Raw genomic sequence first — 55,883 nt, 5'->3', positions numbered from 1 at the left:
TTGCCTCCGGCGTCAGTCCGCAGTACGGCATCTACACGACCATTGTCGCCGGCTTTCTGATTTCGCTTTTTGGCGGCTCGCGGTTCCAGATTGGCGGCCCGACCGGAGCCTTCGTTCCAATCCTGTTCGCCATCGTGGCGCAATACGGTTATGAAAACCTGCTCGTTGCCGGTCTCTTGGCCGGGGTACTTTTGGTGCTGATGGGACTGTTTCGGCTCGGCGCCCTCATCAAATTCATTCCTCGCCCCGTCACGATCGGCTTCACCGCCGGTATTGCCGTTATCATTTTCAGCGGGCAAATCGCCAACTTTTTGGGACTGTCACACTTGCCAAAACATGAGGACTTCCTCTCCAACATGGGCGAGATCGGCACCCATCTTGCTGCAACCAATCCGTACAGCGTCGCGACAGCTCTCATTTGCCTGGCCGCGATTCTGCTTACGCCCAAATACATGCCAAAGGTTCCTGGCTCCTTGGTCGGCCTGGTGCTGTCGAGCTTGATCGCCAGCTTCTTCTTTGCCGGAAAAGTGGCGACGATCGGCTCGACCTATGGGGCGATCTCCAGCTCTTTGCCGGCTTTCCATTTCCCTTCCGTCACCTTTGAACAAATCAAATTGATGATCCATCCGGCGATTGTCATCGCGCTTTTGGGCGGGATCGAATCGCTGCTCTCCGCAGTCGTCGCCGATGGCATGACCGGAACGCGGCACCATAGCAACCGCGAGCTGATCGGGCAAGGCATCGCCAATATCGTCGCCCCGTTGTTCGGCGGCATCCCCGCCACAGGTGCAATCGCCCGCACCGCCACCAACATCAAGACGGGAGCGGCAAGCCCTGTGTCCGGCATGGTCCACAGTCTGGTCGTCCTTTGCGTCCTCCTGCTTTGCGCCCCGCTCGCCTCGGCGATCCCGCTGGCCAGCATGGCGCCGATCCTGATGGTGGTCGCCTGGAACATGAGCGAGCGCAAGGAATTCGCCCACGTGCTGAAAACGCGGACGAGCGACTCAGCGGTGCTTTTGCTCACGTTCTCGCTAACGGTTTTGACCGACCTGACCACAGCCGTGGAGGTGGGGATGGTGCTCGCCGTCATCCTGTTCGTCAAACGGATGAGCGATCTGCTGACTGTGGCAAAAGTTTTGCCCGACCCTACGGTCACCCATGAAAAAATGCTTCCGCATATGGTCCGCGACGGCCACGATTGCCCGCAGATCGCCGTCTTCACGGTGGAAGGAGCCTTGTTTTTCGGGGCGGCATCCATTTTTGAGCAGCGGATTTTGGATACGCTCCATCAGCATCCCGGCATTTTGCTCCTGCGGATGGGGAAAGTGCCTTTCATGGACACGACCGGCGCCGCCAATCTCTCAAGCGTCGTGAACGATTTCCAGCGCCGTGGCGGAATCGTGCTCATTTCCGGCTTGCAGCCGCAGCCACGGGACATGATGAAGCGGACAGGACTGGCGCGCAAAATCGGCGAGGAACGTTTTTTTGCGCATACCGGCGAGGCGCTGTCCAGCGCGCTGGCACTGCTCGATCAACAAAAATGCATCGGCTGCAAACATTTTGCCTTTCGTGAATGCGCCGCGCTCTGTGTGCCCGACTCGCACAAGCGTCTGCTGACGCGCAGCGAGTAACCATCGCCGCAAAGAAAAAAGACGGTCTGCCGCCCGGGCAAATCGTCTTTTCGCGTTGAACATCGATCTTATGGTTGTGTCTCTTGTACCGGCTTGCCGGTGGTGGCGTCGATCCAATAAAAACCCGTTTTCCACTTTTGCTGATAAATCAACTGCGGTGCGGGCGCACGTTGGCCATCGTATTGCTCCCAGTAATACACAAGCTGCACATCAAGGTCTTTTAGGAAATGCTCCTTCGCCTGAGCCGCGCTGACGATCTTTTCAGGATCGGGCAGCGCCATGTCATCGTCAAGCGGACGGAGGGTCAGTTCGACGATCGCGCCCGTCCGCTTGTCGACGCCGACTTGATAGGATTCATCCGACACGTCGACGCCGTTGCGTTTGGCCTGGAACCAAAAGGAATACTCACGCTGCTCCTCTTGTTTCAGCTTGCTTTTGTCAACCCACTCCGGGACCCGTTCTTCCGCAGGTTCCATGACCAGCTTGAGTTCTTCCAGCGCAGGGTCGAGATAAGGCAGCAGCGTCTCGATCGCCTTCTTCTTCGCTTCGGCCGCGTCGATGCTTCTGGTTGCAGCCGATTCGTCCGGCACATTGAGATTGAAATCGATCAGACGATCGCTTTTCGCATCGGTGATCAGGCTCACCGTGGTAAAGTCATGCTTTCCGCCGGATTCGTTGGACCAATGATACGCTTTGATTTGCTGCAATCCTTCACTGATGTTTTCCTTGTGATCGTCATAATCGAAAGACGCTTTGCTGACATCGATGCCGAACTGCGACTTGATCCAGCTTTCCGCCTCTTGACGCGTGCTGATTTTGGTGTTCGTTCCCTTCCCTTTTCCTTTTACAGGGATGATTTCTTCTGCGGCGGCCTGTTCGTCTCCGACCGCTTCGCCCGTAAGCGCATCGATCCAGCGATCGGGGGTGGCGACATAGACCAGCAGCGGCTTTCGTTCCGTCGGCTTCCCATCCTGACCTTTGGCGATCGGATAATCGAGCGAGTACATCAGCTCCGTTTGCAGCTTGTCCTGCAACCGTTTCGCCGCTTCCCCTTTGGCGATCGCTTTTTTCGGGTCCGGCCACTTTGCTTGGGCCTGATCAACCATGGAAAAAGCCTCGTACCGGATAATATGCCCCGCAGCGTCCACGGAAACAGAGAGCGAATCGCCGATCAGCGGAATGTCATTGATGAGCATTTGATAGCGAACGGTAGAACGCGCCCATTCTCGCTTGTTGCCTTTTTCATCACTCATCCCCGCTTTGCCTCTGCCCAGCGACTCAGTTGCCTTCCATCGCTTTGCCTCCGCACCGAAAAAAGACTGGAGAAAACCATCCGCGGCAGCCCGGGCTGCCTGTTCATCCGGATACTCGGCGGAAGCCCAGTCCGGATGGCGGATATCAAAGTAAAGAACACGGCCGGTTTGCGCATCCAGCTCGACACGAGCGGAAACATCTGCCCCTCGCTCTTTGCTGCCGCCAGCTTCCGGCTTGCTGGTCAGCGTCACTTCCCAGATCGGGAACGGGTAAAGGTACCGATCGTTTTCCTCATAACGTTTATCCTCGATACGCAGCTCCTTTAACACCGGAACGGCTGCTGCAAGTCGGTCGAGCGACTTCTGCAGCTCCTGGGAAAATTCATGGCCCTGATCCTGCTTTACTTTTTTGATCGACGACTCCGGCTGGACGGCCCACGCAGGCGATGAGGTCAGCAAGCACGCCGCGGCAAGCGTCAGAACGGTTTGGCTGATTCGTTTCATTCTATCCCCCCACAACTTCTTCTCGGTAACGCACCAAAATGTAAGACGGATGAGGGGTGGACAGGGTAACAGTATATTCCAGTTTTTCTAGCAATCTAGCAAATTTGAGGGAGGCAACCTGTCACAAGTAGACAAGTTTTTTACTATATTGTGGTAGGGGGTGAACGATGGCATGCTGGACAGTATTTTGGCAGATATTACGATTCACAAGGCGTTGGTTTTGGTCGTGCCTGCCATGATGATCTTGGAATATGCATTGAACCAAACACCTCAATGCCCAGGGTGGCTCCGCATCTGGATCTTGCTCGGTATCGGCATCATCGCCGGTATTTTCGGCATCGGTTTTACCGTTAATGGAATTGCTAACGGCATCATCGCCACAGGAATCTCGATGGCCGCCCTCCAGCTCATCAAACAGACTTTAAATCGCTATTGAAAAAAACAAAAACCCTCTTTCGGATCATTCCGAAGGAGGATTTTGTATCTTCACATTCCGATCAGGTCCTTCACCGCCATGAAAAGAGCCGGTACAAGCAGCGCCGGAATCAGGTTCATCGTTTTGAACTTTTTGATCCCGAGAATGCTCAATCCTGAGCTGAGGATCAAGGCTGCGCCGACAATCGAAATTTCGGTCAAGAGAGCGGGCGTAATCAAGCCGGCAACGGCCCCGGCCGCTACATAAAAAAATCCTTGCCAGCAAAACAGGACGATTGCAGAAAAGGCGATCCCAACGCCGAACGTTGCCGCCAGCACAATGGAGGTGACCAAATCCAGGATCGCATTGGTGAACAAATACGTTTGATTGCCATTCAGTGCGCTTTCGATGGGCCCTACGATGGATAGCGTGCCGATGCAAAACAACAGCACCGCCGTGGATAACCCTTCCGCCAGATTTCCTTTGGAAAACCGCGAAACAACCGTTTTGAACCGTTCTTCCATATTGAGCTTCTCGCCGATGATTCCACCTAACGCGAGGCTCACGATGAACAATACCGGATACTGGCTGTCTGGCATGTGCTTCGCAAGCGAATAGATGCCCAGCGCGGTGACAGCCAGTCCCATCGCCTGCATCAGGATGTCCTGATACGATTCCTTCATTCCCTTTTTAAAAACACTGCCGATTACACTTCCGACCACGATCAATCCCGCATTTACGATCGTCCCGAGCACGACGACTCCCTCCTACACAAGTATTGGAGAAAGAATAAACCCTCCAGCAGCTGGAGGGTCAATCCATCATTTCGCAAAAAGCTGAATTTCGGTCACGAATTTGGATCGGTCGTTCGTCAGCCCGTAATCGATCAGCGTAATTTCGATGGCATCATCTGTGATGGCATATCCCTTTTCTTCCATATAATCCAGCAGCCTCTCATAATAAGGAGCGGCGTCGGCATGAGTCCCCGTAAACCGGATCGTGGCATAGGTGCCTTGTGGCAATATCTTTTCCGTCGCTTCCGTCATGCGGTAGCTTTCATTTTCAACAATTACGAACAGCGAGTCGTACTGGTCAAAGCTCCGATGCCGCAGATTATCAAGCGAAATCGACAAACCCACTTTGCCCAAAAAGATCGTCGCTTTCATGTTCGTGCTGTTTTCCAAAAGCCGAATCGACATTTCGAGGTTATCCGTTTTATGGATGTTTTGCTTCAACCGCACAATGGTCCGTTCGGGCAGCTCGACCTCCCGAATCTTTCCCAGCTCTCGCCGATTGGTCGCATCCGCGATTTGGGCGATGCGGCTCGCGATCTTTTTTTGAATCTGCTTGAAGTCGTTGATACGCTTCTCTGTTTCTCGCTGCTGCTCCTCCAATAGATGCAGCATACGGTCAACGTCGCGGTTTTCCAAAAACTGCTTCACATGCTTCAACGGAATCGCAAGCGCCTTGAGATACAAGATCGTATTGAGCTGCTCGAATTGCTCGATCGAGTAATACCGGTAGCCCGAATGCTCGTCCACATGTGCCGGTTTGAACAAGCCGATCTCATCGTAATAACGCAGCGTGCGAATATCTATCTGGAACAGCCTGGCGATTTCTCCGATCAAAAACATGCGTGGTTTCCCCTTCCTCATGATTTCTTCCGCTCATTCTCCCTTTATATGTATCGCGTACGCTAAAGCTTGTCAAAATTCATATTCTTCGGATGCCTCTTCATGCAGCCGGCTCGCTTGCGCAATATTCTGCTTGCTTTCCGCCTTATCCTCCAGATAAAAAGGTGCTCCCCGCTCGTACAATGGAGATAACCAGCATGCGAGGAGGATTACCTGATGAACGATACCATCACCGTCTGCAGAAAACAGGACCAGCCTACTACCCGATGGGCGGGGGGCTTATCCACCCAGCTTGCCATTTTTCCAAAAAATGCCGATTACGGCAGACGCGATTTCCTTTGGCGATTAAGTACGGCAAAAGTTGAGGCGGAAGAATCGTTGTTCACCCATCTCCCCGGCTTTTGGCGGCATCTGATGGTCCTCGAAGGGGAGTTGCTGATTGAGCATGAAGGACATCACCAGATTGCGCTGCAGCCTTTTCAGCAGGACAGCTTCAACGGCGGATGGACCACGCGAAGCAAAGGCAAGGTGCGGGACTTCAACCTGATGCTGGCAGAGAGATGCAGCGGAGCACTGGCAGCACGTCAGATCAAAACCGGGGTACACCATGAAACGGTTGGAAATCGGGAACATCCAAAGCTCCATGTCGATGAAGCATTTTACTGCTTGGACGGCACCATCGCGATCACGCTCGATGGCAAGCACGAAGTAACGCTGCAAGAAGGCGATCTGCTGATCATCGGCAGCATGAGCACGATATGCAAAATCACCATTGTCAACCGGGCAGAGACAGCGGTGCCGATGATACGAGCAACGATCATCTATGAAAAAAGACCCATTTGTAGCTCCTTGTAACATCACGCTACGCTTGCCAGACCGTACCCAAAATCGCAACCTCCGCCAAAAATAAGCATTTGATAGGGGGACATGGCTGTACCCAGCGAATAGTCTGAGAGTAGAAGCCGTATTTGGGAGGTGCCGGAAAAAAAGATGTCCTCACACAAAACGATCGGGCAAGGAGTATATCGTGCTGTCTATAATTTGGGGTACGGCTATGTACTGAAAGTTGCGAAATCAAAATACGGTAGAATGTGCAACAGAAAAGAAGTAATGATTTACCAGTCATCCCCATCCTGCCTGAGAAACCACTTGGGCAAAATCGTAGACTATGAAAAAGACTTTTCCTGGATCATTATGAAGCGATACAATGATAAATTTCCGCTGTCAAGCACCTATCGGAGCAAGCTCGGCACTGTGAACCGCCTTTTTCGCAGAAGAGGAATCTTTCCCCGTGATGTATTCAATCGCTTCGGGGAGCCTAACACCAGAAATTTACGGTTAAAGCGTGACGGGAAAATCTGTTACATCGATTACGGAAATTTTCGATTTTATCGCTAAGTTGGCAAAGTTGAGGCTATGTATGTTGAAAGCGAAAATGAATCTGGAAGCCGGTAATCCCCATTTTCAGTATACCGGCTTTTTCTCCAGAGCAGGACGTCGGGGATCTCTCTCATTACGGTGTGTGGACCGTTTTTAGATGCTGGATGTTCCAGCTAATCTCTTCCCCTTCACCTGTTACAAGAATCACCATTTTGTCAGAAGCTTTTTTTAATAAACCAGACTTGGCAGGATTATCGCCAATATCGAATACCACAATGTTTCCTTCCAGACGCTTTAACTGTTCCTCAAAAGAACGGGAAACCGAGACGCTGGAAGGATTGAAGGCGATCTGCTGGCTTTTCAGTGAATACGGTGTGGTATTTTGCGTATAGGGAATCAACCATTTTAAGTGGTAGATGGATACAAACATATTTTTGTATACAGGCGAATAGAAAACAAAGTAATCATTGAGCACATTGATCACGTAGCCATGGAGCGTCTGATTCCCCACAACGTACAGTTTCACAAAAATTCCTTTTGCGTTTGTGATCATTTTCCGCAATGAAATACCCTCTTTATTCGTCTCAAACGGCAGGTTGGCGGGGTCGTATAATTGTGGATCGGGATGCGGATTTTCCTTCATGTTCTGAATCTGCATAATCGGAATGTACAAAAAGTCATTCCCGTTATAGATGACGACCACATCAAGGCCGTAATCGACCAAAATTCCTTTAACGTGGTGTTTTCCCGAGAGTTCAAGCACAACTTGTTTATGATGAAGCTGATCAACTCCTGTCAATCTTGTTTGCACCTCCTTTAGCGAAAGGATCAAAACAGCCACAGGCGGGCACGACGAGGCACTTCCCCTGCTGCCGGGGATTTCTATGCCTGATGTGAACTGAATCTGCCAAACGTTCAGGAAGATGCCTCGCTAGCCTCTGTCTGTATCGTTCATGGTCATTTTTTAGCTGCCTTCTTCATCCGCAAGCTATTACCCGCATTTTTGATGTTGACTCAACGCATGGTGCACATCGCGCGGACGCTGCCTGATTTTTCTGTGATTAATTCCATCTCGACCGAACAATTCGGTTCGCTGCTTTTCGCAATACTTGAATAAACTTCACTTTGCGGTTTCCGCAAAGCGATATGTTCCGGAATCGAATTTTGGTTGTTTTCATTCTTTTCGGGCAGCAAACCTTGGTTCTTTTCCTTCTTTTCGGAAAGCAAATTTTAATTGCTTTCGTTCTTTTCAGGCACACTTTTTTGCAGAATCGTTTGCAGTTTCTTCTGGTATTTTTCCTTTTTCGATACCAGGCGTTTCTTCTTCCATATGCATTCTCTCCGGGGTCAGCATCCGAGGTTTGGTTAGTTGTTACCCCCTTTTTTTTTCCGTCGTTGTCGCCCCCGTTGCCTCCGCCGCCTCCACCGCCATTGGGTTGTTGCGTCTCAGCATCATCTGGAGTTGCGAGGCTGGGGTCCTGGTAGCTGAAGTTACGAATATGATCGGACGCAATGCGGAAAATCTCTTTGTTTTTCACAAGCACGATATGGTCCGCACTGTTGCCGCTTAATACACCCTCCACAGATTCAGGGCCGCCGCGATTGATTTTGATCCAGTAATTGTTCAGGTTCGTATAAACCTCTGCCAGCGTTGCTGCTTGCACAAAGCCCGGGTACGTGTTCAGCGGCTTGCTGTTTTGGTTTGGCTCTTCGCTGATGCTCCTGACGTGTTGGGTTTGGTAGATCAGCAAGCCGTCTTCTTTGGTGAGAATGACAAAGTAATCGGTTCCGATTGCCACAAGTCGACCTACACGGGATTCAGGACCGCCGCGATCTACCCTGATAACCTCATATTTCATGCCGTTTAACACTGCATTCAAGTTCAATGGTGCGAGGTATCGTGAATAATAGTCGGCTGGCTTATCCGCGATTTTAACAGAACCCTTCAAATCTTCGACAAGACTTTTGATATGCTGGATATTGTAATAAATCACCCCGTCATTTTCCGTGTCTACCAACAGGTAGTCTCCATTCATGCCGACAATTTTCCCCAGCTTTGATTCAGGCCCGCCTTTATAAATCCGCAAAACCTTGCCAATCAAGCCAGCGAGTGTTGCAGGGTCAAAACTATTCGCCATTCTCGTTATCCCCTTTCATTTGTCCATAAGGTTTATTTATACTGCATGTATATGAGCACAAAAATCCTTTGATATAAGCGAATTCACCAAAATCTCATAAATAGATTGGTATCTATCAACATTTGTCCACTACCTTACGTTTTTTTATTCTTTAGTGGATATTCGGCTTATCCAAACGCTACGAAATCGCATACATTAGCATGAAATGACCAGGTCACAATCATGAAGGTGGTGAGTAAATGAAGACGTTACGGACGGGAAAATGGCAGAAGCACAAACAAATGATGGCAAACATACATCTAGTTGAATATTTACCAGAGACAATGCTCTTCTCCGAACAATCGTTCCATTCCTTATTGCAAAAATATCGGAAGGTTGTCTTAAAACCGGATGGGGGAGCATTGGGCGCTGGTATTGTTGTCGTCACATCTATCTCCCCAGATCAATACGTCGTTCAAATGAGACACCGGAAATGGCACTACGAAAATGCAGGACAATGTTATGCGGGTGTAAAACGGATCACCAAAGGGCGCGACTATGTTATCCAGCAGTACCTCTATTTCGCAAAAGTGAATAACCGGCTTTTTGATATCCGAATCATGACCCAACTGGACGAACACAGCCGTTGGATCGTCACAGGCATGCTGACAAAGGTAGCCTATAAAGGATACGCCGTAACCAACCCGGAGGAATTCGTCCGCCCCGTTGGAAGTGTATTACAAAAATCCTCACTCGGGCAGTCTTCCGTCGATCATTTGATGAATGAGCTGGAACGCATCTCCCTTGAGGCTTCCAGACAGCTCGAACTATCCTATCCTGGATTGAAAATCATTGGATTTGATGTAGGAATCGACACCGAGGGCCATATATGGATTATTGAGCCAAACTTTGCCCCTGCCATCTATTGGTTCAAACAGCTGCCGGAACTGAAAACGTATAAAAATATCATCTACTATAAACAGATCGTGCGGAACAAAAAGGCTTCCACCATGAACAGCGCACCAGCGATCATGGCAGACACGTACGATGAATTCTATTACTATTCGTAACTCGTACCCGGGAACGTCCACGTCATGATGGCGTGGACGTTTTCTTCGCCCAAAAATGTGTATTTTTTTCACTCCTTTGCCGGTTCCCCCCACCCGTTCATTTTGCGTTCACAGAGTGAGGGTATAGTAAGAAGCACCAACAAACCGGCAAGGAGAGGAACGTTATGAATAAATGGGTATTCGCAGCTATTCTGTACATGGCTGTCGTCATCGGCGGATTCACACTCTATGACAAGCTCGTCCCCGAGGAAAAAATCGCTGCCGCAGAAACCGGCGGACATCAACACGAATCGGCCAGCACCGGCCAAGGCCACGGAGAAGAATCGCAGCACGCGGAAGACAGTGAAGTGAACGTGTTCGTACAAGCGCAAAAAGATGCCATCAAGATTTATCTGAAGGACAAAACCGGCAAACCGGTACGCGATTTGGAAGTGAACCATGAAAAGCTGCTGCATTTCATCATCGTCGACGACCGTCTGCAGGCGTATTATCACCTTCACCCGGAACAAGTGGGCGATGGAGAGTTCCGCATCGCCAACGGATTGCCTGACGGGTTTTACAAAGCGTTTGTCGATATCAAGCCAAAAGATCTGGCGTACCATGTGACACCTGTTCCGTTCATCGTCGGCGACCCGATCCAAACTGCTGCCGGCAAGGCGCTTGCGCCAGACCGCACGCTTGTCCAGCAAGTCGAGGGGGAAACCGTCAAGCTCACCATGAACTCTTTGCGGGCCAATGAACCCGTCACCTTGTCATTTGACCTGGATCAATCGAAGCTAACTCCTTATTTGGGAGCGATGGGGCACGTCGTCATTCTTGATGAGCATGCACAGCGATTCCTTCATGTCCATCCGGCGAATGATAAGGAACCGGTATTCCAAACAACCTTTGCACAGCCAGGCCTCTACAAAATTTGGGCCGAGTTTAAACAAGACGGGACCGTACGGGCATTTCCGTTTGTGGTTGAAATAAAATGAGTTTCATTGTGATGCCGACATTGGGCTATAATTTGGCTAAAGATTCGTGAGACTACCGGAGAGGATCGGAAGCGCTCTGATCGTCTCCCGAAGCTATGTTCGAGGGGGAAAAGAAATGCCGAAAGTGTTAGTGGTAGACGATGAGGAACACATCCGGGAATTGGTGCGCCTGTATTTGGAAGATGAAGGATTCGAAATCGTTGAAAAAGCGAATGGCGCCGATGCACTCGAGTATGCAGAAAACAATCATGTGGACATGGTGATCCTCGACATCATGATGCCGCAGATAGATGGCTGGGCGCTTTGCCAAAATCTCCGTGAATTTGGCGACATGCCGATCTTGATGATCACAGCGAAAGGCGAATCTACCGATCGGATTAAAGGCTTCAAGCTCGGGACCGATGACTACGTCGTCAAGCCTTTCGACCCTGTAGAGTTGGTACTGCGCGTAAAAGCTTTGTTCAAACGGTACCGTACCGCGACCTCCAACATCGTGAAGCTTGGGGACATCACATTGGACCGCAAGAGCTATCGGGTCGTTTTCGGCGACGGCAAAACGACTACCATCCCTTTGAAAGAATTCGAGCTGTTGTATAAGCTGGGGAGCAATGCGGGGCAGCTATTCACACGGGATAGCCTGATTGAACAATTATGGGGCATCGATTTCGCCGGTGACGAGCGTACCGTTGACGTTCATATCAAACGGCTCAGGGAACGGTTTTCTGCACATGAATCATCCTTTCGCATCGTGACGATCAGAGGCCTTGGCTACCGGTTGGAAGTCGAGCATGATTAAGTCGCTGCGTTTGGGTCGCTTGCTGTTCGCTTTCTTTGAAAAGGCGAAAACGTCTTCGCCAAACCGATCCAACGAATCAGTGGGTAGCCGCCTCCCGGGTTGATCGCCCGCGAGGCGGTTTTTGTCCGTTTTATTTACCGTATGCAGCTACTTGATCGAGAGCAGCCAGAACTTGCTTATGCAGCTCCACCGCCTTCTCCTTGTTGCCTGCCTTCACTTCATCCAGCAGCTTTTGCGCATTCCCGATCAATGTTTTGGCCTGTGCTTCACCGCCGAGCGCTTTTGGCAAATCAGCGTTGATCACATCAATGAACAGTGCGCCTTCAAGCGCAGTGATCATGGCTTTGTCTTTGCCCCAGTTCTCCATCGTTTCCGTATATTCGCCCTTCGCCGTCGCTGCGAACGCATGTACAAACGCCTGGTTGATCGCATCGCCTTTAATGTTCTTCACATCATTGGTCAGATCAAACTGTTGGTTGATGAATTCGGTAGACGCTTTGTCATTTTCGATGAGATAGCCCTTGAGAGATTGGAAGAACGCCCATGCTTCCGCCTGTTCCGCCTTCAAATCCTCCTTCGTACCTTCCTTCACCATATTTTCCAGCTTGTAGCCGTACCCTTTTTCTGCGCCGGACGCAAAGTAGAACGCCTTCATCAAGGTTTTATCCACGATCTGTTTACCCAGATTGAAAGAAAGGCTGTCCCCTTTGTCGATCGCATTCATCATCCCGGTGAACCCGCTATCGATCGCGCTTCCCATTTGGGAGCTATACGCCGCGTCGCGCTTTTCAACCATCCCTTTTAACAAACCGTCATAAAATTCCTTGGCTTCGTTCACTTCGCGCTTGGCAGACGCTTTATCGCTGAATTTTTCATTCGCTTCCTTGAAATCATGACGCATGGACAAGAAGCCGATATTTTGCATGAGTTTTTCATGCAGCTCCGCTACAACGCCTGCAGACAAAGAACCGGATTTGCCGGCATTCATGGCAGCTTCCAACTGGTCATTCACTTGCCCTTCGTTTTCACTGTCCCGCGCTTGAACCAACGCTTTCAAATTATCGCTGTACATCTTTTGCGCTTTGGCCCAATCGACAGTACCGCCGTCTTTTCCCTTTTCCAGCTCTGCGACGAGCGCTTCCGCTGCCTTGGCGTAATCGGTCGGCGACTGCTTCTTCTTCTGCTCCTGCGCAGGCTGTTGACTTGCGGATTGGGCTTGATTCTGGTCAGTGCCGGCAGTAGTCGCTGTATTTTTCTCTCCTGCGCTGCAGCCCGCTGCAAGAAGTCCGATTGATACGGCAATCGCTGCGATGTACTTGGTTGCTTTCATATGTTTGTCTCCCCCTATGTGCATCTGTCTATCGTTGAAAATAATAACCATTATCACTCACGAATGCGATTGTAATGCGATTGAGAACCAATGTCAACACTTAACCGAGGACAATAATCAACCGTTTCATCGTTACCTGGATGAAACATACATGCACGAAAAGAAAAGATCCCTCCTCACAGACAGCAAAATAAAGCGCCTTTGACGGGGATCTATACATGATTGGGGTGTATTTACTCGCACCTACCTTCTTGCAACCGCCTTGTATCTTTTCGTATAACCGACCTTCTGATGAACACCCGAAAGGATTTTGCGGTCGCTGATCTGCCAGGTATGACTCTTTTTATTTTCTCTTCTCACCATCACATAATTAAATCGGTCCGTTGAAAAAATTCGGAGGCCTTTTGCTCTGCATCGTGCATAGAATCCCACATCTTCACCCAATGATCGGCGCGGGAAGCGAATGAACGTAAAGACGCTTCGCCTGGCCATTATCGTTCCCCCGGCAATCGTGCGCACAAATCGATTTTCTTGAAAAGGAAAGCGTATAAGCAAAAGCTTTCTTTTTTTCAAATACAGAAAGTACGTACGTTTCCCCACGACATGCGCATTTGTCCTTGCAAAAGCACGCAGGGAAGACTGCAAATAACGTGGTCCATAGTAATCATCATCATCAAACTTGGCGATAAAGGCATATTTCGCCTTCGTTATCCCGAAATTGAGACAACTCCCTAACGTGTACCGCTGCGGTAATTTGTATACCGATACATGTTGATACTTACTCGCTATCCTCTGATAGGCACGCAGGTTCATGCGATCGTTGTTGAGAATGATGATGAGTTCCTTTTTGACATCGCTTTGTCTTCCATAATTTTTGAGTAGATTTTTAAAAAATTGAGGCCGATTGGTAGACACTATAACCGAGACTCCCCTGATGCTGCTGTACGTCCGCTTCCCTTTCCTGTTCTTCACCACGCATCCCTCGTTTTCGTTTCTTTGCCGAATCTCCTTCATGCTATTCGACAACCGTGGGAAAAGGATGGTTGGTTGTACTAGCATTGCGATAAAAGTTTGCCTAATTCACGTGAGAAAACCGCTGGCTCATTGACTGCCAACGGTTCTCCTATGAATGACGAATGCATTAGTTCAAGACACGGCCCGCTGCAACGAAATGCGTGTCCCACCATCCGCCAGACATGTTGCTGTACGTTACGCCACCTTTTCCATACGTGTGAAGCACTTTGTTGTTACCGGCGTAGATGCCCACATGTCCAATTCGATTAATCGAGCCAGGGCTGTATTTCATTGTGGCTCGTGTGGAGAAAAAGACCAGGTCGCCCACTTGCAAATCGTTTCGCGAAATCGGAGTCACCTTTTTGTATTCCGATCTTGCGCCTCCGCGCCCTAAATCGATTCCAGCTCCTTCTTTGAATGCCCACATGACGAATTCAGAGCAGTCCATTGTACTTTTATCAGAACGACTTGAGCCGTATTGATACGGCGTCCCCATATATTTTTCCCCTGCTTTGATCACCTGTTCGCCCGCATTGCTGCCCTGCGATGCCGTTGTATGGTTACCAGCCTGCGTATTCGTATCTGGCGTTGATGTGGACGACTGCATCGAATCCGAAGCACTTCCGTTAGAGTTTCCCCACTTTGCATGCCCAAGTGCCTGATGTTTGTGATGGCCATGGTGATGACTGTACGTAGCTGCGTGTGCTTGTCCCCCTACCAAAAGCGAACTGCACATCAGTACCGCCACTGCTGCGTTCATTTTCCATCCGAGCTTCATCATCTTATTCATCCTCCTTGGCGATGTGTTGTCGTCTTTACATGAATGATGATATCGTTTCGATCTGAGAAACGATTTAAAGCGGAATGATAGTTTCCTAACAATCAGCTGAGAGATTGCTCAGAATTTCGAGGAGGGATCATATGCAAAAAAAGCCGACTCCCCTTTGATTGGGACGTCAGCTGTCTGTAAGTTGTGGTGCCGTCAAACGCAAATAAAGAGAAGCCCGACTGGTTGGCAATCGGATCTTCCCTTTGCTTTTCTTCTAGCCAAAAGCACTTATCCCATTTCCAATAAGTACCTTAAGCATATGCCATTCCATTTTTTACAACAAGCGAAAGGAATGGACATTATTCGACAAAAACCAATTACCCCTAAGGAAAATCAGCTGATTCCTTACGTTGCCGGGCAGCATGTATGCTGGCAATCAATTGCCGTCGTCGATACTTGGACATGCTTCTCGCTTTGTTCAACGTTAAACGCCCACATCCACGATTGACGTAACTGCTTTTCCAACCGGTCTTGTTTTTGCCTCATACGAAATTCTTCAACATACAAACTGTCATACATAATCTTCACCCTCTTTGTTATTTCGTGCAGCAGTCTTTGCTTTCTGTTACCGTTTCGGAAACTTCACTGGGATCGGGAACACAGCAGGCAGAATCTTTTTCACCGTGAACATCCGTATCTGCTTTTGTGTAAAAAAACTCCCACTCGTTCCCATCCGGATCGTGAATCCAGAATTTATCCTGAAGGGCGTAGCAACATGTGGTGTTCATTTCATCGTACATGGAAAGAATCCCATTTTGTTCAAGTCTGTTTTTATGCGCGATAACCTCATCTGTACTTTCTACCTGAATTCCAAAATGCCCAACTTGATTACCACTCACCCCATCACAAAGGTTTAGCGTGAAGTTTAACCCCGGTTTCTCCAGAAGGAACTTTGCATAGTCTTGCTTTACCTTAACAGGCTCTGCTCCGAATAATTTGCTGTAAAACTCAACTGACTTTTCCAGATTGGTAACATTAAGACCTACATGTGCATATTTCATTAAAATGCCCCCTAATATCAATATATTTTGATGTTTAAATCAAAAAAAATTGATGAAGTGATGAAAAAAATTAGCAGCAATTGTTTTCAGACCTGAACAGACAACAAAGCTCCTCAGATAACAGATGGTTGACCTCTTTATGATTGAGCTGATAGTAATTCATCGTTGCCTCGGTTTCTTTTTTTAAGAGGTTTGCATCTAACAGTATCTTCAGATGGTAAGACAATTTGGATTGAGCCATGTCAATTGATTCGGCCAGATCACAGACGCATGTCTTTCCACGCTGTGTAAGTTCGTACATGATCTGTAACCTTTTCTTATCCGCCAAGGCTTTGAACTTTGCTTCATACATCTCGAGCGTGTCATCGATATTGTTGACAATCGGTAGTTCCTTCAACGTGAGATCACCTCCATCAACTTTTTTTGATGATCAAAGTGTATCACCTATTTTATCCAATTGCAACGGTAAACATCAATTTTTTTTGATAGAATTTATTTGCCGTTTTTTAGAAAAACTTCAATTCTCGTTTTTATGGAGTCACGAACGCTTCGGAAGCTCGCCATTATTTCTTCTTCGGTCCCCGTTGCCTTTGCTGGATCGTCGAATCCCCAGTGCCATTTCACTACGTTTTTATTTGGTATGAGCGGGCACTGCTCATCCGCATGACCGCAGAGTGTAATGACATAGTCGGCGCGATTCAATATCTCTGGATCAATCACATCCGATGTATGCGAGCTAATGTCAACGCCGGCTTCTTTCATGACCTGTACGGCACGTGGATTTAATCCATGCGCCTCAAGGCCGGCACTCTTCACTTCATACTTGTCCGATCCGAGAGCCTGTAAGAATCCATCTGCAATTTGACTTCTGCATGAGTTACCTGTGCAAAGAAAATAGACGAGCGGTTTCTTCTCCATGTTCATTCTCCTTTTTACGAGACAGTTTTTTGAAAGTATTTCCTTTGGAACCACAAAGCGATATTCACGAAAGCAATCATGACCGGGACCTCCACTAATGGCCCGATAACCGCCGCGAAAGCAGCTCCCGAATGAATCCCGAAGACTCCGACTGCTACCGCAATCGCTAACTCAAAGTTATTGCTCGCAGCCGTAAAAGCCAGTGTGGAAGTAACGGAATAGCTCGCTCCTGCTTTTTTCCCCATAAGAAACGAAACCAAGAACATGACCACAAAGTAAATAAGCAACGGAATGGCGATTCGAATTACATCAAGCGGCAATGCGACAATGACTTCCCCTTTTAACGAGAACATTACGATGATCGTAAATAAGAGCGCCGCTAGCGTAATCGGGCTGATTTTGGGGAGAAACACTTTCTCATACCAATCGCGCCCTTTCATTTTCACAAGCGAATAACGTGTAATCATCCCCGCAAGGAACGGGATGCCCAAATAAATGAACACACTCTTTGCAACCTCTTGTATAGCGATGTCAACCACCATCCCTTGCAGCCCAAACCAGTCAGGCAAAACCGTGATGAATACATAGGTGTAAACCGAGTAAAACAACACTTGGAAGATGGAATTGAACGCGACCAGACCAGCCGCATATTCACTATCACCTTTGCAGAGGTCATTCCACACGATAACCATTGCGATGCAGCGAGCCAATCCAATCATGATGAGCCCTACCATATATTCCGGATAACCCTTTAAAAATACAATTGCCAAAACAAACATAAGAATCGGGCCGATCACCCAGTTTTGAACGAGGGATAATCCCAATATTTTCACGTCTCGAAATACTTTTCCCAATTCCTCGTATCGTACCTTTGCTAATGGCGGATACATCATCAGAATCAATCCGATTGCGATTGGAATCGAAGTGGTCCCCGTTTGATATCCTTCAAGCGTAGTCACGAGACCTGGAAAAAGAAAGCCTGCCCCAATCCCCACGGCCATTGCTACGAAAATCCACAACGTCAAATAACGATCGAGAAAAGATAACCGCTTCCCAACTTTTTCACTCACGATTGAACACTCCCTTCTACTCACATGTCACGAGCAACCCTTGCTCCTCTAATTTCTTTATGTCAGCTGAAAAATCCGGGAGATGACGAAGTGAATATCCGATCTCCTCAAACTGTTTTCGATTCAACGAATAAACAACCCATTGTCCTTTTCTTTGCTCAGTGACCAGGTTCTCGCTTTTCAACCGACTCATGTGTTTTGAAATGGATGGCTGAGATATGCCGAAGATCGGCACGAACTCGCAAACACACCAATCACGCATGTTCAACAGAGCAATGATTTTTAACCGCGTCGGATCGCCAAGTGCTTTTAAGGCATTCGCTAATTTCGTAAATTCCATATTGAGAACTCCCTCCTCACTTCCAAAATAATAATATAGTCATATGGCTATATTATTATAGTAAATTGCATAGATTGTGTAAACAAAAGATGAATCCATAATAAAAGAGAGCCACCTAGCTCCCTTTCCATGTTTCCTAAAAAACTGCTCGTCCAGCCATGGATACGTCGCCCGCCGCTTCCCTGTCTTCTGGCGTCGCGTCTTTGGTGAGCTTGTAAAGCATCGTCGCGATCATTTCAAAGTGGGCAAATTCCTCAGCACACTATAGTTATCGGTGAATAAGACAAGCACATTTACAAAAATATACATGTATTGCTTTTACATCCACTACAAGAAACGCCCTTCCATCGAGGAGGGCTTTTTACATTGGCAATCAATCATGTGTTTTAGCATTTTTCCAATCATGGGTACGAACGAAATCGCGAAACTTATCTGTGTACGTGAAGAGGGATAACAATTTGGTTGACAGATAATACCTTGATGATTTATATTTTATATAGGGGTTTTAATAATTACACAAAAGGAAGGTAGTTGATCTTAATGAGCACGATTGATATTTCGCGCAAGGTTCGTGACGATTTCGCTGAAGTGTTACGGGCACAGGGGATTAATTTGGTGGATAATTCGAAAATCGTTAAAATTACCGATGGAAATGTTGAGTTTGAGTACGTGCTTAAATACAGCAAACATACATCTGCTACCGGATATTCTTTTACCATTAAGGAGTCGGAATTCGGAGAGGATGACTCCACTCGCTATTATGTTTTTGCTTTAATTGAGCCGGAACCGACTCGGTATATCATTTTGTCACATCGTACGTTTAAACAGTTGATGGAAACTCCGTTGGAATCTCCAACCTATAAAAACACAGGTTCATACACATTCAATTTCGGAAAAAACAGTGACAAACTTGGCAAATGGGAATCTTTCCTTAGCTCACCTCTTGCATTTGTAAATTTATTCAACCCAAATGATGATAAAATTACAATAAAAGTTTCTGAACTCAGAGCACTAAAAAGTCAAATAGATGCACTCGGAAAACAAGTGGACTCTCTCAAGCAGCAACTGTCGAATTTATTGAAGTAAAATAAGTTCTTGTGAAAAATTGGCAACCACCCTCTTCATCCGTGAATTGGGTGGTTGCCGGTTTTTACATTTACACTTGATACTCCATCAATTCATTTCCAAACCCTCGGGCATACTCCTTGGCGCTCGGTGTAAACAAACTGGCAGTCATTACAAATCTGCCAACGACACCTTGTTTCATCATCTGCGAGTGGAACATACTCGGCACATGGCAACTCTGGTCATGGTGTAAAAAGAAAGAAGAGCCGCGGCTGCAGCTCCTCTTTTATCTACTACAAACCATTGTATGTAGCATTTACAGTAACATCAGCATAACCAAGTGCTTCTATGACAACTACATGGTTTCCCGGAGTTGGCGGTTGCGGCAAGGTGATCGATATCTGCCCAGCGGTGAATATATCACTAACATTCAGTACAAACTGGCCATCAATTTTTATGGCGGTAATACTGTATCTCCACTGCTCGTTATCTGTAAAAGTTAGTACAAGCTGAGTAGGCGAATATGTTGAAGGCGACAAATTTGGTGCGTTCGAAATATTGCTATTCTCGTCTTATCCCTTCCGAGCTTATAACGAGCCTACACCGTGCGGGCGACTTTCATCGCACACGGCGTTCCATCAACTGTAGAATCTCGATCCTACTTACTCATATAGTCTCTTATTTCCCCAATATTCAATGTAGCATTCAACATTGAACAAATTATGAACAACAGTTTGCAGGGTGCTGCCTCAGTGTCTTCCCATGAAAAAACGCCCCCTCCGTTTGGAAAGAGCGCTATGTGAACCTGTGTAACTGGCTGGAACGCGCCAAATCAGCTGCGACACTTTGCCCAGCTCGGACGCCCGACAGCCTGAGAGCCACAGGCTCCTTTTCCATGCATCCTAAAAAAACTTCTGTCTCCCCTGCTCTTCCTTCAAAATCTCTACAGCCTCACTAAACCGCTGCGCATGAATAATCTCCCGCTGGCGCAAAAATTTCAAACTATCCTGCAAATCGACATCATCCGTCATATCGATCAGCCATTGATACGTCGCCCGCGCTTTTTCTTCGGCGGCGATGTCTTCATACAAATCGGCGATCGGATCGCCTTTTGACGCAATATAGGCAGCCGTCCATGGCACCCCTGCGGCATTTTCGTAAAACAGCGCTTGTCATGATTGGCGTAGTGTGCACCCAAGCCCGCTGCTTCCATGTCTTCCGGCGTCGCGTCTTTGGTGAGCTTGTAAACCAGTGTAGCTGTGTATTTTTTTATTAACTACGGGCTTTCTACGATCCTGCAACGGAAACCGTCGGCATTCGATTCATGAGAGATAACGGCGGTCCATGTGAGTGTCTCATCAAAAATGTATAAATCGTCTGTAAATCGTTCATAGTGGTTCAGCAGGTTTTGGGGTTGCATTTGATAGACATACTTCCGGCTAACCTCTGTTCCAATGTGGCTAGGACTATCCCAGAAGAACAATACCTTCTCTTTTTGCTGTAAAAATTGCTTCACATCCTCAAGATGAACTGAGGTGAATGGACTTTTCAGGAAGCCCCAAAGATAGCCAACTCCCTGATTCCAATATAGTTGAAAATGGTGTTTACGGTAGTCCTCACTATCTGTGTCAAAAAAAGCGCGGATGTACGCATCTCTTACTGAAGTTGATTCCTTTTGTGGCAAGTGAGGAAGCTTGGTAATGTTGACAAGGTCTTCGCTGTAATCGACTGGCATGTATATAAACGTTTGCATGGTGTGGTTTTGGACAAATGTAAGCCAATAATGAAATTGTCTTGATACTTTATAGTGGGTTTTTGCCAACATGTCTCTTATATGCTGGCTATCATCTTCATGATATACGGCATACGTTCCTTTGGGTATTGTGATAAACTGGCATCCATCGGGTGGAACACTTGCATTCGATACCATTTTTCCGCAAATCGTAGAACCTGTATCGTAGACATAATAAGTGTGATCAGGGTTTTTCACATATGGATAGGCCCATAAAATAGAATTCACTTGACCATCACGTTCAGCTGGTACTCCTAAAACAATAAATTCATCAACAGTCTCAATTTTTAATTCCATTTGTAAGATCACCTGTCTTTCTTTTCTATAGAAGGTATAGTTACCGTTTGCACCAGCCTCTAAAAGCCCTAGAAGGGTATGGTGATTGACAGACGAGCTACTATATTCATTCTTTGTGTGTTTATAAACCATGGTCGCGATCATTTCAAGGTGGGCAAATTCTTACGCGCCAACATTGTATCCATGATAACGATTTTCGATTCATAAGTAATGGCTTCCGTCAGAAAAAATGTACATGATACCTAAAAATGCAACTGATCCTTACTGGAGGGGAGACGCATATATCCATAGTTAAGTTAAGGATATATACACGAAAAAACCTTATTTCCAAAGTCTTTCTGACGGTCCCGCCTTCCCTTAAGACATGCTCTTCAATACATTCCTGGAGACTCTGTTGTAAATGCTCCCGCCAATCAATGGAACAGGGAGGGTAAATCGCCGGGGACGTGCTCGCTTTTGTAGCTGGGGTCCCGCCAACGAAATATTGGCAGGATCCCTACCAGCGTCGCTGACACCACCCTCGATGTAAGGGGTAAATTAGTTTTACATTACTTTCAAAATTTTAGAAATACTCAACCGAAGGGAGGTAATAACATGAGTTTATCATCAGGTGGGAACGGTGATGGCGGGCAAATTAGCCAACCCCAGCAGGCAGGGGCAATCGCAGTTGCCACCGCTACCAGTAACAACACGATCAAAATAGACTCAAACTCCTCCAGCAATATCAACAGTACCGGTTCATTGACTGCTCTCGAAAATCAGAACATCGTCGGAACGGTGGAGCATGAATTCATGGAAACACGGCCGTTAGGAAAAATGACAATCGATGCTCTCCGCACGGAGGGTTTCTTTTTTTATCAATTTCCGTCCCGGTATGTGCCACACATATATTGCAAACCAAAAACACGCTGCATGGTAGCAACGTGTTTTTATCCTACTCGATTTCCTCGGGTTTGCAGTTATTGACTCCCAGCTTGTTAAAATCCTTTGTATTAAAGGTCACGACCTGAATATCACCCATGATTTCTGCTTTTGCAGCGAGATACGCATCAGCATAATCTACATTATGCTGCTCATATAGCTGTAAGGCCAAAGTCATGCTTCTCTTATCAGGTGACTCAATTCCTTCAAATTCCACCAACCGCATGAGTGTAGTAGCAATTTTATTTCGTGGGAACTCATACACTTTTTGCAGTACCCACACGCTCTCTGCCAACACTAACGAATCAAGATAAAGCACCAGTTCTCCATCAACTGCACGTCTCATAAGTTGCAATGCTTGCGGTGAATGCGTTTCGTGGTCGTTGGTTAAGTAGCGAATCAGAATGTTTGTATCGAGTAAATGCCGTGTGCTCACGCGTTAAACCCGTTCCCTTCTTACCGGTATTTTTCCTCTCTCGCCTCACGCATTTTATCCCGCATCTCTGCAAAATCACGCGATACAGGCTTTGTTGGTTGCAGAGAACCAAAAAGATCCAGTACAGAGGCCCTTTTTATAGGTACAAGTTTGATTTCTCCATCACCATTGATGATGTATCTAACACTATCCCCTTCCTCTAACCCCATAATTTTACGAATCTCTGCCGGAATAACTACCTGGCCCTTGGCTGACAGTTTGCTAGTTGCAACCATCCTTTCTTGTGCCCCTTTTCTCATGCCCATACCCCTTAAATGAATATTCTGAAAAAATGTTCCGTAGTTGGTTCAATAGCATACTGGAGTTCATTAAATAATTATCCTTTAGTTTCTTCTTACAAAAAATTAATATCCAACTTCTAAAAATTAATACCTTAATATTATATCACTTACATAGTCTTGCTATTCCTACTTATCATTATACAAAGATGACATCGTAATGTAAATGCAACTACAAAAGTAAAACTTTCATTAACATTCCTACAGCCAAACAGTCCCTATTCGCATACGACGCCCTAGCTACCTGCTGCTCTCATATCTCTGGCCGTGCCGACCACCGCCCCCGTTGCTACTGGCTGGTCGACTCCTCGCTTTCCTGGTAGCTCCACCCGTGGTCGTAAACCGAAGGGGGAAAAGATCGATGTCAAGAATAAAATACATGGTTCCCTCTATTTTTATGGAAGTCTTATACGAAAAAAAAGGAGAGCCCTTCGGCTCCCCTCTTCCATCACGCTAAAAAAACTTCTGTCTCCCCTGCTCTTCCTTCAAAATCTCTACAGCTTCACTAAACCGCTGCGCATGAATAATCTCCCGCTGGCGCAAAAATTTCAAACTATCCTGCAAATCGACATCATCCGTCATATCGATCAGCCATTGATACGTCGCCCGCGCTTTTTCTTCGGCGGCGATGTCTTCATACAAATCGGCGATCGGATCGCCTTTTGACGCAATATAGGCAGCCGTCCATGGCACCCCTGCGGCATTTTCGTAAAACAGCGCCTTGTCATGATTGGCGTAGTGTGCACCCAAGCCCGCTGCTTCCATGTCTTCCGGCGTCGCGTCTTTGGTAAGCTTGTAAACCATGGTCGCGATCATTTCAAGGTGGGCAAATTCCTCAGTGCCAATATCTGTCAGCAGGCCGATAACCTTGTTGGGAATGGTATAGCGTTGATTCAAATAACGCAAAGCAGCAGCCAATTCTCCGTCGGATCCCCCATATTGCTCAATGAGGAATTTGGCCATTCTCGGATCGCACTTGCTGACTCGAACGGGATATTGTAATTTTTTTTCATAAATCCACATCGCGATTTACTCCTCCTACTGCTCTATCTTTATACCTGCCAGGGCCAAGGCAAATCCACCCATTGCCACGGGCATGCGGAATAGCTGTGTCCCAGGTTCATCAACGGGCCGTATTGGCACTCGAACTCATGAGCGAGCCGCCAACGCTCCTGGACGTTTTGGTTATATTGCTGCACGGCACCTGCGTCATCCGGATGCGTATCCAAATACAGATTCAATTCACACAATACGAAATCAACTGCTTGGAGCTGCTCCAGCATGCGATAGTATTGCTCATCTACCTCGATTCGGTCCGACATTCCGTCGTCACCCTCCCTCTTCCCCGATTGCTCCGATACGGACTAAAAAAGGCCGGCCACAACGTCCCCACGCCGAGCGCTTCCATAGCCGAATACTGCGGGAGATCACACGGCTGAAATCCCATCGTCAGGTTTGGGGGAATCACATAGCTTTTGATGCGCTCCGGCGGGCATGGATCGTAGGGGCCGACAAAAGGAAACCAGACTCTTTCCTGCGATTGCAACGTACATTACCTCCTCGACAAAGAAATCGACTAGACCCTTTACTATATGTCAAACACCCAGTAGGCGGTGCAAGGGCGAATACCCATAATTTTGGCGGGACAATTAGAAAACCTGGCTATCTGTATAGGAAAAACCCCGCCTTATCGCAAGGCGGGGTCGATCATCCGTTTTTTCAATTGCGTTTACATATGTGTTTGATACGTCTGCTGCTGATTCTGCATGAGCGGCTGCTGCATCATTGGCGCTTGCATCATTTGCTGCATGGGGGCTGGCTGCATGCCGGTCGGCACCATCGTCGTCGGCTGATACATGGTAGTCGCGGTGTTGGTTGTCACATCGGCCAACGTCGGAACCTGGTAGTACCCTTTTTGATTCATGTACTGGAATACTTCATACGACATCTCCGAGCAGTTGACTGCTCCTTGCTGCACCATGCGGCGCAATTGGGGATGCACGATCTCCTGGGTCGCCACGATTTGCATGCTTGCCGAAGCCTTGTGACACCCGAGCATGCCGCAGGCCACATCCTCATCACTCATTTCATGGGCGGAAGCGTTGGGATGCTGCGGCTTTGGCTGGTGCAGCCCCATGACGGGGTTCATCATTTTAGGCGCGCGATACGGCACGCCCATCGCAGCGCCCATCCCTTGCTGATTGACAGCCTGGGCGAGATTATTGTACTCCTGTGTCATGAATTGCAGATGGCGGTCCAAAAGCGCCATCAGTTGCGGGTCCTTCACATACGGACGGTACAGCTCGAATGTATTGATCGCATTGATCGTCCCGCTTAAAACCTCATGCAGCTCCATTACCTCATGTGCACCCATTTGCGCAGCCATGGTAATCCCTCCTGTTGGTGAATTGAACCGGATTTAGTATTCACCCGCGCCCCGGACAATTATGTAACGGGGACGTAATCCGCATCTGTATTACACCGGTCGAAGCCGGCGTTCGACTCAATCCATGAGGGACAGCTGCCGCTTACTCCCCGATCGCATTCTGGAAGGTCACGACGGAAATGTTCGCGCTGTTGACTGCCTTGTTGTACTGGTTTTCCGTTTTGGTCAGCTCTTCCTCCGCCTGCACAACATCCAGAGAAGTGGACAACCCGTTCTCATAGCGAATCTGTGCTGCGCGGAAATTTTCTTCCGCCATAGCCTGCGACTCCTTGTACATGTCGACGCTGGACAGGGATGCTTCCATATTGAAATACGCCTGTTTTACTTCCACTTCAATGCTGCGTTTCGTATCCTCCAGATCGATTTTCGTCGCTTCCAGATCATTTTTTGCCATGGAGCCTTGATAGGTCGACAGGGCCGAATACTTTTGGAACAGCTCGACATTCAATTCGGCGAGCTGGATCTCGTTTTGCTTTTGCTGAATTTCGTAACGCTTTTCGCCAGCTTGCTTCAACGCCTCATCCAGGCTGCCAATTGTCGGCTTCGTCAGCTGCGTTTCCTTGACCAACGTCCACTTTTTGTCCAAATCGACACCCAGGTAGTTGTTCAAGTTCAAGAAGGCGACCGTTACCGCATTTTGCGCGCTGAGCAAAGATGCCTTCGCATTCGTCACGCTCACCTGTGCGGACAGCAAGTCGGTTTTTGGCACTGTACCCGCTTTCAGCTTGGTGTTGACCATATCCAGGTTTTTCTGGATGCGCTCCGCGCTGCGCTGCTGCTGCTCCAGCTCGGCCTGCGCGTTCAGGCAGTCGTAATAGAGCTTCTGGATTTGCAGCTTTGTTTTGCTCTCCGTCGCTTTATAGGACAGATCGTTAATTTGCTGCGACATTTTGTTTTGCTGGTCTTTGTAATACTTCGATTTGGCGGCATCAAGGGAGTCGATATCATCTGCGGAAATCTTTTTGATTTGCGAATTGACCAAAATCGCGTTGGTATCCGCCGAATCGATCTGCAGGCGCAGCGAGCGCAAGCTGGAGTTCGATTGCAAGCCGATCTCGATCGCTTTGGCCAATGTCAAGGTGTTGTCGCTTACCGCATCGGTTGCTGAAGTACCAGGGGCGGCCGCCGTGTTGGTTGTTGTGACCGCAGCGGATGTTGTCGCGATGGCTCCTGTTGCGGAAGTTTGTGAACCGGTCGCCGCACCGGCAGTCATCGCATTTGCGACAGACACGGTATCTTCTTTTTTGTCACTGGCACTATTATCAGCCCAGCCGGGCGTGGCGGCCAACATGCAGGTTGCTGCTATCGAAAGGGCAAACCAGGCTTTATTTGAAAAGGGCAAACGCATCCTCATTCCTCCTAGGACATCAATTATGCCTATTATTTAATCTGAAGATTTGTTTTCTCTTTGAATTGGCACGCCATGCGGCCCGCACGATGCTCTCGATCTGCTCGACCCGACGAAACTGCGGCCGGTCGAGCATTTCCCGTTTCTGCGTAGCGGTAAAATGGTGCTGAACCGGAACCCGATAAACTATTGCGCCGAGGTTGAACAAGCAGCTTTCGGTATTGGCGTCCTGGTACCACGGATATTGCGCCGCTGGCATTTTTTCTATGCATTCCTATACAGATTCGTATCGTGACTTATACCATTCTGTATAGGAAACACCTTTTTTCGCAAACAAATCCCTGTCGTTTCCCGTTTCCGCTCGCATGTTGCCGACCGTTTACGCACTTGGCGCAGTTCTTGCTTTTTTACCTTTGCACGAGAAACAAGTCACCTATACAGGGAGGAAAATCACAATGACAAAGCAAGCTTTTTTGTTCCATGGCGGTTCCATTTTAACGATGACGGCAGCGGAAGCAGCGGAAGCAATCGCCGTTCGGGGCGACCGAATCGTCGGCGTCGGCTCGCTTGCAGACTGCCGCCAAGCATTGGCGGGGACGATGCCACCGAAATCGATCTGAAAGGGCAATGTCTCCTTCCCGGCTTTATTGACCCGCACGCGCATCTGATGATGCACGGTATGTGTCATACATGGATTGACCTCGGCTATCCACGGGTAAAAAGTATGGCTGACCTGGTTGCCGTACTGAACGAGCACAAGCACTCCCTGCCGCTCCGCGAGGCGCCGCCGCAGATTCATTTCGATGCGGAGGAGCTTACACCCTAGCAGTTTTGCTTCAATGGACGAGGGCCGTCAGCAGCAACCGACGGCCCTCGTTTTTCATTCTTCCCTACACCAATGGAAACCAGCCTGGCGTATGGACGATCATCCCCCACATCTGGTCAGGAATCGACAGCTTCTCCTGATCGTCGCGCGTCAAGGTCGTGGCAATATCCGCTTCGCGGCCTTCCGCGACTTTTTCCACCCACTCCGGCTCCACCACAAGCTCACGCCCCAAGGCGATCAGCGGCACGCCGGTTTGCATCGCTTTGGCGACATCGTCAGGCGTGTACAGAGAGCCGACGCCGATCACCGGCACCTTGTTGCCCACACGTTCCAAAATCAACTCGATCCGGGAGCGCGACGTGTCCTCGACCCCGCGGCGCGGCTTGGACCAGAAGTCATTGAGCGACACATGGAGGTAATCGAGATTTTTTTCCACCAGCGCATCAACAAGAACGAACGTATCCGCCATCGTGATCCCCGGCTCTTCGGCTTCCTCCGGCGAAAAACGGTAACCGACGGCAAACGGCGCTTTCGCATGCTCTGCTACCACCCGCTTCACCTCATCAACGACCGCAAGCGGGAACGCCAGGCGTCCTTCGACACTTCCGCCCCAACGGTCATCGCGACGGTTGGAATGCGGGGAGAAGAACTGCTGGATCAGGTAGCCATTGGCACCGTGAATCTCGACGCCATCAAAGCCTGCCTCGATTGCCCGGCGCGTCGTCTCGCCAAAATCTTTAACGATTCCGGCCACCTCATCATCCGTCAGCGCTTGCGGGACGACTGCAGCGTTCCGCAAGCTCGGCACCGCGCTGGCGCTCACGACTACGCCATTGGGGACAACAGCGGGCGGACATTCCCTGCCTCCGTGAAACATTTGCAGGATCGCTTTTGCCCCCTGCTCTTTAATCGTGGCGGCAAGACGCTGCAGGCTGGGGATAAACGCATCGCTGTACGCAGCGAACTCCCCCGAAAACCCTTTTCCATTTGGCGTAACATACGTGCACGCTGTCACAACCATTCCCACGCCTTTCGATCTGCGCGCATAATACCGCAGCTCAGCATCGGAAACCGTTCCATCCTCGTTCCCGGAGATCGTCGTCATCGGCGCCAGCACGATGCGGTTTTTCAACGCAATTCCGCTTTTCAGCGTAAGCGACTCAAAGAACGGGCTATATTTTGGATTCATCAGCAAACGTCCTCCCTGAATCTGTCTCTTCATCTTTACTGTAATAATTATAGTTACTTTTATAACGGTAAACAAGAATGCCGCCTGCGTCGAAGTGTTTGATCAATGCATCTCCATGCCCGTCCGCCGAATGCGTACATCATAGGTGGCCTGAATATACCCCTCCGAAAACGTCTTCTGCCACATTTTCGCGTTCCACCAATGCGGCTGTGTCGCTCTCGCCAGCATACCCAGCCCCAATACATCGGAATGGTACTCGTTTTGAAGCTTGGCAAACAAACGCTTCGCCCGCCTTTCGCCTTCTTTGTTCAATTCCTTCTGCAGGCGCTCGATATTTTGGGGCTGGCTGAAATCCACCTGGCAGCGCGATTCGATAATGTCCCCCTCCAGCCTCACATGATACTGGGCACGGTACGAATTTCCTTTCGGCGTGATCGACTTTTTGACCTGAATCGCTTTCGGGCGGAAGGTCGCCAGCTTCCTGGGATCCTTTTGGGTTTGTTCACAAGGAACGTCCAGCTGACCGGCGATTTTTTCGTCCCGCAGCTGAAGCAGCGACCATACCTCGTCGTCTGTTAATCTTCCCCTCAGCTTGTCGCCGCGAAAAACCGCAAGTCCATGCCATTTGAATTCCTTTTCCTTTGCCAACACGTAATGCATCGTCATTTCAATGCTCTGATCCGAATAATCGTTGAATACCTTCCCCAGCGTGATATCGGGAATCAAGCCGCTGCGAGCCCCGTTGCGAAGCAGGTCGATGATGAAGATTGTCGGGATTTGCTCGATCTTGGGGTTGGCCAGCAGCAATTCCCGAGCCGAGCCTTTGACGACCATCGGCCACATCAAGCGCCTGACCTGCGGCGACCGTCGGTACGGATCGAGAATTTTGTCGATCCCTTCTCTCGCCATCTCCTCACTGATCACCAAGATCCGGGCATGTCCGTAAAAAAGCTCCTGGTTCAGCCGCATCTGCAAATGGGCATTCGCCTCTCGCAAGTCTTTGCCTGTCGCGCTCATCACCCGGATGGCCTCCTGCCCTCTGATTCCGCCCATGCCACCCATGATTTTTTGCGCGATGGGGATCTGGATTGTGAGCATGAGCTGCCCATTGGTCTGTGAGCGTTCAATGCCGAAGGCTACAACAGATGTCCGATGCTCCAGCTCCTGACTGTCCCAGCAGCCGCTGAGGAGAGTCATGGCCAGCAGCAGAACCATGCAAGTCATTCCGTGTTTCCCCATCATTTGGTCCACACTTCCATTCCGGTTCGACGTATCAACACGTCATAGCGTACGGTTGTTTTCAATGATAAAAATTCCTTTTTCCACTTTTCGTGGCTCCAATGCCTGGAATGCGCCCGGTCCAGCGTCCCGAAGCCGAATACATCCTGCTTGAGCTCCTTCTGTACCTTTGTCACCAGCTTTACCGCGCGCTCTTCCATACTTTTTTCAAACAACTGCTGATATTTTTTAATGTTTTCCTGTTTCGTGAAATCGATCCTGCATTGCGATTCCATAATGTCTCCTTCAAGCGTCACTTGCACCTGCACCGTTTTCTTCCCGCGAACCGTCACAATCTGTTTTTTGGTCGTGATCGATTTCGGCAAATACGACACCTGGAGCTTGGAATTTTTTTCGCAGGGAACCGACATGATTCCCCCCTTTTTTTCATCCCGGATCTGCAAAAGCGGTACGACCTCCTGCGGGGAAAGCTCCGCGACCATCTTGCTCTCTTTGAATACAGCAAGGCCGACCCATTTGATCTCGTCCTTTGTCGCCTGCACGATGTTCATTCCGGGCTCCCGCGACGAGTCGGAAAGATTGATGAAGAACGTACCGAGCGTCATATCGGGGATCGTTTCCATTTTTGAATTGTTGGTCAACAGATCCATGAGAAACATGATGGGGATTTGCTCAAGCTTTGGATTGGAAGTAAGCACCCGCAAAGCCTCGCCCTTCACAATGACCGGCCAGAGCAGGCGACGAATCTGCGGTGTTCGCCGCAGCGCATCGATTACGGTGTCAAGCCCTTCTTCCCTGGCGACTTCCTCACTGATTGCCACAACCCGCGTATGGCCTAAAAACAACTCCCGGTTCAGCCGCTTTTGCAAATTCCGCGTCGCTTCCGCCAGCGTATAGCCCGTGGAGCTCATCACGATCACCGCTTCTTTTCCACCTCCCGATGATTTGGCCGCTCCTGCACCGGCAATTCGTTTCGAGATCGGAATCTGGATGGACAGCCGCAGCCTGCCCGGCAGATCTTTCGCCTTATCGATCGCCATCGCCACCACAGACGTCCGCTCATCAATTTCTTCGCGGTCCCAGCATCCCGTCAACAGGAGCATCAGGCTGGCAGCCGCGAGCAAACATGACAAACGCATCGGTTTCATGGCTGTCCATCACCTTGCTGGCTAACGGCCCTTTCCTGGTGCACCATGCCGAGGACCAACAAAATCACCGGGATCAACAGATTTAATACCAAGCCGAGCAATGCGATCCACTTCAAGTAATGAAACAACTGGTGGACATTGTCCGGCCACATCGCTAAATAGTAAAGCAACGGCAGCATGCCGATGGCGATATAACGGTGCGACCGCATGTTCAACAATTTTTGCAGCGCGAAGCAGGAAGAAAAGAAGCCGCTCCCCACCGTCGTGAACACCGCCGCTACCCATACCCCCAGGAAAGCCGACTCCAGCCGCTCCAAAATAAGCCCCGGCACCTCCGTCGTTTTGACCAGCTCAAGGGTCGGCCACATCAGCCGCTGCAGCTCTTCATAGCCGAAAGATGCGATCCCGGCGATAACGATGAGCACATAGGTCATCATCGGGTAGATCAGGCCAAAAACCGCGGCTCTTCTCGATTCTTTTTTCCCGAAATCGATATGTTCCAAATACAATCCAACATGTTCATAGCCCTGATAGGCAAAGGACGAAGCCATCACCCCGAGGAGTAACCCTTTCCAGTCAAACGAAAACAGCGGCATCAAGCGGATGAATTCGGCGCTTTGAAAGGCAAGGATCGCGATGACCAGCAAGGGGATGACGAGGATGGGCAGAAGCGTCTCGTGGACACGCACCATCACCTCGATGTCGTACATCACCAGGATGAAACCCGCTATCAACATGCTCCATACGATGACTTCCAAAGGTGTTTTCACCAAAACGGCGGTCACGACCACCTCGCCGAACGTGCGTGCCGTTCCGGCTGTTGTCAAGATCCAGAACAAGACGAACGTGATCACACTGGGCATCGCGATCATTTTCGCCAGCAAGGGGTTGGAACCGCTATAAATGCGGGTTGCATGCGGATATTTTTGCCCCACTTTCACAATGATCCAAAGCACGGCCATCGAGAGCAGGCCGCCAACCAATACCGAAATCCACCCGGCTTGATGTGCAGACTGGGTGACCGTTCGCGGCAGCGTCAGCACCCCGACGCCGATCGTCGTGCTGGTGATCAGCGACATGACTTGGGACGGAGACATGATGTATGCACCTTTGCTGGTTTGGTTCATGTGCTCTCACCTCTTCTCTTTTACTCAAAGCTTGGGTGGGATCTTGCCTTCCGGCCCCGCCGTATTGGTCGTGCGGAGCGTATCGCCCGTGCTCAGAAAACTGGGGCGCCTGTTCATCCAATACAGCGGCACACGGATAATCGAATCTTTCATGTCCAGGAATTTGCGCGGGGAAAAAGGAGTGATGTACGGCACGCCAAACGATTTCAGCGAGCACAGATGGATCACAATCAAAATAACCGCGAGCATGATCCCGTACAAACCAAAAATCGAGGCGATGAACATGATCGGAAAGCGCAGCATGCGCAATGCGATCGCGGCGCTGTACGACGGAGAAGCGAACGATCCGATGGTCGTAAGCGCCACGATGATCACCATGATCGGGCTCACGATCCCTGCCTGCACCGCCGCCTCGCCAACCACCAGCGCGCCGACGATGCCGATGGTAGGACCGATCGGCCCTGGCAGCCGCACGCTCGCCTCGCGTAAAATCTCCATCGTGATCTCCATCAACAGCGCCTCGACAATCGAAGGAAAGGGCACCGTCGCGCGCCCCGCCGCCATCGCGATGACCAATTTCGACGGAATCATCTCGGGATGAAAGGCCGTGAAGGCGATATAAAGCGACGGCAGCAGCAAGGCGATTACCATGGATGCGATGCGAATGAAACGGATGAGCGTCGCGATCAGGAAACGCTCATAGTAATCTTCAGGGCTTTGGTAAAACTGGGTGAACACCGCCGGCGCGATCAAGGCAAATGGCGTACCGTCGACGATGATCACGACTTTCCCTTCCAAAATGTTGGAGGTTGCCTTGTCAGGCCGCTCCGTATTTTGCAGCTGGGGAAACGGCGACCAATGACTGTCCTCGATGAACTGCTCGATATATCCGCTCTCCAGCGCCCCATCGATTTCAATCGCCCTGATCCGTCGCTCCACTTCCCTGACCAAATCCGGGTCGGCCACGCTTTCGATATAAAGCAAGGCCACGTTCGTATTCGTGCGCCGTCCGACCGTCAAATTTTTCACCCGCAGGTCGGGGTCCTGGAGCCTCCGGCGAATTTGCGCGGTGTTGACGCGAAGTGTTTCGGAAAAGCCGTCGCGCGGCCCTCGCACGACATGCTCGGACTCCGGCTCCTCGACGCCACGCTTTTCCCACCCTTTCACATTGGGAATGATCGCTTTGTCCGATCCATCCATCAAAACGATGCCATCACCCGCAAGCAAGCCTTTAATGGCTTTATTGAGATTGTCCACGGTCTCGATTTCACCGATGGTCAAGGCGAAACGCGCGAATTTTTCATGCAAGGTTTCCTCGGTGAACAGCACATTCGGCTCATAATCCCTCGTTTCAAACATCAAGCTTTTGATGATGAAGTTGTTGATGACCTCGCTGTTCGTCAATCCATCGATATAAATAACGGCTGCTCTCACCTGCTCATGCGCTCCGACGCAAAATTCCCGCACGACAAGATCATCGCTCGCGCCCAGAATTTCCCGGACCTTCGCGGTATTCTCTTCCAAATTCCTCGAGATGACGATATGATTCAATGGCTGCATTTTGTCTTCGATATGGTGAAAAAGCATGTCCTTCAGCTTCACCGCGACGCGGGCTTGCCGCTTTTGCAAAAATTCTTTAAGCATAATCACCATCCTCACAACCATGCCTAATTGGTATTGTTTTCAATTGCGCTGAATAAATGCATTTTCATTCCAATCCCCCCATAAACTTCTTGCATAGAGAACGTTAGAAAACCTGGCTACGCCATGCTTTTTGGCGGAGCCGCGGTTGCCCTTATACTGGATAGGAATTTTACAAATTCCTATCTGTATAAAAAAAGCCGCCCCCTTACAGCAAGGGAACGGCTCCACCGATTATTCGATTATTCGCTTCTCGGTTCTTTCATTGCTTTTACCACATAATTGGCATGGGAGGAGCTGATCACATATTCAGGCTTTGGCTTGCTACGGCTCTGACGATGGCCTTCAAGATGCGCCTCGCTCAGTTCCCACTTTTTCCATGACTCCTCGGAATCCCACCGAATCATCACAACGACTTCCTCGTCTCCGCCCTTTTTGCCTTTTTTGACGAGAACGCTCAAATCGATGAAGCCTTCCATCGTTTCAATCGCCCCATTTTGGCTGAATCGGTTAACGATATGGTCCGAGTTGCCCTCTTTCACGATGATGGTTTTTGTTTCAATAAACACCAAACCACTCCCTTTTATTGAATCTCTTCTTCATGTTAATTGATAATAATAATCATTGTCAATAAATTGCATATTGACATTCCTATCGTGCAATTCCTGCACGAACAGACAAAGATCGATTTTCGTAATTATTTTGTAACACTATTTGTGCCAAACCGTTTTATAATGGCAAAGTGCAACGGAATTCCAAGCGTACGGTTGTCCTTGGAGCTTACTGATTATGTGGAGGATTTACGTGGATTCGCCATTATTTTGCAGCAGAACAACGCAAGTTTTCCATCAAATAGGGGATGTCGAAATATGTAACGTAACAGGTCGATGCTTCGTCTTTACAGGTAGATTTTTTGGATCGTCGTGAGCGAAAAGCGAAAGGGCAGTGCAGACATGAAACACACATCACAGGTATGCTTTCAATTTAACAGAGGGGGTAATGGGCATGCCTAAACCACTCAATGGCAGCGGGCGTTACATGGCCGGCTTGGATGGACTGCGGGCGCTAGCGGTATTGGCAGTCATCGCCTACCACCTCAATTTTGGCTGGGCATCCGGGGGTCTTCTGGGTGTCGGCGTGTTTTTCGTTTTATCTGGTTACCTCATTACCGACATACTAGCTTCCCAATGGAAAAAGTACGGACAGCTTGATCTGAAGGATTTCTGGATTCGGCGCGCCAGACGGCTGTTGCCGGCCATGCTCCTGATGCTCGCTGTCGTCGTTTGCTGGACGATCGCTGCCGATCGCTCCCAGCTCCCCACATTGCGCAGCGACTCGCTCGCAGCCATTTTTTACGTCAGCAACTGGTGGCTGATTTTTCACCAAGTCTCGTATTTTGAAAGCTTCGGACCGCCTTCTCCGCTTGGCCACCTCTGGTCGCTTGCAGTAGAGGAACAATTCTACTTGCTCTGGCCATTGCTTTTGGCACTCGGATTCCGCTACGTCCCCCAACGCGGGAAATTGGCGCTTCTCGCCCTCGGTGGTGCAGCCATTTCCGCTATCGCGATGGCACTCCTGTTTGAACCCGGAATTGACCCGAGCCGCGTCTATTATGGCACGGATACCCGTTCTTTCGCATTGCTGATTGGCGCAGCGCTTGCGCTCATTTGGCCCAGCGCCAAGCTTTCATTGGAAAAAACATCGCCAAAAGCGCGCCTCACGCTCGATCTCGTCGGCGGTGTCAGCCTGCTCGCCGTCCTGCTCATGATCGCCTTCACGAATGAATATGACGAATTCCTCTATCGCGGCGGAATGGTCGTGCTCAGTGTGGCGACAGCGCTCTTGGTTGCGTCTCTGGCGCATCCGGCAAGTCGCATCGGCAAATGGCTGGGCTGCAAGCCTCTGCGCTGGCTCGGCGTGCGTTCTTACGGCATTTACTTATGGCATTATCCGGTCATCGTGTTTACCAGTCCGGCCGTCAACACCGACGGAGTCGATCTCACCCGCGCCGCGCTTCAGCTGGCGGCCAGCATCATCCTTGCCGCACTGTCCTGGCGCTTCCTTGAGGAGCCCATCCGCCATGGTGCGATCGAGAAGCTGTGGGCGCAGCTGCGCAACCGAGAAGTTGCGCGCGGCCGCATGCGTGTCAACCTGCTGATCACGTCCACCAGCGCACTCCTGGTTTTCAGCCTGTTTGCCCTCGTCGCGACCGCGAGCCCCGCTCCGCGCGACAGCTTCACCGGCACCAAGCACCAAGGAACGGTCACCGGCGGCGGTTCGGAAGACACAGATGCAGCCACTGGCGCTAACAGCAGCGGCGTGATCGCCGGTACAACCACAACGGCACCTGCTGCCGATGCTGATACAACCGGGGCATCCTCCGAAAAAGGGACGAACAGCCCTGACAAAGCAACACCTCCCAAAGCCGACGCCGCTTTAGGAAAAGGCACCCATCCAGCCGACAAAGGAGCGACAGGCAAAAAAACAGGCACAGCGAACAATGCGACAGACAAAAAAGGGAATACAGCAACGAATGGCAGCGGCAAAAATTCGCAACCATCCGGCGGTTCCGGCAATAAAAAAGGCTCGCACGCGACTGACAATTCGACTGACAAAACCAAACCGGGCAAAGGCGGCAGCGGCACGACCCCAAGCGATACGAATGTGACCGTCAAACCGCAATCCGGCAAAGGCATCACGGCGATCGGCGATTCCGTGATGGTCGACATCCAGCCATATTTGGAGAAACTCTTGCCCGGCATCGTCGTCGACGGCAAAATCGGCCGTCAGCTGTCCCAGGCACAGGAAGTCGTCAACCGGCTTAAAGCGGAAGGAAAATTGGGAAGCCGCGTCATCATCGAGCTTGGCACCAATGGCGCATTCACCAAAAAGCAGCTCGAGTCGCTTCTGAACTCGCTGGGAGATGTACAGCAAATCGTGCTGGTGAACACCCGCGTGCCGCGCCCTTGGGAAAGCGTCGTAAACCAAACGTTGGCAGATGTCGCAGCCGCTTACCCCAATGCGACGCTCGTCGACTGGTATTCCGCAAGCACCGGCAAAGACTCGTTCTTTTACAACGATGGGGTTCATTTGCGGCCGGACGGCTCCGAGTTCTACGCGGCGTTTGTAGCGAAAGCAATTGCCCCTGCGGCAGCCAAAGGTGCGGAAGAACTGGCACCGGTGTCGCAATGAACCGTGTTTTCACATACGAAAAAGCCCCACACACAAGGCAATGCCTGTGCGCGGGGCTTTTTTGGCGGCAGCGCCTCATTCATTCACATCATTTAGAAATTCATCAAAAAATCTATAAAATTCCTCTTTGTTTCCTAAATGAACATTATGGTCATGATGCAATATCTCTCTTGCAAGGCAATTTGGGAGCAAGGATTGCATTTTTGCAAATTCTTCGTCAGATACTGCCCCGCTACCTTTTGCTCTGATTAACAATACCAGACACTCTATGCCAGGTAGTAGATGGAACCAGTTTTCTTCATAAGCAATGTTAGCAGCCACGGCCTGAGAACTGAACATCATTTGGTATCCCTCAACGGTTTCGATTAAACTATTCATAAAATATTGATAACCCAATTTCGAATCCGTTGCTTGTTGAATAAATTCCATTGCTTCCTTTAAGCTGGAAAATGGTAGAGGCCAATCTTTTGTCACAGGATCAACGGCTGATAGTTGATCTAACGGCAGCCTGTTTGGTTTGGAAGGTCCGGAAGCGGATTTGTCGAGTATTGCCAATGCTTTTACGAACTCAGGATACAGTGACGCTATATATCCAGCTACACGCCCGCCCATCGAATGGCCTACTAAAATGACGGAATCTATCTTAAATAAATCGAATAGTTCAATGATATCTCCAGCCATTTCTTCAGCCGTATATTTCGAAATAGGTTTTCCGCTCAATCCATGTCCTCTTAGGTCAGGTGCTATGATTCTGTATTGTTTTCCATAATGCTCGATAAAATCACACCAGGTTTCTGCTCTTCCCCATCTCCCATGAAGGCAAAGAATCGTTGGCCCTTCGGTTTTTGTATCAAAATAAAACAGGTCAATATCCTTCAACTTGGCAATGTTTCTGTAGATTTTTATTTTTTCCACAAAAACTCTCCATTCCATATATTCTTTCGGCTTGCCAAACAGCGTGTATACAACTACGTCTTATGTCTTTCCACCACAGAATCCGCAGACCCGAATAAGGAAATCACCGCTTCCTTCACTTCCTTCAGCATTCCGTTGTACATCTCTTCTTCACCGTAGCCGATCCCGCCGAATAACAGATGCCCGACCGTCTCAATTCCGACGAATGAAAAAATGGCTGTATCTGTCGTGAGCTTCAACCCTTCGGTCATCCCCATTTGATCATAGATGTCCTTGGGGGTGCCATGCGTATTGATGATCAGTCCCTGTTTCCCTGCCAAAAGCCTCTCAATTCCTTGCTCGTTTGCGGCATAGGCGAATCCATGGGAGAAAACGCGGTCAATATACCCTTTCAAAATGGCCGGCTGACCTCCCCACCAGATCGGATAGATCATCGTGATGGCATCCGCTTGGGCGATCAGCTCCTGTTCCGGCCGGATGTCCGCCGGCACATCCCCGGCATCGAACGCAGCCAAATCCGCCCGGCCGAGCACCGGCTGGAACCGAAGCGCATACAAATCCCGCACCACAACGCTGTGACCGTTTGCTTCCAGCGAACGGACTACCGTCTCCAAAATTGCATGATTGAAGCTTTCCGCGTTGGGATGCGCATAGATGACAAGATGATTCATCGCAAAAACCTCCTCCTGTTGCAGGACACATGAACCGTGATCGGCATGATCCGAACCGCTCAGTCCCCGCTCAGTCCGCGTTCTGTATCGCAAAACATGCCCCACCCCGGGCATTCGCGCCATTCTTTTATGCGCGAGCTTGCTCCTCCGCCACCCGCTCCAGCCACTCGCTGACAAGTGCGTCGAACAGCGTCTTTTGCTCAATGTGCAGGTTATGCCCGGCCCGATCCAGCATGGCAAAGCTCGCCCGCGGGTATCGCTGCGCCATCTCCCATTGATTACGGTAGCCGACCGCATGATCCTGCCTGCCCGCCACAACCAGCACCGGCTTTTCATAAGGCTGCTCCGTCACCCCTGCGTCAGGCGCCAGATCGTACTGCTGGCGGAGACGCTCCAAGTGAGCCTGGTCCGCAGCCTTGATGCCGACCAATATTTCGTCCCTGAACCGCTCCCAGTTATACCGATCCTGCACGACATGCATGCTGGTGAACTCCTCGGCATCCTCATGATCGAATGAGCGCAGAAACGCTTCATCCTTTGCAAGAACAGTGAACGGAGGGACATCCCGCTTTGCCATTCCCGCTGTCGGGCAAATCATCAGCATGCCCGCGATCTGCGCAGGACGTTTTGCCAGCAGCGCCTGCGCCAAATAACCGCCATACGACTGTCCCGCCACAACGAATGGCGTGTCAGACAGCACCGCATCGACAAATTGCTCCACTACGGTAAGCATATCGTTCGTGCTGCGAATCCATTCCGCCGCTTTGGTCGCGCCCATCCCCGGCAAATCGATGTAAATCCGCTGCCAGCCCGTGCGTTCCGCAAAAACCGGCTCCATCCCTCCTATCATCAGGTGCCGATCGCAGGAAAAGCCGTGCAGCATAAGAATCGGCGTTCCAGTCCCCCGCACCTCGTATTGCACGGTAATCGAGTCCAATTTGCATTCCATTTTGCATGCCTCCATTTTCTCCAACATTTTTTACATAGACATCTATGAATAGGATTGTAACTTCATTTCATATAGATGTCTATGTATTTTTGCAAAAAAAAAATTAAAACCGCTGGAAAACGCGTTCTAACAATGATTCGAATAGCTCCTTCTCGTCGTCGGTCAACCCTCCGTAAAGAAGCTCATTCAATTCCTCCGAAACCTTCGCGAAAATCGGCTCGAGCGCCCGCCCTTTCTTTGTCAGCGCAACCAGCGTAACCCTGCTGTCCTCCTCGCTTTTGCGCCGTTCCACATAGCCCAGCTTTTCCAGCTTGTCTACCAATACGGAAACGGTCGGCTGTGTCCGGTGAATTTTTTCAGCCAGCACTTTTACGGGGATGCCATCTACACGGTACAGCAGCGACAAAATATCGCCATGTGAAGAAACGATCCCCTCCACGCCTTTCTTTTCAAGCTCTGACACAATCATTTTATTGACGGAATCTCTGATTTTACTGATCATGGACGCTGCATTATATTTCAACATAGTCCTACTATACGGGATGCGCGAAACCATTTTCAAGGGGGCGGGCCAATCGTTGGAGGGAATGCAGAACCCGCTCCGTCTTCACCCTACCGAGCCATCCCCGCCACCCGTATTGCCCACAGCCCCCTATGGCACCCCTTCACCCGAAATGCTTCTTCAACAGCTCGGTGAACCTCTCTTTATCGACCGCCTCTTTCGACACAACGCCGTCAACCCATTGTGTGAAAGTTGTGTCGGTCAATGTAATGTTGCCCTTGTTTGTGAGCTTTGTGATCAATGGATTTTTGTTGAAAGGCGATCCCGCGTGATGTTCGATGATCTCCCGCACTTCCTCCAACTCGGACACATCGCGGATCGGCTTTTTGGAATCGAACGTATAACCGATCCGCCAATCCGGATCCTTATGCCTGAGCTTCATTTCAAGCACATAATCGCCCAGCTCGCTGTCCGCTCGCGTAATCCGAAACGCGCCATTCGCCGAGCTGACTTCCTCCCCGCTCAATGGAACAGGCCTGAGCGGCAGATTTCCGCCAAAACCGGTATCGATGACATAGGTTTGCTTCTCATGCGTGAGCAAAATCGTCACATGCGTTCGCCCCAGTGTAAGAAACCGCTGTGCAGCGTGATCGTACACCACGCCACGCGTCAGCATTGCATCGAATCCATTTTCGAGCAGAAAGAAATAAAACAGCGCGTTTAACTCGTAGCAAAGCCCGCCTTCCTGCTTTTTCAGCATCTTGCGGATCAAGTTTTCCTTCGTGATGTCGTTTGTTCTTTGTTCGATGATGCACAAGTTTTCAAACGGAATACTTCTCGACGTTCTCTCCAACACATCTCCCAATTGTTCAAAGGCAATCTCTCCGCTTTCCGGCCACCCGATCCTTCTGCGGAATAATACGCTCAGCTCGCTCATGGAAAACTCCCCCCATCGTCGTTCTCCTTTACTACATTCTCATCACGCAGAGGGTATGCCTGCTTGGGAGTGATTATGCAGCACGTCTTTTGCACATTCCGTTTCAGCTCCTACCTCAAAAAAATAGCCGGGCGAGACAGCGTAAAACATCTGCGCTCGTCCGGCCGATATTCGCCGTTTGCATCACCTATTCAACGGCCAGCAGCTCTTCTTCCTTTCTCACGCTTCCCGTTCAATGATCGTCGCGACAGCCATTCCGTGCATGATGCAGAGTGTGGCCAAACCGTACCGCGCTTCACGTTTTTCCAGCTCATGCAGCATCGTCGTAATGAGACGCGCTCCGCTCGCGCCCAACGGATGGCCAAGAGCGATAGCCCCGCCATTGACGTTCACCTTGTCAGGATCAGGCTTGATCTCCCGTTCCCAAGCCAAAACGACAGACGCAAACGCCTCATTCACTTCAAACAGGTCGATGTCGTGAAGCGTCAGATTTGCCTTTTGCAGCACTTTTTGCGTAGCCGGAATGATGCCTGTCAGCATGATGGTCGGATCGACGCCGGCAACCGCAGTTGCCACTACCCGAGCACGTGGCTTGTAACCCAACTCCTCCGCCTTTTGCCGGGACATCAGGAGCACCGCAGATGCACCATCGTTAATCGGGCTGGCATTTCCCGCTGTGATGATGCCGTCCGAAAGAAAAGCCGGCTGCAGCGCTGCCATTTTTTCAAGCGATGTCACGCGCGGGGTTTCATCTGCCTGAAAATCGATCATTGTCCCGTCCGGCGATGGAACGCGCACGGGTACGATCTCATCGACGAATCGGTTGGCAGCCTGGGCTTTCAACGCCTTTTCATGGCTTCTCAACGAGTAGACATCCAAGTCCAGACGAGACAATCCCCATCTCTTGGCAATACGTTCAGCCGAAATGCCTTGGGGGATCATCTCATATCGATCGGACAGCTTCGGGTTCCAAGCCTTGACATCGCTGCCCATCTTGACCCGGTTCATGCTTTCCACGCCTGCTGCAATCACCACATCGCACATCCCCGCCATGATTTCATGTGCAGCCTGATTGAGCGTTTCCAGGCTGGAACCGCATGCCCGATTGGACGTGACGCCGCACACCTCAACCGGAAAACCTGCGAGAAGTGTAGCCAATCGTGCAATGTTTCCGCCCTGTTCCCCAACCTGTGTCACACATCCCATCTTCACGTCCTCCACCAACGCCGGGTCCAATCGATTGCGCTCAACCAATCGCTGCAGCACTTGTGCGGCAAGCTCATCAGGCCGAATATGGCTCAACGTCCCATTCTTTTTCCCCATCGGTGAACGAACGGCGTCCACAATGACTGCATCCTTGCCAGATTTCATCGTAATCCCTCCAGAAAAAGAAATTTAAGACCGATCGGTCGGTTTTTGGGTTAAAAAAAGCCGCTTACGGCTCCTTCTATTCTTGACTAGGCAAACCTAACTCTGCTGTCAAAAAGGATTGCACATGCTGCATGGCGCGTTCCATAGGCACCTGATTGCCGTAAAGCTTGCTCAGCATCAGCGCTCCTTCCAGCGTCGAGATCATGATGGTCGCGACAAACTCTGGATCAACGCCGTCCCGAACCTCCCCCATCTCGATACCCTTGCGAACAAATCTGCTGATCAGCTCAAGAAGTTCGTTCATCGCCGCACAGACTTTTTCCCGCAGGACCGGATCGGCATCATCTGCCTCAATCGCCGCGTTTAGCAGCGGGCATCCGCCTGGCAGCAGCTCATTTTTGGCATGCCGTTCAAAAATGGAGGCGATCGCAAGCAGACGCTCCATGCAGCCTTTTTTGCCCGCCAGCGCTTCAGAAAAAAAGTGGCTCATCATCTCGATGGAGTAGGAAAAAGCGCTCAGCATCAGCTCTTCCTTGCTTTCGAAGTGATTGTAAATCCCCCCTTTTTTCAAGCCGGTTTCGTGCATGATCCCGGATATGGACGAGGCCATGTATCCTTGGCTGTTAAACAGCTTCGACGCCTTTTGCACGATCAGCGCTTTGGTTTGTTCTCCTTTGCGAGTTGACATGATTTTGTTTGCCTCCGTTGAAAAAGATCGCTCGTTGCAAATCTTGAGACCGATCGGTTTGTTTTTATTATAAAGCTGGATCGGATCATTGCATAGGGTGAAAAATGGAATTTATGTGCAAAGGCTGCTCCCTCCCCTTCACATCAAGGATGGTTCATGCAGCTCCTCCTTGAGAAATGACATGAGTTTCGCGGTTGCAAGCGTTACCGGATACTCGGGCGTTTTGCTTAACATGCCGAACGTCATATCGATTGCATTGCCGTCCACCGCACGCACCACCGTTCCTTGGGGAGCGGGGTCCAACACGATTTTGGGCACGAGTGCGATCCCGAATCCCCACGCGACGTAGTGCTTCAAGGCAGTCATGCTCCCGATCTCCATCGTATCGATCGGAATGCCTCCGGTGGCCTGCAGCACCACCTCCAGCTTTCTGCGGTACGGGCAGGTTGCCGATGTGATAAGCAGACGGTGCCCCCGAATCTCCTCCGGTGCAATCGCCGCTTTTCCGGCAAGCGAATGATCCTCCGGCAGCAATACCGCAAACTCCTCCTTGAATAAAGGTTCAAAATACAGCTCGGTTCCCAGGTCCGGGGCGGAACAAAGCGCAATATCAATGTCCCCTCGAAGAAGCCGTTCGCTGAGCGCCGGCGTATTCGCAATGTCTAAGGAGACACGAATTTTGGGATAGCGAGAGATAAACCGCTTCAAAATCGCGGGCACCCGGTAACTGGCCGTCGGCTCCGTCACCCCCAAACGAACATGGCCCGCCTCACCCAGGCGAAAATCGGACAAGTTTGCCTGCAATTGCTCCATGCTCTTTATCACATGCAAGCTTTGCTCGTAAAACAACCTCCCGGCTTCGGTCAACCGGATCTTTTTCCCGCGCTCGATTAACTGAACGCCCAAGTCAGCCTCAAGCTTTTGGATTTGCATCGTGACGGTGGACTGCGCATAATTCATCTCTTCCGCCACCCGAATAAAACTCCCGTATTTCGCTAACAGGTGAAATGTCTTGACTACCTTTACATCCATCCCGACATCTCCGTTCTACGATTCATTTTTTTTGAATCCGACATTCTATTAATTCAATTATACAAAATTCGTTTCGCGGCGTACAATTTTTCCATACCATCGTTCGACAAAAGGAGATGACCGAAATGGATGTAAAAAACAAAGTGGCGCTCGTCACCGGCGGCGGCACAGGGATCGGCAGAGCGACAAGCCTTGCGCTGGCAGAACGGGGCGCTATCGTAGCTGTAAACTTTTCTCGTTCGCAGTCCGACGCAGAGGAAACGGTGCAACTCATCCGGGATAAAGGCGGGCAAGCCATCACCATCCAAGCCGATGTTTCCCGAGACGCAGAGGTGCGGGACATGGTCTATGAGATTGTGCGGCAGTACGGGAGCGTTGACTTGCTTGTCAATAATGCGAGCACGACACGACACATCCCGTTTGGCGATTTGGAGGCGGCAGGCGAGGAAGTGTGGAATGAGCTTTATGATGTGAATGTCAAAGGGATGTTTTACTGCGCACGAGCCGTCGCTCCCTTCATGAAACAAAAGAAAGAGGGCGCAATCGTCAACCTCGGCAGCATCGCGGGACAAACCGGGCTCGGCTCCTCGCTGCCGTATGCCGTATCCAAGGCGGCTGTCCACGGCCTGACAAAATCGCTCGCCCATGCCCTCGCGCCAGCGATCAGAGTCAACTGCGTCGTCCCCGGAGCCGTCGCGACGAGATGGTGGGCCGGGCATGAGGAACAGATGAAAAAGCTGGCCCCGAATCTTTTACTTCAGCGTATCGCAGCACCTGAAGATATCGCGCAGCTTATCTGTGCGACGTTGGAACAGGAAGCCATGACGGGGCAGATTATTACGGTAGATAGCGGGCAGACCATGTAAAGGTCAAAGCAGGCGATGCTCATCGGGAGCGCCCCTCGCCTGCCCGGCCGACTTGTTGGCTAACCAAACAAAGGCTGCCCGCTTGTAACAAACGGCAGCCTCCTTGTTTCTAATATATTTTGATGAATCCATTCGCGAACGCTTTTACATGATTCTCCCACCATGTTTGACCAGCCATTCTCCGGTTTCCCAGTCCGACAGATCGTTCTTGTCTGAATGATAATACAAATCAAAACGGAACCCCAGCCCATCGTCCCATGGGCTTTTCACCATGAGCGAACGAAAAATTTCCTCCAAACCCGGTATCGCGAAACCGATCGGCTCTGGGAAAGTAGCTTCCATTTCCTCCCGGGACAGATCCGTTTCGAGCGCCAATTGAATAACAGGCTTATGAATATACGAGTCGTAGACGAATTCAAACTTTGGCGTTCTTTTTTCGGAGAAATCGGTGATATCTATCTTATACTCCGACTCATCGGCCGGAATGATGAACGGCCAGTCTTCCTCGGGATATCGATATAGTTTGCTAACCTTGGCGATCGTTGCAATCAATTCGTCCCCTTTCCAAGGCGTTCCATTGTTCATTCTCCTTTCTCATGATTTCTATTTGCCAAGTGATGATAGAGGGGATGGTATAATTTCCTAATAACGGTACGTTAGAATGGCATACACATAAGGTCAATAGTTTTCTCGTATATAAAAACGAGCTACCTTCGGCAGCTCGTTTCTTTTTTTAAATTTGTACTTCATTGTACAATAACTAAACCCTTTTCATTTCCCCTCACTTACTCCACCGTAACGCTCTTCGCCAAATTCCGCGGCTTATCGACATCCAGCCCTCTTGCCACAGATACGTGGTAAGCGAGCAGCTGCAATGGGATGGCGGTTAATACTGGAGTCAGGATTGGCAGGGTAGCTGGGATGTGGATCACTTCATCAACCGATTTGATCAGCTCGTTATCGGATTCGACGGCAAAGCCCAGAACGCGGGCACCGCGCGCTTTTACCTCAACGATGTTGCTGACCATCTTCTCATAAATATCCGGCTGGGTTGCCAGCGCGATGACCGGCACGCCTTCTTCGATCAGTGCGAGCGTACCATGCTTCAGCTCACCCGCTGCATACGCCTCGGAGTGAATGTACGAGATCTCTTTCAGCTTCAGCGACCCTTCCAGGGATGCCGCATAGTCGAGGCTGCGTCCAATGAAGAACAGGCTGTTCACGTCTTTGATGCTGTTCGCGAAGTCACGGATTTTCGCGGAATCGGCCAAAATCTCCGAGATGGCTGCCGGCAAATCCAGCATATGATCGACGATTTCCGCTACTTGCTCGGCGGTTTGGGTACCTTTCACCTGTGCAAAATAGAGTGCAAACAGGTAGAGTGCAACCACTTGGCTCGTATACGCTTTGGTCGACGCTACGGCGATCTCTGGGCCAGCCCATGTAAAGATCACTTCATCCGCCTCACGGGATACCGAGCTGCCCACGACGTTGGTGACTGCCATTACGGTGACACCGCTCTTCTTCGCTTCGCGCAGCGCTGCCAGCGTGTCCGCCGTTTCGCCGGATTGGCTGATGACGATCATCAGCGTTTTGTCCGTATAGATCGGGTCGCGGTAACGGAATTCGGAAGCGATTGCCACTTCAACCGGCACGCGAGTCAGCTTCTCGATAACATCCTTCCCGACGAGTCCTGCGTGCATCGACGTTCCGCACGCAACGATATAAATACGGTCATACATCGCCAGCTGCTCATTGCTCATTTTCAGCTCAGGCATCACGATCCGCTTGGTTTCGCTATCGATGCGCGCACCCATTGTGTCGCGAACCGATTGAGGCTGCTCACTGATTTCTTTCAGCATGAAGGAGTCGTAGCCGCCTTTTTCCGCTTGCACCAAATCCCAATCCACATGGAACAGCTCGCGCTCCACTTTTTCGCCTGTCTCAGCCAGGAACAGTTCGACACCGTCGCGAGTCAGGACTGCCATCTCGCCCTCGTTCAAGATGTGCACGTCACGCGTATGCTCCAGCATGGCAGGAATGTCCGAACCGATAAAGCTTTCCCCGTTGCCCACACCAACGATCAATGGGCTTGCCAAACGCACAGCGATCAGTTTATCCGGCTCATGGGAAGACATGATCCCCAGGGCATAAGCACCACGCATTTTCGCCACCGCACGACGAACCGTCCCCACCAGGTCGCCGTCATACATGTCGGCCAACAAGTGAGCGATCACTTCCGTATCCGTCTCCGATGTGAAGTTGTACCCTTTGGAAATCAGCTCTTCCTTGATTGAGAGAAAGTTCTCGATGATGCCGTTATGCACGACCGCGAACTGCAGCTTTTCATCCGTATGCGGGTGAGAGTTCTCATCCGATGGCTTGCCGTGTGTTGCCCAACGGGTATGTCCGATTCCTACCGTCCCCGTAAGCGGGTGATCTTTCAGACGCTCTTCCAGCACAGCCAGGCGGCCTTTCGCCTTTTCGTATGTGAGTCCGTTTGCCGTCAGAGCAGCAATTCCAGCCGAATCGTATCCACGGTATTCCAGCTTGCTCAAACCGCCAATGATAATCTCCTGCGCATTTTTATCTCCAATATATCCAACAATTCCGCACATGTGTAATAGTCCCCTTCCCAAATTAACGGGGACACAGCCCAGAGGCTCTTGTTATCCAACGGGGTGTGCCCCCGCCATCTCATTTGCTTTTTACCGTGATCCAATCAACGAATCTAGGTATCATACGCCGGTATTGTGCAGCAGGTTACCCCGCTGTTTTGTCCCTGCGTTTGTCGGTAGTGATCCTATGCTACCGGGAGGCATCCGCCGAATGTTCGATAAACCTCCACCTCGTCCACTGTGCTCCATGTCGGGCAGCCACAGTGCTGGCGCTTATGTGGATCTGAATGTGGCCCGTCTTTCCCTTCTCCTCCTTCCCCCACCGATTTCGTCCTCTCCTACCTTAACACAAAATGCTTTTTTTCTCTATACAAAAAAATATGCAAAAAGGAGCGGCAACGTGCCACTCCCTTTGTCTATGTCACTAAGCAAGTTCTTGTTTTACGACTTCTACGATACGGTATACCAGCAGATTCAATTCGCCTGCATCCGGACCTTCCGCCATGACGCGGACGATCGGCTCCGTACCGGATGGACGCACAAGCACGCGGCCATTGCCAGCCAGCTCTGCTTCCACTTCCTTGATTTTTTCCTCAATCGCCTCGTTGCCAGCAAGCTTGCTCTTATCGGCAACAGGCACGTTCACCAGAATTTGCGGGAATTTGGTCATCACTTGCTTCAGCTCAGACAGCGGCTTCCCGGTCTCCTTGATGATATTCAACAGCTGCAAACCTGTCAGCAGACCGTCTCCCGTCGTATTGTAATCGAGGAAGATGATGTGACCAGACTGCTCGCCGCCCAGGTTATAGCCGCCGCGGACCATTTCTTCCACGACATAGCGGTCACCGACAGCCGTTTTCGTCGTATTGATCGAGCACTCGTCCATCGCTTTGAAAAAGCCCAGGTTCGCCATGACGGTTGTCACGATCGTGTTGTTGTTCAGCTTGCCCTTGGCTTTCAGCGCGCGTGCGCAAATCGCCATGATATAGTCGCCATCCACCAGTTCGCCGTTTTCATCGACAGCGATGCAACGGTCTGCGTCACCGTCAAAGGCAAGGCCAAGATCCGCTTTGTGTTTGACGACTTCCTCCTGCAAACGCTCAGGATGCGTGGAACCGCATTGCTCGTTGATGTTGACGCCGTTCGGATTGGCGCCCATCGTGATCACTTCCGCCTCAACGTCCGCAAACAGACGCGCAGCCAGCGACGATACCGCGCCATTGGAGCAGTCCAGCACAACCTTCAAGCCATCGAATCGTTCCGTAACGGAGTTTTTCAAATGAGAAAGATATTTTTGTCCACCCTCCAGGAATTCAAGGACGGTCCCAATCTGCTCTCCTGTTGGACGCGGCAAGTTGTCTTCCGCTGCATCCAGATATTGCTCGATTTCGCCTTCCATTTCATCGGACAGCTTAAACCCATTGCTGCCAAAGAACTTGATTCCATTATCAGGGAACGGATTGTGTGATGCAGAAATCATCACGCCTGCATCAGCTCCCAACGCACGGGTTAGATAAGCCACACCCGGGGTCGAAATGACGCCCAAGCGAACCACTTCAGCACCTACGGACAACAAACCCGCAAGCAGAGCATTTTCCAGCATTTGTCCAGACATACGCGTATCTCTTCCGATGACTACCTTTGGCTTGCCCTCTTGCTTGTTGCGTGTCAATACGTAGCCACCGACTCTGCCCACTTTGAACGCCAATTCAGGCGTCAGCTGAGCATTCGCCACACCACGTACGCCATCTGTTCCGAAATACTTCCCCATCCTTGTCCCTCATTTCTATCCTTTTACACACAGTAGCTTATGTCGCCCATTACTTGCTTGTGATTTCCACGGTTACCTGCTTCAATGCCGTGCTTGCCGTTTTCAAGTACGGCGGCAGGTTGTAGACAATCGGGATCTCATGCACGCCAACCGGCAAGTTGCTGACATCCGCAACCACCTGCACGTCTTCTGGCGACACATGGTCCAGATTTTGCTCGGCACCCACTATATCAAAATCAATCGTCGTAATTTCCTGACCGGCAGCGGAGAAACCTTTGGCCTGCAGATTTTCGGACAAACCGGTAATCCGCAGCGGCACCTTTTCCAGTCGCTTCGTTTTGGACGGCGCAACCTTGAAAGAGACCTCCAAATATTCCGGCTCCACTTTGACTACTTTATCGAGAAGCGGCATTTTCAGCTGCACCAGACGATCTGAGTTTATTTTGCTCAAATCAATCTCCGGACCCGGATACGTGCTCTGCTTCATCGCATCGATCACTTCTTTCGGTCCGTACACGGTCACTTCTTCCACATTCTTTTCCACACTAGCCAAACTATAGCCATCCGGCAAGTCATTCGTCAAGTTCAATTTTATTGGTACTTTGGCAAATGGGCTTGTCACCGGAACATTAACCTCGACCGTAAGCGGGTTGACCTCCACATGCTGAAGGACGTTTCCGTACTTGTCCACTACCTTGAGCGGCACGGTCGTGTTGATCGGTTCCGTCGCTCCATCCAGGTTGACGGAGGCCCGCACGCCTGCGATGCTGTTCGCTTGGCTTGCCGGAACCCTGACATGCGCTTTGAACGGCTTGACGATCGGCTCACCCGCTTTGTAGCCCGGTGCTGCCTGACCCAACAATTCCACACTGACTTCCTTCTCCACGGTCTGCTTCTCTTCCAAGGTGATGTCAACCGTGCTCGGAATAATTCCTACTTTCGTCCCTTCCGGAAAGCCCTTGTACAAAACCGGAACGCGATGCGTTCCTTTCCCTGCCCCCTTAGATCTACAAAGACCTCATAGGAATCCGGGGGGATGAAATTGTGCTTATAAAACGGATTGCTGCTCTCGATGGCGATTTTGACCGTTTTCGGCTGTTTTACCACTTCCACATTATCCGTGTCATAAAGCACCTTCAGGTTGACGCCATCGATGAATAGCGGTTGCGTTGTATCGGTTGGCGCCACACCATCCGACTCCAGGTTTACGACCATCCACATCATCGTTGCGAGCAACAAAGCGATGGCACGCGCAAACCAACGGCTGTTCAACCATTTATCCATGCTTTCGCCTCCATTGCCAACGACCTGCCATGGATTTGCTAATTTGCGAATCCAGCTGTTCCAACAAAATTTCCGATAGCTGCTCCTCCGTCAAATTGCGATGGACTTGGCCGTTACAGGCAAACGACACCTGTCCTGTCTCCTCGGAAACAACGATGGATAAGCCGTCGGATACCTCACTCATCCCGATGGCAGCTCTGTGCCGCGTCCCCAATTCCTTGGAAATCGTGGGATTTTCGGTCAGAGGGAGATAACAGCCCGCTGCCATCACCGTATCCTTGCGCAGGATAACGGCGCCGTCATGCAGCGGCGTATTCGGTATAAAAATATTGATTAACAGTTCTGAAGAAACTTTTCCGTTAATCAAGATGCCTGTCTCTACGTAGTCATTCAGTCCTGTATCCTTTTCAATTACAAGCAGTGCGCCAATCCGGCGTTTCGCCATATATGTTGTTGATTTGCATACCTCTTGCACCATGCGGCGAACGACTTCCTCGTCAACGGTACTGGTCCGTGAAAAAAGCTTCCCCCGTCCCAACTGTTCCAGCGCGCGCCGCAGCTCCGGCTGAAAAATGATGACAAGCGCCAATACCCCGAAGGTAAACGCCTGCGACATCAGCCAGTGAAGAGTCGTCAGCTGGAAATACTTGCTCAAAAGCCAGGTGATGATGATCACCATAATCCCTTTCAGCAATTGAACCGCACGGGTGCCGCGAATCAACATGATTAATTTATAAATGACGTATGTAACCAACAATATGTCGATCGCATACCGGATTACATCACCGTAATTAAGAGAAATCATAGCGATGCCCCCACATTCTCGCTCCAACTCAATATCTCTTCTATATTTCATAGGTAGCGGTATCTCGCTGAAAAAAGCACGGCCAGTACGTGCCGCGCTCCTATAACTGCTAGTTCTTATTTTCGCCTAAGGGAAGGCCGGAAGCAAGTCATTTCCGATATTTTTCAGCTGATACCATACCCAGTCGAAAATCGCTTCGACCGATTCCGTATCACCGGCGACCTGCGCTGTCGAGGCGAGAAACACTTTCCCCTCAATGGCAACAACGTCGCCACGCACCTCTCCCTGCACTTCCACACTGCCGTTGCGGACGATGAGATCACCGTCTACTGTGGTTCCGGCCGGCACCACAACGATGTTACGCTCGTGGTCAATCTTGAGTTTATCGATATTGTTGGCTGATACCTGAAGCGTATCATCAGGTTCAAACCACGTTGCCGTCACACTTCCCATCATCATGACCAAGAACACAGCTGCAGCGGTGAGGAATGGATGCTGCCTGAGCCAATTTGACAAACGATGCCCTTTTCTCGGTGCGGGTAATTGAGCCAAGACTCGAGCGGTAAAATCAGCCGACACTTGTATATGGGAAGCACTCTGCACAAAAACAATCGCCTTTTGCAGTTCGTGCATATGGGTGTGGCACCGCGGACATTCCTTGAGATGCGTTTGCAACTGCAGATTGGCGTATTCATCCATATCGCCATCTAAACATTCATGAATCATGACAATCGAATCTCTGCAATCCATCTCGGATGACTCTCCTTTCTGTTACATGAAACGAAGCTTTGAGCGAAGAGCCTCTCGCCCACGATGTATACGCGTTTTGATCGTGGTGATCGGCAACTTTAATACCTCGCTGATCTCTTGCAGCGACAGATCTTCGATATAGCGCAAGACCATGACCGATCGATATTTGGGCGCCAGTTTCGACAATGCGTCCTGTACGGTTTCCTGCAATTCTTGCGTAACCACTTGTTCCTCCGGCGTTTGCTCCTTTGAAGAAAGGCGGGAATGCCAATCGAGGCCTTCGGTGCCCTCCGCTTCCTCGTCGATGGAGAAATCCGGTCGCTTTTTGCGCCCACGGTCGATGCACAGGTTTGTGGCTATGCGATAAATCCATGTTGAAAATTTGTAACTATCGTCATACGTATGAAGGTTGGCATACACACGTAAAAAAGTCTCTTGCGCTATGTCCTCCGCCTCTTGACGATTGCCCACCATGCGGTAAGCCAATTGAAAAATCTTATCCTTGTATATCTCGATCAATTCGACAAAGGCATCGCGGTCGCCCCGCTTGGCTCTTGCCGTCAATCGTTTCTCTACAAAATCCATGTGATCCTCCCCGGCATTACCGTACCTTTACTATACGATGCATTTCACGTCCGGTTTCAATTTTTTTGTCCCAATTTATATAGTAAAATATGGGCAAACGGCTACGGCCCAATTTTCGGAATAAAAACAAGGTTTATTTATATACTAAGTGTGGTAACTTCTTTATACAATACCATAAAAAGGGGAGTTGTCATAATGTCCAAGCACATGGTATTTGACGAAATAGAAGCGCTCCGCAAGAAAATGAATGACCAGTACAAAAAGCATTCCGCCATCACGCCAGAGCTGCTTGACCTCAGCGTAAAGCTGGACCAGCTGCTCAATCAACTCCCTCCATCAGTGCACAAAACACGCTAACATAAACGAAAAAAGAGAGGAATCGTCCCCTCTTTTTTTCATTTCTTTTAGTTAGGTTATACGCTTACAGCAGCTTATCGCCAAAAGCAGAACTCATCATCGCCACTGCAACGCGTGCAGTTACATTTTCACGATCGAGAATCGGATTGACTTCAACAAATTCAGCGGATACCAGAACATCTGATTCAGCCAGCATTTCCATGGCCAGATGGCCTTCCCGATAGGAAATTCCGCCGATAACAGGAGTGCCAACACCCGGTGCATCATGAGGATCCAAACCGTCCAAGTCAAAGCTCAGATGGACGCCGTCTGTATTTTTGCTTACATGTGCGATCGCTTCTTCCATCACGCGAGCCATGCCCAAACGGTCGATCTCGTGCATGGTGAACACTTTGATGCCGCGTTCCTTGATCAACGCGCGCTCACCAGCATCCAGGTCGCGCGCTCCCAAAACAACAACGTTCTCAGCCTTGATCTTCGGTGCAAAACCGCCGATGTTCACAAGGCGCTCATGGCCAAGGCCAAGGCTTGCTGCGAGCGGCATGCCGTGGATATTGCCAGAAGGCGTCGTCTCACCTGTGTTCAGGTCGCCGTGAGCGTCAAACCAGATTACGCCGAGGTTTTTCACATGCTGCGTAACGCCGGCAATCGTCCCCATCGCAATGCTATGGTCACCGCCCAGCACCAACGGGAAACGCCCCTCTGCCATTTCCTTGCTAACTGCAGCTGCCAAAGTCGTGTTTGCCTCAACCACTTGGTCAAGGTATTTGTGGTGGTCAGTGCTAACCAGTTGGTTCGGACGGTTGACGACGATATCGCCAATGTCTTTAATGGAGAAACCCATTCCCTCCAAACGCTTTACAACACCAGCATAGCGAATGGCGCTTGGCCCCATATCAACACCGCGGCGATCCGCTCCTAAGTCCATTCCAACCCCAATAATGGAAACGTTTTTATTCATTTTGTCACCCATCCCTTCCTAAGCTACCTTGTTATTGTAGCCTTGATTGGGCAAATGACTCAACTCGACACAATTTTGCATGATTATAAGCATAATCCGCAATCATTCAGGGAAAACTAACAAAAAATGCATGTCGATTTGCTGAACTGCACACGGATTTCGCAACCGGTTTTCCTTACGAATAACCCCTGCTTTTTCCAAACAAAAAAGCAGCTGATTTCAGCTGCTGTATCTGCTATGTATGGAGCGGGTGATGGGAATCGAACCCACGCGACCAGCTTGGAAGGCTGGAGTTCTACCATTGAACTACACCCGCATGAAAATGGTCGGGAAGACAGGATTCGAACCTGCGACCCCTTGGTCCCAAGCCAAGTACTCTACCAAGCTGAGCTACTTCCCGACATATCATGGCGTGCCCTGAGAGATTCGAACTCCCGACCTTTTGATTCGTAGTCAAACGCTCTATCCGGCTGAGCTAAGGGCACATATGGAGCGGACGAAGGGTCTCGAACCCTCGACCTTCGCCTTGGCAAGGCGACGCTCTACCAATTGAGCTACGTCCGCATTTTTAAAAAAACATGGTGAGCCATGAAGGACTCGAACCTTCGACCCTCTGATTAAAAGTCAGATGCTCTACCAACTGAGCTAATGGCTCTCAATATGAGAAAAATGGCTGGGGTACTAGGATTCGAACCTAGGAATGACGGAGTCAAAGTCCGTTGCCTTACCGCTTGGCTATACCCCATCAAACAAAAACTGGTGGGGAGAGACGGATTCGAACCGCCGAACCCAGAGGGAGCAGATTTACAGTCTGCCGCGTTTAGCCACTTCGCTATCTCCCCGAAACATATGGTGGTGGAGGATGACGGGATCGCTACTTACTGGCGATACTGCGTCGATTTGCTTCTACGCGCAGCCAGATCAGTTGTACCCGAGCAATACTCCTCGAATCACTTCAAAGGGTGACCCGCTTGCGGTGAGATCCGCTGCATACACCGATGAGTGAAACGAATGGTGGAGGCTGACGGGATCGAACCGCCGACCCTCTGCTTGTAAGGCAGATGCTCTCCCAGCTGAGCTAAGCCTCCGAAATGGATGGTGACCCGTAGGGGATTCGAACCCCTGTATGACAGCGTGAAAGGCTGCTGTGTTAAACCGCTTCACCAACGGGCCTTACTAGATGGTGCTCCCGACAGGAATCGAACCTGCGACCTCTTCCTTACCATGGAAACGCTCTACCGACTGAGCTACAGGAGCATGGCTCCTCAGGACGGACTCGAACCGCCAGCCTACCGGTTAACAGCCGGTTGCTCCACCATTGAGCTACTGAGGAATGCATCAAGTTGAAGGTATACTTATGTAGCTTGTTCCTTCAAAACTGGATACGCAAGTCATTGCTATGGATTTGTTGTGGATAAGCCCTCGACCGATTAGTATTCGTCAGCTCCATGCGTTACCGCACTTCCACACCGAACCTATCAACCTCATCGTCTATGAGGGGTCTTACCAGATTGACTCTGTGGGAAATCTCATCTCA

58 protein-coding genes, 11 tRNA genes, 1 rRNA gene and 3 pseudogenes (2 of these 73 running past the window's edge) are annotated in these 55,883 nt (G+C 50.1%); 14 read left to right on the top strand and 59 right to left on the bottom strand.

Translation table 11 applies throughout. From position 1 onward, the window contains the following. Window positions 1–1,631, top strand: partial view of a SulP family inorganic anion transporter gene (locus ACTID9_RS02220; protein WP_441069639.1) — the 3' portion only. 112 nt of this gene lie to the left of the window's left edge; only the last 1,631 of its 1,743 coding nucleotides appear in the window; its start codon lies beyond the left edge, outside the window; its stop codon occupies window positions 1,629–1,631. A gap of 68 nt (window positions 1,632–1,699) precedes the next feature. Here the strand turns inward: ACTID9_RS02220 and ACTID9_RS02215 are convergent, their stop codons facing one another. Beyond that, the gene (locus tag ACTID9_RS02215; protein WP_441069638.1) at window positions 1,700–3,388 is read right to left on the bottom strand and encodes a YcdB/YcdC domain-containing protein; all 1,689 of its coding nucleotides are present in this window, start codon (window positions 3,386–3,388) and stop codon (window positions 1,700–1,702) included. Window positions 3,389–3,560: 172 nt separating this feature from the next. On the opposite strand from ACTID9_RS02215, the gene ACTID9_RS02210 reads away from it, so the two are divergent. Then, window positions 3,561–3,824, top strand: a complete 264-nt coding sequence (locus ACTID9_RS02210) for a phage holin family protein (RefSeq protein ID WP_441069637.1) — start codon at window positions 3,561–3,563, stop codon at window positions 3,822–3,824. Between the two features lie 50 nt (window positions 3,825–3,874). Here ACTID9_RS02210 and ACTID9_RS02205 read toward each other — a convergent pair whose 3' ends face one another. Together ACTID9_RS02205 and ACTID9_RS02200 are read right to left on the bottom strand one after the other, a co-directional pair. After that, complete coding sequence (locus tag ACTID9_RS02205) at window positions 3,875–4,558, bottom strand: DUF554 domain-containing protein (protein WP_441069636.1); 684 nt, start codon at window positions 4,556–4,558, stop codon at window positions 3,875–3,877. Between the two features lie 66 nt (window positions 4,559–4,624). Continuing rightward, window positions 4,625–5,437 carry a MerR family transcriptional regulator gene (locus ACTID9_RS02200; protein ID WP_441069635.1) on the bottom strand — a complete coding sequence of 271 codons (813 nt, stop codon included), beginning with the start codon at window positions 5,435–5,437 and terminating at the stop codon, window positions 4,625–4,627. Window positions 5,438–5,653: 216 nt separating this feature from the next. On the opposite strand from ACTID9_RS02200, the gene ACTID9_RS02195 reads away from it, so the two are divergent. Then, window positions 5,654–6,292, top strand: a complete 639-nt coding sequence (locus ACTID9_RS02195; RefSeq protein WP_441069634.1) for a HutD/Ves family protein — start codon at window positions 5,654–5,656, stop codon at window positions 6,290–6,292. A gap of 658 nt (window positions 6,293–6,950) precedes the next feature. Here the strand turns inward: ACTID9_RS02195 and ACTID9_RS02190 are convergent. Next, window positions 6,951–7,616 carry a DUF2642 domain-containing protein gene (locus ACTID9_RS02190; protein WP_441069633.1) on the bottom strand — a complete coding sequence of 222 codons (666 nt, stop codon included), beginning with the start codon at window positions 7,614–7,616 and terminating at the stop codon, window positions 6,951–6,953. Between the two features lie 262 nt (window positions 7,617–7,878). Next, entirely contained in the window at window positions 7,879–8,955 is a 1,077-nt protein-coding gene (locus ACTID9_RS02185) for a hypothetical protein (protein WP_441069632.1), read from the bottom strand. A gap of 239 nt (window positions 8,956–9,194) precedes the next feature. Here ACTID9_RS02185 and ACTID9_RS02180 point away from each other — a divergent pair, with 239 nt between their 5' ends. The 3 genes from ACTID9_RS02180 to ACTID9_RS02170 all read left to right on the top strand — a co-directional run bounded on the left by ACTID9_RS02180 (window position 9,195) and on the right by ACTID9_RS02170 (window position 11,777). Continuing rightward, window positions 9,195–10,004 (top strand): YheC/YheD family protein, encoded by an 810-nt coding sequence (locus ACTID9_RS02180; protein ID WP_441069631.1) that lies wholly within the window; start codon window positions 9,195–9,197, stop codon window positions 10,002–10,004. Window positions 10,005–10,168: 164 nt separating this feature from the next. Then, a complete protein-coding gene (locus tag ACTID9_RS02175; protein WP_441069630.1) occupies window positions 10,169–10,981 on the top strand; it encodes a hypothetical protein in 813 nt (270 codons plus the stop codon). A 115-nt stretch (window positions 10,982–11,096) separates the two neighbouring features. Further along, on the top strand, window positions 11,097–11,777 hold the full coding sequence (locus ACTID9_RS02170; protein WP_441069629.1) for a response regulator transcription factor: 681 nt from the start codon (window positions 11,097–11,099) through the stop codon (window positions 11,775–11,777). A 130-nt stretch (window positions 11,778–11,907) separates the two neighbouring features. Here ACTID9_RS02170 and ACTID9_RS02165 read toward each other — a convergent pair whose 3' ends face one another. The 9 genes and pseudogenes from ACTID9_RS02165 to ACTID9_RS02125 form a co-directional block, all read right to left on the bottom strand. Then, window positions 11,908–13,107, bottom strand: coding sequence for a hypothetical protein (locus ACTID9_RS02165; RefSeq protein WP_441069628.1), 1,200 nt, complete (start codon window positions 13,105–13,107; stop codon window positions 11,908–11,910). A 243-nt stretch (window positions 13,108–13,350) separates the two neighbouring features. Then, complete coding sequence (locus ACTID9_RS02160; protein WP_441069627.1) at window positions 13,351–14,022, bottom strand: glycosyltransferase; 672 nt, start codon at window positions 14,020–14,022, stop codon at window positions 13,351–13,353. Between the two features lie 226 nt (window positions 14,023–14,248). Then, entirely contained in the window at window positions 14,249–14,902 is a 654-nt protein-coding gene (locus ACTID9_RS02155) for a C40 family peptidase (RefSeq protein WP_441069626.1), read from the bottom strand. Between the two features lie 584 nt (window positions 14,903–15,486). After that, window positions 15,487–15,951 (bottom strand): ArsI/CadI family heavy metal resistance metalloenzyme, encoded by a 465-nt coding sequence (locus ACTID9_RS02150; protein ID WP_441069625.1) that lies wholly within the window; start codon window positions 15,949–15,951, stop codon window positions 15,487–15,489. Between the two features lie 70 nt (window positions 15,952–16,021). Continuing rightward, the gene (locus ACTID9_RS02145; RefSeq protein ID WP_441072360.1) at window positions 16,022–16,303 is read right to left on the bottom strand and encodes an ArsR/SmtB family transcription factor; all 282 of its coding nucleotides are present in this window, start codon (window positions 16,301–16,303) and stop codon (window positions 16,022–16,024) included. 140 nt (window positions 16,304–16,443) lie between these two features. Then, window positions 16,444–16,869 (bottom strand): arsenate reductase (thioredoxin), encoded by a 426-nt coding sequence (gene arsC / locus ACTID9_RS02140; protein WP_441069624.1) that lies wholly within the window; start codon window positions 16,867–16,869, stop codon window positions 16,444–16,446. A gap of 14 nt (window positions 16,870–16,883) precedes the next feature. Further along, window positions 16,884–17,939, bottom strand: coding sequence for an ACR3 family arsenite efflux transporter (gene arsB, locus ACTID9_RS02135; protein ID WP_441069623.1), 1,056 nt, complete (start codon window positions 17,937–17,939; stop codon window positions 16,884–16,886). A gap of 16 nt (window positions 17,940–17,955) precedes the next feature. Next, window positions 17,956–18,279, bottom strand: a complete 324-nt coding sequence (locus ACTID9_RS02130; protein WP_441069622.1) for an ArsR/SmtB family transcription factor — start codon at window positions 18,277–18,279, stop codon at window positions 17,956–17,958. 169 nt (window positions 18,280–18,448) lie between these two features. Further along, a pseudogene (locus tag ACTID9_RS02125) lies at window positions 18,449–18,535 on the bottom strand (manganese catalase family protein); the annotation flags it as partial. Between the two features lie 284 nt (window positions 18,536–18,819). On the opposite strand from ACTID9_RS02125, the gene ACTID9_RS02120 reads away from it, so the two are divergent. Continuing rightward, a complete protein-coding gene (locus tag ACTID9_RS02120; RefSeq protein WP_441069621.1) occupies window positions 18,820–19,365 on the top strand; it encodes a hypothetical protein in 546 nt (181 codons plus the stop codon). A gap of 272 nt (window positions 19,366–19,637) precedes the next feature. Here the strand turns inward: ACTID9_RS02120 and ACTID9_RS02115 are convergent, their stop codons facing one another. The 3 genes and pseudogenes from ACTID9_RS02115 to ACTID9_RS02105 all read right to left on the bottom strand — a co-directional run bounded on the left by ACTID9_RS02115 (window position 19,638) and on the right by ACTID9_RS02105 (window position 21,433). Then, window positions 19,638–19,883 (bottom strand): hemoblobin-interacting domain-containing protein, encoded by a 246-nt coding sequence (locus ACTID9_RS02115; protein WP_441069620.1) that lies wholly within the window; start codon window positions 19,881–19,883, stop codon window positions 19,638–19,640. Between the two features lie 363 nt (window positions 19,884–20,246). Beyond that, window positions 20,247–20,602 (bottom strand): annotated as a pseudogene (locus tag ACTID9_RS02110) (manganese catalase family protein); the annotation flags it as partial. A gap of 18 nt (window positions 20,603–20,620) precedes the next feature. Then, entirely contained in the window at window positions 20,621–21,433 is an 813-nt protein-coding gene (locus tag ACTID9_RS02105) for a hypothetical protein (RefSeq protein ID WP_441069619.1), read from the bottom strand. A 594-nt stretch (window positions 21,434–22,027) separates the two neighbouring features. On the opposite strand from ACTID9_RS02105, the gene ACTID9_RS02100 reads away from it, so the two are divergent. Continuing rightward, window positions 22,028–22,399 carry a hypothetical protein gene (locus ACTID9_RS02100; protein ID WP_441069618.1) on the top strand — a complete coding sequence of 124 codons (372 nt, stop codon included), beginning with the start codon at window positions 22,028–22,030 and terminating at the stop codon, window positions 22,397–22,399. On the opposite strand, the gene ACTID9_RS02095 is transcribed toward ACTID9_RS02100, so the two are convergent. The 7 genes from ACTID9_RS02095 to ACTID9_RS02065 form a co-directional block, all read right to left on the bottom strand. Further along, on the bottom strand, window positions 22,368–22,790 hold the full coding sequence (locus ACTID9_RS02095) for a PIN domain-containing protein (protein WP_441069617.1): 423 nt from the start codon (window positions 22,788–22,790) through the stop codon (window positions 22,368–22,370). The two genes, ACTID9_RS02100 and ACTID9_RS02095, sit on opposite strands and share 32 nt — an antisense overlap. A gap of 20 nt (window positions 22,791–22,810) precedes the next feature. Further along, complete coding sequence (locus ACTID9_RS02090) at window positions 22,811–23,089, bottom strand: AbrB/MazE/SpoVT family DNA-binding domain-containing protein (protein WP_441069616.1); 279 nt, start codon at window positions 23,087–23,089, stop codon at window positions 22,811–22,813. Window positions 23,090–23,581: 492 nt separating this feature from the next. Then, window positions 23,582–24,151: a manganese catalase family protein gene (locus tag ACTID9_RS02085; protein ID WP_441069615.1), complete on the bottom strand. Its 570-nt coding sequence runs from the start codon at window positions 24,149–24,151 to the stop codon at window positions 23,582–23,584. Window positions 24,152–24,180: 29 nt separating this feature from the next. Then, window positions 24,181–24,450: a spore coat protein CotJB gene (locus ACTID9_RS02080; RefSeq protein WP_441069614.1), complete on the bottom strand. Its 270-nt coding sequence runs from the start codon at window positions 24,448–24,450 to the stop codon at window positions 24,181–24,183. After that, window positions 24,429–24,674 carry a spore coat associated protein CotJA gene (locus ACTID9_RS02075; protein WP_441069613.1) on the bottom strand — a complete coding sequence of 82 codons (246 nt, stop codon included), beginning with the start codon at window positions 24,672–24,674 and terminating at the stop codon, window positions 24,429–24,431. Before ACTID9_RS02075 ends, ACTID9_RS02080 begins: the two co-directional genes overlap by 22 nt. A gap of 183 nt (window positions 24,675–24,857) precedes the next feature. Continuing rightward, window positions 24,858–25,514 carry a spore coat protein gene (locus ACTID9_RS02070; RefSeq protein WP_441069612.1) on the bottom strand — a complete coding sequence of 219 codons (657 nt, stop codon included), beginning with the start codon at window positions 25,512–25,514 and terminating at the stop codon, window positions 24,858–24,860. Between the two features lie 142 nt (window positions 25,515–25,656). Continuing rightward, window positions 25,657–26,922 carry a TolC family protein gene (locus ACTID9_RS02065; RefSeq protein WP_441069611.1) on the bottom strand — a complete coding sequence of 422 codons (1,266 nt, stop codon included), beginning with the start codon at window positions 26,920–26,922 and terminating at the stop codon, window positions 25,657–25,659. A gap of 97 nt (window positions 26,923–27,019) precedes the next feature. Between ACTID9_RS02065 and ACTID9_RS02060 the strand changes: the two are divergent. The 3 genes and pseudogenes from ACTID9_RS02060 to ACTID9_RS02050 all read left to right on the top strand — a co-directional run. After that, window positions 27,020–27,157 (top strand): annotated as a pseudogene (locus ACTID9_RS02060) (catalase); the annotation flags it as partial. A gap of 220 nt (window positions 27,158–27,377) precedes the next feature. Further along, entirely contained in the window at window positions 27,378–27,542 is a 165-nt protein-coding gene (locus ACTID9_RS02055) for an imidazolonepropionase-like domain-containing protein (protein ID WP_441069610.1), read from the top strand. A gap of 47 nt (window positions 27,543–27,589) precedes the next feature. After that, the gene (locus tag ACTID9_RS02050; protein ID WP_441069609.1) at window positions 27,590–27,748 is read left to right on the top strand and encodes a hypothetical protein; all 159 of its coding nucleotides are present in this window, start codon (window positions 27,590–27,592) and stop codon (window positions 27,746–27,748) included. 64 nt (window positions 27,749–27,812) lie between these two features. On the opposite strand, the gene ACTID9_RS02045 is transcribed toward ACTID9_RS02050, so the two are convergent. The 6 genes from ACTID9_RS02045 to ACTID9_RS02020 form a co-directional block, all read right to left on the bottom strand. Further along, window positions 27,813–28,937 (bottom strand): NADH-dependent flavin oxidoreductase, encoded by a 1,125-nt coding sequence (locus ACTID9_RS02045; RefSeq protein ID WP_441069608.1) that lies wholly within the window; start codon window positions 28,935–28,937, stop codon window positions 27,813–27,815. Between the two features lie 102 nt (window positions 28,938–29,039). After that, window positions 29,040–30,161 (bottom strand): Ger(x)C family spore germination protein, encoded by a 1,122-nt coding sequence (locus tag ACTID9_RS02040; protein ID WP_441069607.1) that lies wholly within the window; start codon window positions 30,159–30,161, stop codon window positions 29,040–29,042. A 14-nt stretch (window positions 30,162–30,175) separates the two neighbouring features. Then, window positions 30,176–31,324: a Ger(x)C family spore germination protein gene (locus ACTID9_RS02035; protein ID WP_441069606.1), complete on the bottom strand. Its 1,149-nt coding sequence runs from the start codon at window positions 31,322–31,324 to the stop codon at window positions 30,176–30,178. After that, window positions 31,321–32,451 carry a GerAB/ArcD/ProY family transporter gene (locus ACTID9_RS02030; protein ID WP_441069605.1) on the bottom strand — a complete coding sequence of 377 codons (1,131 nt, stop codon included), beginning with the start codon at window positions 32,449–32,451 and terminating at the stop codon, window positions 31,321–31,323. Before ACTID9_RS02030 ends, ACTID9_RS02035 begins: the two co-directional genes overlap by 4 nt. 24 nt (window positions 32,452–32,475) lie before the next feature. After that, window positions 32,476–34,095 (bottom strand): spore germination protein, encoded by a 1,620-nt coding sequence (locus tag ACTID9_RS02025; protein ID WP_441069604.1) that lies wholly within the window; start codon window positions 34,093–34,095, stop codon window positions 32,476–32,478. Between the two features lie 239 nt (window positions 34,096–34,334). Beyond that, the gene (locus tag ACTID9_RS02020; RefSeq protein WP_441069603.1) at window positions 34,335–34,661 is read right to left on the bottom strand and encodes an antibiotic biosynthesis monooxygenase; all 327 of its coding nucleotides are present in this window, start codon (window positions 34,659–34,661) and stop codon (window positions 34,335–34,337) included. A gap of 436 nt (window positions 34,662–35,097) precedes the next feature. Here ACTID9_RS02020 and ACTID9_RS02015 point away from each other — a divergent pair, with 436 nt between their 5' ends. Then, on the top strand, window positions 35,098–37,284 hold the full coding sequence (locus ACTID9_RS02015; RefSeq protein WP_441069602.1) for an acyltransferase family protein: 2,187 nt from the start codon (window positions 35,098–35,100) through the stop codon (window positions 37,282–37,284). Window positions 37,285–37,359: 75 nt separating this feature from the next. Here the strand turns inward: ACTID9_RS02015 and ACTID9_RS02010 are convergent, their stop codons facing one another. The 8 genes from ACTID9_RS02010 to ACTID9_RS01975 form a co-directional block, all read right to left on the bottom strand. Further along, complete coding sequence (locus ACTID9_RS02010; protein WP_441069601.1) at window positions 37,360–38,199, bottom strand: alpha/beta fold hydrolase; 840 nt, start codon at window positions 38,197–38,199, stop codon at window positions 37,360–37,362. Between the two features lie 53 nt (window positions 38,200–38,252). Continuing rightward, window positions 38,253–38,870 (bottom strand): NAD(P)H-dependent oxidoreductase, encoded by a 618-nt coding sequence (locus tag ACTID9_RS02005; RefSeq protein ID WP_441069600.1) that lies wholly within the window; start codon window positions 38,868–38,870, stop codon window positions 38,253–38,255. 127 nt (window positions 38,871–38,997) lie between these two features. After that, a complete protein-coding gene (locus ACTID9_RS02000; protein ID WP_441069599.1) occupies window positions 38,998–39,819 on the bottom strand; it encodes an alpha/beta fold hydrolase in 822 nt (273 codons plus the stop codon). Between the two features lie 103 nt (window positions 39,820–39,922). Continuing rightward, window positions 39,923–40,321: a MarR family winged helix-turn-helix transcriptional regulator gene (locus tag ACTID9_RS01995; RefSeq protein ID WP_441069598.1), complete on the bottom strand. Its 399-nt coding sequence runs from the start codon at window positions 40,319–40,321 to the stop codon at window positions 39,923–39,925. A 163-nt stretch (window positions 40,322–40,484) separates the two neighbouring features. After that, window positions 40,485–41,258, bottom strand: coding sequence for an arylamine N-acetyltransferase family protein (locus tag ACTID9_RS01990; protein WP_441069597.1), 774 nt, complete (start codon window positions 41,256–41,258; stop codon window positions 40,485–40,487). 219 nt (window positions 41,259–41,477) lie between these two features. Next, window positions 41,478–42,629, bottom strand: a complete 1,152-nt coding sequence (locus ACTID9_RS01985; protein WP_441069596.1) for a thiolase family protein — start codon at window positions 42,627–42,629, stop codon at window positions 41,478–41,480. Between the two features lie 76 nt (window positions 42,630–42,705). Continuing rightward, window positions 42,706–43,317, bottom strand: coding sequence for a TetR/AcrR family transcriptional regulator (locus ACTID9_RS01980; protein ID WP_441069595.1), 612 nt, complete (start codon window positions 43,315–43,317; stop codon window positions 42,706–42,708). Window positions 43,318–43,455: 138 nt separating this feature from the next. Beyond that, a complete protein-coding gene (locus ACTID9_RS01975) occupies window positions 43,456–44,349 on the bottom strand; it encodes a LysR family transcriptional regulator (protein ID WP_441069594.1) in 894 nt (297 codons plus the stop codon). A 125-nt stretch (window positions 44,350–44,474) separates the two neighbouring features. On the opposite strand from ACTID9_RS01975, the gene ACTID9_RS01970 reads away from it, so the two are divergent. Next, window positions 44,475–45,215 (top strand): SDR family NAD(P)-dependent oxidoreductase, encoded by a 741-nt coding sequence (locus tag ACTID9_RS01970; protein ID WP_441069593.1) that lies wholly within the window; start codon window positions 44,475–44,477, stop codon window positions 45,213–45,215. 144 nt (window positions 45,216–45,359) lie between these two features. On the opposite strand, the gene ACTID9_RS01965 is transcribed toward ACTID9_RS01970, so the two are convergent. The 8 genes from ACTID9_RS01965 to sigW form a co-directional block, all read right to left on the bottom strand. After that, window positions 45,360–45,800 carry a hypothetical protein gene (locus ACTID9_RS01965; RefSeq protein WP_441069592.1) on the bottom strand — a complete coding sequence of 147 codons (441 nt, stop codon included), beginning with the start codon at window positions 45,798–45,800 and terminating at the stop codon, window positions 45,360–45,362. Window positions 45,801–46,000: 200 nt separating this feature from the next. Continuing rightward, window positions 46,001–47,833 carry a glutamine--fructose-6-phosphate transaminase (isomerizing) gene (gene glmS / locus ACTID9_RS01960; protein ID WP_441069591.1) on the bottom strand — a complete coding sequence of 611 codons (1,833 nt, stop codon included), beginning with the start codon at window positions 47,831–47,833 and terminating at the stop codon, window positions 46,001–46,003. Between the two features lie 424 nt (window positions 47,834–48,257). Further along, window positions 48,258–49,604, bottom strand: coding sequence for a phosphoglucosamine mutase (glmM, locus tag ACTID9_RS01955; protein WP_441069590.1), 1,347 nt, complete (start codon window positions 49,602–49,604; stop codon window positions 48,258–48,260). A 49-nt stretch (window positions 49,605–49,653) separates the two neighbouring features. Further along, window positions 49,654–50,571 carry a CdaR family protein gene (locus ACTID9_RS01950; RefSeq protein ID WP_441069589.1) on the bottom strand — a complete coding sequence of 306 codons (918 nt, stop codon included), beginning with the start codon at window positions 50,569–50,571 and terminating at the stop codon, window positions 49,654–49,656. Further along, entirely contained in the window at window positions 50,538–50,888 is a 351-nt protein-coding gene (locus ACTID9_RS01945; protein ID WP_441069588.1) for a hypothetical protein, read from the bottom strand. Before ACTID9_RS01945 ends, ACTID9_RS01950 begins: the two co-directional genes overlap by 34 nt. After that, window positions 50,881–51,693: a diadenylate cyclase CdaA gene (gene cdaA, locus ACTID9_RS01940; RefSeq protein WP_441069587.1), complete on the bottom strand. Its 813-nt coding sequence runs from the start codon at window positions 51,691–51,693 to the stop codon at window positions 50,881–50,883. Before cdaA ends, ACTID9_RS01945 begins: the two co-directional genes overlap by 8 nt. 126 nt (window positions 51,694–51,819) lie before the next feature. Continuing rightward, window positions 51,820–52,443 carry a zf-HC2 domain-containing protein gene (locus tag ACTID9_RS01935; protein ID WP_441069586.1) on the bottom strand — a complete coding sequence of 208 codons (624 nt, stop codon included), beginning with the start codon at window positions 52,441–52,443 and terminating at the stop codon, window positions 51,820–51,822. Between the two features lie 21 nt (window positions 52,444–52,464). After that, the gene (sigW, locus tag ACTID9_RS01930; RefSeq protein WP_441069585.1) at window positions 52,465–53,028 is read right to left on the bottom strand and encodes an RNA polymerase sigma factor SigW; all 564 of its coding nucleotides are present in this window, start codon (window positions 53,026–53,028) and stop codon (window positions 52,465–52,467) included. Window positions 53,029–53,223: 195 nt separating this feature from the next. Between sigW and ACTID9_RS01925 the strand changes: the two genes are divergently transcribed. Beyond that, window positions 53,224–53,385 carry a Spo0E family sporulation regulatory protein-aspartic acid phosphatase gene (locus ACTID9_RS01925; protein WP_441069584.1) on the top strand — a complete coding sequence of 54 codons (162 nt, stop codon included), beginning with the start codon at window positions 53,224–53,226 and terminating at the stop codon, window positions 53,383–53,385. A 64-nt stretch (window positions 53,386–53,449) separates the two neighbouring features. On the opposite strand, the gene rocF is transcribed toward ACTID9_RS01925, so the two are convergent. The 13 genes from rocF to ACTID9_RS01860 form a co-directional block, all read right to left on the bottom strand. Continuing rightward, entirely contained in the window at window positions 53,450–54,346 is an 897-nt protein-coding gene (rocF, locus tag ACTID9_RS01920; protein ID WP_441069583.1) for an arginase, read from the bottom strand. A gap of 242 nt (window positions 54,347–54,588) precedes the next feature. Next, a tRNA-Gly gene (locus ACTID9_RS01915) sits at window positions 54,589–54,662 on the bottom strand. A 7-nt stretch (window positions 54,663–54,669) separates the two neighbouring features. Then, window positions 54,670–54,746: transfer RNA gene (locus tag ACTID9_RS01910), tRNA-Pro, on the bottom strand. 8 nt (window positions 54,747–54,754) lie between these two features. Further along, window positions 54,755–54,831, bottom strand: a tRNA-Arg gene (locus ACTID9_RS01905). 3 nt (window positions 54,832–54,834) lie between these two features. Beyond that, a tRNA-Gly gene (locus ACTID9_RS01900) sits at window positions 54,835–54,910 on the bottom strand. Window positions 54,911–54,925: 15 nt separating this feature from the next. Next, window positions 54,926–55,001, bottom strand: a tRNA-Lys gene (locus ACTID9_RS01895). Window positions 55,002–55,016: 15 nt separating this feature from the next. Next, a tRNA-Gln gene (locus ACTID9_RS01890) sits at window positions 55,017–55,091 on the bottom strand. A 12-nt stretch (window positions 55,092–55,103) separates the two neighbouring features. Next, window positions 55,104–55,188: transfer RNA gene (locus ACTID9_RS01885), tRNA-Tyr, on the bottom strand. Window positions 55,189–55,358: 170 nt separating this feature from the next. After that, window positions 55,359–55,434: transfer RNA gene (locus ACTID9_RS01880), tRNA-Val, on the bottom strand. An 8-nt stretch (window positions 55,435–55,442) separates the two neighbouring features. Beyond that, a tRNA-Glu gene (locus ACTID9_RS01875) sits at window positions 55,443–55,519 on the bottom strand. Between the two features lie 8 nt (window positions 55,520–55,527). After that, window positions 55,528–55,603: transfer RNA gene (locus ACTID9_RS01870), tRNA-Thr, on the bottom strand. Window position 55,604: 1 nt separating this feature from the next. Beyond that, window positions 55,605–55,679 (bottom strand) — tRNA-Asn (locus ACTID9_RS01865). A gap of 77 nt (window positions 55,680–55,756) precedes the next feature. Further along, window positions 55,757–55,883, bottom strand: a 23S ribosomal RNA gene (locus ACTID9_RS01860); it runs 2,802 nt beyond the window's last position.

It is taken from the genome of Brevibacillus fluminis (genome assembly GCF_052072235.1).
Classification (GTDB): domain Bacteria; phylum Bacillota; class Bacilli; order Brevibacillales; family Brevibacillaceae; genus Brevibacillus_D; species Brevibacillus_D fluminis_A.
Note: the sequence above shows the minus strand (reverse complement) of the source record. Positions and strands in the feature narration are given on the sequence as shown.

Excerpts from the sequence above, each read along its gene's own strand:
- ACTID9_RS02215 (WP_441069638.1), bottom strand. The coding sequence starts at position 3,388 with ATGAAACGAATCAGCCAAACCGTTCTGACGCTTGCCGCGGCGTGCTTG.
- ACTID9_RS02210 (WP_441069637.1), top strand. The coding sequence starts at position 3,561 with ATGCTGGACAGTATTTTGGCAGATATTACGATTCACAAGGCGTTGGTT.
- ACTID9_RS02200 (WP_441069635.1), bottom strand. The coding sequence starts at position 5,437 with ATGTTTTTGATCGGAGAAATCGCCAGGCTGTTCCAGATAGATATTCGC.
- ACTID9_RS02195 (WP_441069634.1), top strand. The coding sequence starts at position 5,654 with ATGAACGATACCATCACCGTCTGCAGAAAACAGGACCAGCCTACTACC.
- ACTID9_RS02185 (WP_441069632.1), bottom strand. The coding sequence starts at position 8,955 with ATGGCGAATAGTTTTGACCCTGCAACACTCGCTGGCTTGATTGGCAAG.
- ACTID9_RS02180 (WP_441069631.1), top strand. The coding sequence starts at position 9,195 with ATGAAGACGTTACGGACGGGAAAATGGCAGAAGCACAAACAAATGATG.
- ACTID9_RS02175 (WP_441069630.1), top strand. The coding sequence starts at position 10,169 with ATGAATAAATGGGTATTCGCAGCTATTCTGTACATGGCTGTCGTCATC.
- ACTID9_RS02170 (WP_441069629.1), top strand. The coding sequence starts at position 11,097 with ATGCCGAAAGTGTTAGTGGTAGACGATGAGGAACACATCCGGGAATTG.
- ACTID9_RS02165 (WP_441069628.1), bottom strand. The coding sequence starts at position 13,107 with ATGAAAGCAACCAAGTACATCGCAGCGATTGCCGTATCAATCGGACTT.
- ACTID9_RS02155 (WP_441069626.1), bottom strand. The coding sequence starts at position 14,902 with ATGATGAAGCTCGGATGGAAAATGAACGCAGCAGTGGCGGTACTGATG.
- ACTID9_RS02150 (WP_441069625.1), bottom strand. The coding sequence starts at position 15,951 with ATGAAATATGCACATGTAGGTCTTAATGTTACCAATCTGGAAAAGTCA.
- ACTID9_RS02145 (WP_441072360.1), bottom strand. The coding sequence starts at position 16,303 with ATGTATGAAGCAAAGTTCAAAGCCTTGGCGGATAAGAAAAGGTTACAG.
- arsC (WP_441069624.1), bottom strand. The coding sequence starts at position 16,869 with ATGGAGAAGAAACCGCTCGTCTATTTTCTTTGCACAGGTAACTCATGC.
- ACTID9_RS02130 (WP_441069622.1), bottom strand. The coding sequence starts at position 18,279 with ATGGAATTTACGAAATTAGCGAATGCCTTAAAAGCACTTGGCGATCCG.
- ACTID9_RS02120 (WP_441069621.1), top strand. The coding sequence starts at position 18,820 with ATGAGCACGATTGATATTTCGCGCAAGGTTCGTGACGATTTCGCTGAA.
- ACTID9_RS02105 (WP_441069619.1), bottom strand. The coding sequence starts at position 21,433 with ATGGAATTAAAAATTGAGACTGTTGATGAATTTATTGTTTTAGGAGTA.
- ACTID9_RS02100 (WP_441069618.1), top strand. The coding sequence starts at position 22,028 with ATGAGTTTATCATCAGGTGGGAACGGTGATGGCGGGCAAATTAGCCAA.
- ACTID9_RS02090 (WP_441069616.1), bottom strand. The coding sequence starts at position 23,089 with ATGAGAAAAGGGGCACAAGAAAGGATGGTTGCAACTAGCAAACTGTCA.
- ACTID9_RS02085 (WP_441069615.1), bottom strand. The coding sequence starts at position 24,151 with ATGTGGATTTATGAAAAAAAATTACAATATCCCGTTCGAGTCAGCAAG.
- ACTID9_RS02080 (WP_441069614.1), bottom strand. The coding sequence starts at position 24,450 with ATGTCGGACCGAATCGAGGTAGATGAGCAATACTATCGCATGCTGGAG.
- ACTID9_RS02070 (WP_441069612.1), bottom strand. The coding sequence starts at position 25,514 with ATGGCTGCGCAAATGGGTGCACATGAGGTAATGGAGCTGCATGAGGTT.
- ACTID9_RS02065 (WP_441069611.1), bottom strand. The coding sequence starts at position 26,922 with ATGCGTTTGCCCTTTTCAAATAAAGCCTGGTTTGCCCTTTCGATAGCA.
- ACTID9_RS02055 (WP_441069610.1), top strand. The coding sequence starts at position 27,378 with ATGACAAAGCAAGCTTTTTTGTTCCATGGCGGTTCCATTTTAACGATG.
- ACTID9_RS02050 (WP_441069609.1), top strand. The coding sequence starts at position 27,590 with ATGATGCACGGTATGTGTCATACATGGATTGACCTCGGCTATCCACGG.
- ACTID9_RS02045 (WP_441069608.1), bottom strand. The coding sequence starts at position 28,937 with ATGAATCCAAAATATAGCCCGTTCTTTGAGTCGCTTACGCTGAAAAGC.
- ACTID9_RS02040 (WP_441069607.1), bottom strand. The coding sequence starts at position 30,161 with ATGACTTGCATGGTTCTGCTGCTGGCCATGACTCTCCTCAGCGGCTGC.
- ACTID9_RS02035 (WP_441069606.1), bottom strand. The coding sequence starts at position 31,324 with ATGAAACCGATGCGTTTGTCATGTTTGCTCGCGGCTGCCAGCCTGATG.
- ACTID9_RS02030 (WP_441069605.1), bottom strand. The coding sequence starts at position 32,451 with ATGAACCAAACCAGCAAAGGTGCATACATCATGTCTCCGTCCCAAGTC.
- ACTID9_RS02025 (WP_441069604.1), bottom strand. The coding sequence starts at position 34,095 with ATGCTTAAAGAATTTTTGCAAAAGCGGCAAGCCCGCGTCGCGGTGAAG.
- ACTID9_RS02015 (WP_441069602.1), top strand. The coding sequence starts at position 35,098 with ATGCCTAAACCACTCAATGGCAGCGGGCGTTACATGGCCGGCTTGGAT.
- ACTID9_RS02005 (WP_441069600.1), bottom strand. The coding sequence starts at position 38,870 with ATGAATCATCTTGTCATCTATGCGCATCCCAACGCGGAAAGCTTCAAT.
- ACTID9_RS02000 (WP_441069599.1), bottom strand. The coding sequence starts at position 39,819 with ATGGAATGCAAATTGGACTCGATTACCGTGCAATACGAGGTGCGGGGG.
- ACTID9_RS01995 (WP_441069598.1), bottom strand. The coding sequence starts at position 40,321 with ATGATCAGTAAAATCAGAGATTCCGTCAATAAAATGATTGTGTCAGAG.
- ACTID9_RS01990 (WP_441069597.1), bottom strand. The coding sequence starts at position 41,258 with ATGAGCGAGCTGAGCGTATTATTCCGCAGAAGGATCGGGTGGCCGGAA.
- ACTID9_RS01985 (WP_441069596.1), bottom strand. The coding sequence starts at position 42,629 with ATGAAATCTGGCAAGGATGCAGTCATTGTGGACGCCGTTCGTTCACCG.
- ACTID9_RS01980 (WP_441069595.1), bottom strand. The coding sequence starts at position 43,317 with ATGTCAACTCGCAAAGGAGAACAAACCAAAGCGCTGATCGTGCAAAAG.
- ACTID9_RS01975 (WP_441069594.1), bottom strand. The coding sequence starts at position 44,349 with ATGGATGTAAAGGTAGTCAAGACATTTCACCTGTTAGCGAAATACGGG.
- ACTID9_RS01970 (WP_441069593.1), top strand. The coding sequence starts at position 44,475 with ATGGATGTAAAAAACAAAGTGGCGCTCGTCACCGGCGGCGGCACAGGG.
- ACTID9_RS01965 (WP_441069592.1), bottom strand. The coding sequence starts at position 45,800 with ATGAACAATGGAACGCCTTGGAAAGGGGACGAATTGATTGCAACGATC.
- glmS (WP_441069591.1), bottom strand. The coding sequence starts at position 47,833 with ATGTGCGGAATTGTTGGATATATTGGAGATAAAAATGCGCAGGAGATT.
- glmM (WP_441069590.1), bottom strand. The coding sequence starts at position 49,604 with ATGGGGAAGTATTTCGGAACAGATGGCGTACGTGGTGTGGCGAATGCT.
- ACTID9_RS01945 (WP_441069588.1), bottom strand. The coding sequence starts at position 50,888 with ATGGATAAATGGTTGAACAGCCGTTGGTTTGCGCGTGCCATCGCTTTG.
- cdaA (WP_441069587.1), bottom strand. The coding sequence starts at position 51,693 with ATGATTTCTCTTAATTACGGTGATGTAATCCGGTATGCGATCGACATA.
- ACTID9_RS01935 (WP_441069586.1), bottom strand. The coding sequence starts at position 52,443 with ATGGATTGCAGAGATTCGATTGTCATGATTCATGAATGTTTAGATGGC.
- sigW (WP_441069585.1), bottom strand. The coding sequence starts at position 53,028 with ATGGATTTTGTAGAGAAACGATTGACGGCAAGAGCCAAGCGGGGCGAC.
- ACTID9_RS01925 (WP_441069584.1), top strand. The coding sequence starts at position 53,224 with ATGTCCAAGCACATGGTATTTGACGAAATAGAAGCGCTCCGCAAGAAA.
- rocF (WP_441069583.1), bottom strand. The coding sequence starts at position 54,346 with ATGAATAAAAACGTTTCCATTATTGGGGTTGGAATGGACTTAGGAGCG.